The 57,671-nt window shown below is 54.9% G+C and carries 38 protein-coding genes and 2 pseudogenes (1 of these 40 running past the window's edge); 17 read left to right on the top strand and 23 right to left on the bottom strand.

The window, feature by feature from the left end:
- A protein-coding gene (locus tag HQL52_06470; protein MBF0369083.1) for a hypothetical protein crosses the window boundary here: on the bottom strand, positions 1 to 809 show its 5' portion. Its footprint begins 448 nt before the window's first position; 809 of the gene's 1,257 nt are visible here — the first part of the coding sequence; its start codon is at positions 807 to 809; its stop codon lies off the left edge, out of view.
- A 477-nt stretch (positions 810 to 1,286) separates the two neighbouring features.
- On the opposite strand from HQL52_06470, the gene HQL52_06465 reads away from it, so the two are divergent.
- Entirely contained in the window at positions 1,287 to 5,348 is a 4,062-nt protein-coding gene (locus HQL52_06465) for a CapA family protein (protein ID MBF0369082.1), read from the top strand.
- Between the two features lie 146 nt (positions 5,349 to 5,494).
- Here HQL52_06465 and HQL52_06460 read toward each other — a convergent pair whose 3' ends face one another.
- The 10 genes and pseudogenes from HQL52_06460 to HQL52_06415 form a co-directional block, all read right to left on the bottom strand.
- Complete coding sequence (locus HQL52_06460) at positions 5,495 to 5,797, bottom strand: hypothetical protein (protein MBF0369081.1); 303 nt, start codon at positions 5,795 to 5,797, stop codon at positions 5,495 to 5,497.
- Between the two features lie 116 nt (positions 5,798 to 5,913).
- Positions 5,914 to 7,761: a PAS domain-containing protein gene (locus tag HQL52_06455; GenBank protein ID MBF0369080.1), complete on the bottom strand. Its 1,848-nt coding sequence runs from the start codon at positions 7,759 to 7,761 to the stop codon at positions 5,914 to 5,916.
- A gap of 75 nt (positions 7,762 to 7,836) precedes the next feature.
- The gene (locus HQL52_06450) at positions 7,837 to 8,850 is read right to left on the bottom strand and encodes an ABC transporter substrate-binding protein (GenBank protein ID MBF0369079.1); all 1,014 of its coding nucleotides are present in this window, start codon (positions 8,848 to 8,850) and stop codon (positions 7,837 to 7,839) included.
- A gap of 502 nt (positions 8,851 to 9,352) precedes the next feature.
- Positions 9,353 to 10,528 (bottom strand): annotated as a pseudogene (locus HQL52_06445) (sigma-54-dependent Fis family transcriptional regulator).
- A 3-nt stretch (positions 10,529 to 10,531) separates the two neighbouring features.
- Entirely contained in the window at positions 10,532 to 10,882 is a 351-nt protein-coding gene (locus HQL52_06440) for an Hpt domain-containing protein (GenBank protein MBF0369078.1), read from the bottom strand.
- Positions 10,883 to 11,113: 231 nt separating this feature from the next.
- Positions 11,114 to 12,181, bottom strand: coding sequence for an NAD-dependent epimerase/dehydratase family protein (locus HQL52_06435; protein MBF0369077.1), 1,068 nt, complete (start codon positions 12,179 to 12,181; stop codon positions 11,114 to 11,116).
- Positions 12,182 to 12,573: 392 nt separating this feature from the next.
- On the bottom strand, positions 12,574 to 13,221 hold the full coding sequence (locus tag HQL52_06430; GenBank protein ID MBF0369076.1) for a membrane integrity-associated transporter subunit PqiC: 648 nt from the start codon (positions 13,219 to 13,221) through the stop codon (positions 12,574 to 12,576).
- Positions 13,222 to 13,237: 16 nt separating this feature from the next.
- Positions 13,238 to 14,932: an MCE family protein gene (locus tag HQL52_06425; GenBank protein MBF0369075.1), complete on the bottom strand. Its 1,695-nt coding sequence runs from the start codon at positions 14,930 to 14,932 to the stop codon at positions 13,238 to 13,240.
- Positions 14,910 to 15,563, bottom strand: a complete 654-nt coding sequence (locus tag HQL52_06420) for a paraquat-inducible protein A (GenBank protein ID MBF0369074.1) — start codon at positions 15,561 to 15,563, stop codon at positions 14,910 to 14,912. The genes HQL52_06425 and HQL52_06420 overlap by 23 nt, the downstream gene beginning before the upstream one ends.
- Positions 15,560 to 16,216, bottom strand: coding sequence for a paraquat-inducible protein A (locus HQL52_06415; GenBank protein MBF0369073.1), 657 nt, complete (start codon positions 16,214 to 16,216; stop codon positions 15,560 to 15,562). Before HQL52_06415 ends, HQL52_06420 begins: the two co-directional genes overlap by 4 nt.
- Before the next feature lie 331 nt (positions 16,217 to 16,547).
- Between HQL52_06415 and HQL52_06410 the strand changes: the two genes are divergently transcribed.
- The 3 genes from HQL52_06410 to HQL52_06400 all read left to right on the top strand — a co-directional run bounded on the left by HQL52_06410 (position 16,548) and on the right by HQL52_06400 (position 22,227).
- Entirely contained in the window at positions 16,548 to 18,110 is a 1,563-nt protein-coding gene (locus tag HQL52_06410; GenBank protein ID MBF0369072.1) for a hypothetical protein, read from the top strand.
- A gap of 101 nt (positions 18,111 to 18,211) precedes the next feature.
- Positions 18,212 to 19,324, top strand: coding sequence for an outer membrane lipoprotein-sorting protein (locus HQL52_06405; GenBank protein ID MBF0369071.1), 1,113 nt, complete (start codon positions 18,212 to 18,214; stop codon positions 19,322 to 19,324).
- A gap of 122 nt (positions 19,325 to 19,446) precedes the next feature.
- A complete protein-coding gene (locus HQL52_06400) occupies positions 19,447 to 22,227 on the top strand; it encodes an MMPL family transporter (GenBank protein ID MBF0369070.1) in 2,781 nt (926 codons plus the stop codon).
- A gap of 49 nt (positions 22,228 to 22,276) precedes the next feature.
- Here the strand turns inward: HQL52_06400 and HQL52_06395 are convergent, their stop codons facing one another.
- The 8 genes from HQL52_06395 to HQL52_06360 all read right to left on the bottom strand — a co-directional run bounded on the left by HQL52_06395 (position 22,277) and on the right by HQL52_06360 (position 33,728).
- On the bottom strand, positions 22,277 to 22,843 hold the full coding sequence (locus HQL52_06395) for a hypothetical protein (protein MBF0369069.1): 567 nt from the start codon (positions 22,841 to 22,843) through the stop codon (positions 22,277 to 22,279).
- Between the two features lie 111 nt (positions 22,844 to 22,954).
- Positions 22,955 to 25,102 (bottom strand): PAS domain S-box protein, encoded by a 2,148-nt coding sequence (locus tag HQL52_06390; protein MBF0369068.1) that lies wholly within the window; start codon positions 25,100 to 25,102, stop codon positions 22,955 to 22,957.
- Between the two features lie 2 nt (positions 25,103 to 25,104).
- Positions 25,105 to 26,046, bottom strand: a complete 942-nt coding sequence (phnD, locus tag HQL52_06385) for a phosphate/phosphite/phosphonate ABC transporter substrate-binding protein (protein MBF0369067.1) — start codon at positions 26,044 to 26,046, stop codon at positions 25,105 to 25,107.
- 259 nt (positions 26,047 to 26,305) lie between these two features.
- Positions 26,306 to 29,815, bottom strand: coding sequence for a PAS domain S-box protein (locus HQL52_06380; GenBank protein ID MBF0369066.1), 3,510 nt, complete (start codon positions 29,813 to 29,815; stop codon positions 26,306 to 26,308).
- Entirely contained in the window at positions 29,812 to 30,258 is a 447-nt protein-coding gene (locus HQL52_06375; GenBank protein MBF0369065.1) for a response regulator, read from the bottom strand. Before HQL52_06375 ends, HQL52_06380 begins: the two co-directional genes overlap by 4 nt.
- The gene (locus HQL52_06370) at positions 30,255 to 32,018 is read right to left on the bottom strand and encodes a DUF1638 domain-containing protein (protein MBF0369064.1); all 1,764 of its coding nucleotides are present in this window, start codon (positions 32,016 to 32,018) and stop codon (positions 30,255 to 30,257) included. Before HQL52_06370 ends, HQL52_06375 begins: the two co-directional genes overlap by 4 nt.
- Entirely contained in the window at positions 32,008 to 33,069 is a 1,062-nt protein-coding gene (locus HQL52_06365; GenBank protein MBF0369063.1) for a uroporphyrinogen decarboxylase family protein, read from the bottom strand. The genes HQL52_06370 and HQL52_06365 overlap by 11 nt, the downstream gene beginning before the upstream one ends.
- A 17-nt stretch (positions 33,070 to 33,086) precedes the next feature.
- Complete coding sequence (locus HQL52_06360; protein MBF0369062.1) at positions 33,087 to 33,728, bottom strand: cobalamin-dependent protein; 642 nt, start codon at positions 33,726 to 33,728, stop codon at positions 33,087 to 33,089.
- An 814-nt stretch (positions 33,729 to 34,542) separates the two neighbouring features.
- On the opposite strand from HQL52_06360, the gene HQL52_06355 reads away from it, so the two are divergent.
- Positions 34,543 to 38,715, top strand: a complete 4,173-nt coding sequence (locus HQL52_06355; GenBank protein ID MBF0369061.1) for a transporter substrate-binding domain-containing protein — start codon at positions 34,543 to 34,545, stop codon at positions 38,713 to 38,715.
- Positions 38,716 to 39,090: 375 nt separating this feature from the next.
- Here the strand turns inward: HQL52_06355 and HQL52_06350 are convergent, their stop codons facing one another.
- A complete protein-coding gene (locus tag HQL52_06350; protein MBF0369060.1) occupies positions 39,091 to 41,079 on the bottom strand; it encodes a von Willebrand factor type A domain-containing protein in 1,989 nt (662 codons plus the stop codon).
- Positions 41,080 to 41,676: 597 nt separating this feature from the next.
- A complete protein-coding gene (locus HQL52_06345; protein MBF0369059.1) occupies positions 41,677 to 42,201 on the bottom strand; it encodes an RNA polymerase sigma factor in 525 nt (174 codons plus the stop codon).
- Positions 42,202 to 42,581: 380 nt separating this feature from the next.
- Between HQL52_06345 and HQL52_06340 the strand changes: the two genes are divergently transcribed.
- From HQL52_06340 to HQL52_06300, 9 genes are all read left to right on the top strand, one after another.
- Positions 42,582 to 43,178, top strand: a complete 597-nt coding sequence (locus HQL52_06340) for a hypothetical protein (GenBank protein MBF0369058.1) — start codon at positions 42,582 to 42,584, stop codon at positions 43,176 to 43,178.
- A 50-nt stretch (positions 43,179 to 43,228) separates the two neighbouring features.
- Entirely contained in the window at positions 43,229 to 44,485 is a 1,257-nt protein-coding gene (locus HQL52_06335) for a toxic anion resistance protein (GenBank protein MBF0369057.1), read from the top strand.
- Between the two features lie 65 nt (positions 44,486 to 44,550).
- A complete protein-coding gene (locus HQL52_06330) occupies positions 44,551 to 45,198 on the top strand; it encodes a DUF4178 domain-containing protein (GenBank protein ID MBF0369056.1) in 648 nt (215 codons plus the stop codon).
- Complete coding sequence (locus tag HQL52_06325) at positions 45,195 to 45,548, top strand: hypothetical protein (protein MBF0369055.1); 354 nt, start codon at positions 45,195 to 45,197, stop codon at positions 45,546 to 45,548. The genes HQL52_06330 and HQL52_06325 overlap by 4 nt, the downstream gene beginning before the upstream one ends.
- The gene (locus HQL52_06320; GenBank protein ID MBF0369054.1) at positions 45,545 to 46,108 is read left to right on the top strand and encodes a DUF2617 family protein; all 564 of its coding nucleotides are present in this window, start codon (positions 45,545 to 45,547) and stop codon (positions 46,106 to 46,108) included. The genes HQL52_06325 and HQL52_06320 overlap by 4 nt, the downstream gene beginning before the upstream one ends.
- A gap of 7 nt (positions 46,109 to 46,115) precedes the next feature.
- A complete protein-coding gene (locus HQL52_06315) occupies positions 46,116 to 47,831 on the top strand; it encodes a hypothetical protein (protein MBF0369053.1) in 1,716 nt (571 codons plus the stop codon).
- Between the two features lie 42 nt (positions 47,832 to 47,873).
- Positions 47,874 to 48,728, top strand: a complete 855-nt coding sequence (locus tag HQL52_06310) for a DUF350 domain-containing protein (protein ID MBF0369052.1) — start codon at positions 47,874 to 47,876, stop codon at positions 48,726 to 48,728.
- Between the two features lie 116 nt (positions 48,729 to 48,844).
- Positions 48,845 to 50,566 carry a polyamine aminopropyltransferase gene (locus HQL52_06305; protein ID MBF0369051.1) on the top strand — a complete coding sequence of 574 codons (1,722 nt, stop codon included), beginning with the start codon at positions 48,845 to 48,847 and terminating at the stop codon, positions 50,564 to 50,566.
- A gap of 335 nt (positions 50,567 to 50,901) precedes the next feature.
- Entirely contained in the window at positions 50,902 to 51,816 is a 915-nt protein-coding gene (locus tag HQL52_06300) for a hypothetical protein (protein MBF0369050.1), read from the top strand.
- Positions 51,817 to 51,992: 176 nt separating this feature from the next.
- Here HQL52_06300 and HQL52_06295 read toward each other — a convergent pair whose 3' ends face one another.
- Positions 51,993 to 52,748: a hypothetical protein gene (locus HQL52_06295; protein ID MBF0369049.1), complete on the bottom strand. Its 756-nt coding sequence runs from the start codon at positions 52,746 to 52,748 to the stop codon at positions 51,993 to 51,995.
- Between the two features lie 698 nt (positions 52,749 to 53,446).
- Between HQL52_06295 and HQL52_06290 the strand changes: the two are divergent.
- The 3 genes and pseudogenes from HQL52_06290 (at position 53,447) to HQL52_06280 (ending at position 57,147) form a co-directional block, all read left to right on the top strand.
- Positions 53,447 to 54,200 (top strand): annotated as a pseudogene (locus tag HQL52_06290) (IS5 family transposase).
- A 46-nt stretch (positions 54,201 to 54,246) separates the two neighbouring features.
- The gene (locus tag HQL52_06285; protein ID MBF0369048.1) at positions 54,247 to 54,720 is read left to right on the top strand and encodes an MMPL family transporter; all 474 of its coding nucleotides are present in this window, start codon (positions 54,247 to 54,249) and stop codon (positions 54,718 to 54,720) included.
- 45 nt (positions 54,721 to 54,765) lie between these two features.
- Positions 54,766 to 57,147 carry an RNA-binding transcriptional accessory protein gene (locus tag HQL52_06280; protein MBF0369047.1) on the top strand — a complete coding sequence of 794 codons (2,382 nt, stop codon included), beginning with the start codon at positions 54,766 to 54,768 and terminating at the stop codon, positions 57,145 to 57,147.
- Positions 57,148 to 57,394: 247 nt separating this feature from the next.
- Here HQL52_06280 and HQL52_06275 read toward each other — a convergent pair.
- The coding region (locus HQL52_06275) for a hypothetical protein (protein ID MBF0369046.1) at positions 57,395 to 57,671 on the bottom strand (277 nt) is incomplete at its 5' end.

Below are 57,671 nucleotides of genomic sequence, written 5' to 3'. Positions count from 1 at the left end.
TAGGCCATGCAGCTCCATTGGAAAAAGCCCTTGGTGGTGGTGTTGTCGATCTTTTTTTGCCACTGGCTATGGGTGTAAAATTTGGCCATGGCCATGGCGGATTCTTCGATCAGGGGAATCAGCTCGCTGCGATCCAGATAGCGGGCGGCCTTGATCATGGCGAGGAGGGCTTCTCCATCGAAATAGGGGCTGGAGCGGGGGTGGCGTTTTTTGGATTTTAAGTTGAGGGATTTGGAAAAGTGGCCACTATCCTGGTGCATGTAGCATAAAAACGCCAGATGGCCGTCCAAGCGCTCGCTGAACTTTTGTCGCTCCCCCTCCGAAAGCATGGCGTTGGGGCCTTTGTCCATCCGTAAATATTCAATCAGGGCCAGGGTCACCAAGGCAACGGTGCCGGTGTCGCATTTGTCCATCCCCGGATAGGTGATGAGCAGGGAGCCGGGGGCCGGGCCGGGGTGGGTATTTTTGCCGAAAAAATCCAGCGCTGTTTCCAAAGCCCCAAGCCCGGTGGGGGTGGGGTCATATTGGTTGATCAGCGCCAGCCCCCAGGTGGTACCCGCTTGGCGTACCTGATTGTCGTCGGTATCCAGACGACCTGAGACAAAATCGTATTGATAATTGAAATTGCCTGCGGCTTTTTGGTTGTTGAGCAAAAATTGACGACCCAGGGCCAAGGAGTGGAGCAGGATTTTCCGGTTGAGCAGGATGGAGCGGTCGTGCTTTTTCCACACCAGCTTTTCCAGGTGGCTTTTAGCCCAGGCGGGCATCTCCTCCAGGGGAATGTCTCCGGTGATATCTGAATAGGGCATTTTTCAATGATCCATGGCTGGTGTCGACCCGCGCCAGGGGTCGGTTTAAGCCCCTTTTCCTTGGAACAGGCAGAGGCTTGGCGAATGGGAGAACATTGCCCGCTTTTTTTTCCGTTCGCAAGAGTTCAATACCGCTTCCTGCCGTTTTACCAAAGCCTTGGGAATATAGATGAAATATTGAGAACTCAAAGGCATGCAGGTGTCAGGTTGATTGTTGGAATAAAACGAGGGCTGAATATCCCCGAAGCTGAAAGCAAAACCTGCAAACTGAATTTCACCCTCCCCTCTGATTTTCCCTCTGATGGCTTTGTTATGGAAACGTGATTCGCTACACTCCACCGCTCTGTGGCAGCCTGTTTTTTTGAGTTCGGCAGTGAATCGCCACGGCCTCATGTTGATGTTGAATTTAACGGGTCAGGGATGGCTATGAAGGATTTTTCCAAAAGGCAAAAACCGCTCCCGGTTGGGACGGATAGCGTGCTACCCCTGATCATTGTTTCCGGGTTGCGAAATCGCCGACGCACGGCCAACGCCCTGGCGCATCTGTTGACCCTGGCTGGAGAGCGGGTGGGGTTGACTACCAGTGGCGGCACCTTTGTATCCGGGTGTGAGGGGGCTCCTCCCCAGGATATATCAGAGGGTTTGGTGCGGCTTGTTGGGGATCGATCGGTGAGTGTGGTTGTTGGGGAAGCGCGCCCCAGGGAGGTGTCGAAAGGGGGGCTTGGTCGGGATACCTGTACCGTAGCGGCCATCCTCGGGGCTGTGGGGGAGGACGCTTCAGGAAGCCGGAAAAAATCCAGCTCCAACGACGCTCTACAGCGCATTATGCAAACGGCCAGCAAGGGGGTGGTGATCAATGGCGACGACCCCAACGTTTTGGCCCTCACCAAAGATTATCCAGCCCAACGCCTCTGCCTCTTTTCTGCGGACTCAGAAAACCAGCACATGCAGCGCCACAGAGACAAGGGCCATCCCACCGTTATCCTGGCCTCCCATGAGGGGCGACCTGCGCTGATTCATTGGGATAAAGGGCGACCCCTCTTTGCCATCGTTGTCGGTCACCTCAATCAGGGGAAGGGGTTGCTGCCACGCATGGCTCTGCACGCCTCGGCCCTGGCTTGGATGCTGGGAATGCCACCAGAAAAAATCATCCTGGGTATTCGCACTCTCACCAGGGAGCTGTTGGCGCGCCCTTTGGCTATTGAAATGATTCGGGGGTTTGCCTTTCGCGGTGTGGTGGCCCAGGTGGGGGATCCTTCTGGGATCAAGCCGGTTTTAACCCTTTCCCAAAAGCTTTCAGGCAAGGCAGCGAGGCTCAATGCATTGTTGACTGAAAAAGGGAAGGTGGAGGGGGAGAGTCGTAGTGTGTGGGATGGGGTGGAGAAGCAGGCCAGCCGATACATCTGTGTGGGGGAGGCGGGGGTGGGTTGGCTGTTGCAGGAGGGGGTTTCCCGGGAGCGTATCTGCCAGGCTGCGGATTCGAATCAAGCTCTGGAGTTGGCCCTCCTGAATACCCGTCCCGGGGAGTGGCTGACGCTGTTATGTGATGACCTCTCAAAAGTGGTGGGATGGATTGATCTTTATCGGCAACAGCGGGGCAAGGGGGCATCCAAGCCATCCGCACCACTGATTTCAGATGCGAAGGAGGGTGATCAGGGGTCGACCGCCAAGACATTGGAGAAAAAGGCTGCCCCGAAGAAAACCGCCATTCCGGAGAAAAAAAATCTGCCGAAGAAAGAGGCGGCTCGGAAGCAGGTCTCCTTATCTCCGAACGGTTCGGTGTCCGATAAAAAAAGAGCAGGTAGCGGGGGGATAAAGAGACGAAAAAGAAAAAAAACCCTCTGGACCGGGGCGGAAATTGCCCGGGCGGTGAATGGGCGCTGGATCTCCAAGAATGGCGATGACCTGGAAGTAAAAGGCTTTTCCCATGTGGAATATTATAAATTTTTGGATTTTGGTCCCGGGGAAGGGGATGAACATGTGGGCAATTTGATGTTCACCACCAACCCCAAATGGAGCCGGACGTGGGATCGCAAATGGGATGGCCTCAAAAAATGGCCTTCGCTAAGTCGGCAGGTTTCCCAGTTTTTCAAGGATGGAGCCGCCATGGCGGTGGTGCACAAGATTCCCAGGGAGCTGCCCAAAGATAAACCGCTGCTGCTGGTGGATGACAGCCGTCAGGCCCTGGATGATCTCACCCGTGCCGCCCGGGAGCGGTTTCAGGGCCGGGTGATCGCCATCACCGGCAGTGTCGGCAAAACCACCACCATCGAAACCTTGAAGCACATCTTGAGAAAGCAGGGCCGGACCGGCTCCACCATTCAAAACCGCAACCATGCCCGGGGGATTGCCGGAACCCTCATCCTCACCCCGCCGGATTTGGATTATGGGGTGTTTGAAATTGCCGTTTCCGCAGCGGACAAGAGCCATTTTGTCCGCCCCCATGTGGTCATCATCACCGAAATTCAGCGGGGCCATATGGTCTACTTCCATACCCTGGAAGGGGTCGCGGATAAGAAGGGGGAGGTGATCGATGGTTTGGAGCCGGGTGGAACAGCCATCCTCAACCGGGATATGCAGCTCTTTTCCCGATTGAAAAACAGAGCGGAGCAGCGGGAGGATCTGCGTGTTGTCACCTATGGTCGCCATCGGGAAGCGGACGTGCGCCTGGTGGAGAGCACCCTGGCAGCCACTGGCAGTCGGGTAGAAGCGACGGTTTTTGGCAAGCCGGTTACCTACGATCTTTCTCTCGCCGGGGAACATATGATCGCCAACAGCCTGGCGGTGTTGGCTGCGGTGGAAGCAGCTGGCGGTGATTGGCGGCAGGCGGCTCGGGATATGGCTTCTCTTGGCAACATGCCCAAGCGTATGGAGCGCCTCACTCTGCCATTCAAGGGCGGGCAGATTCATTTGATCGACGACACCTATAACGCCAATCCAGGCTCCCTGAAGGCGGCTCTCAAGGTGCTGGCCATGCAGCAGCCCCAGGGGCAGGGGGGGCGTATCGCGGTGTTGGGGGCCTTTCGGGAGATGGGTCGCAAATCAGCCCAGCTGCATGCTGAATGTGCCGATGAGGTGATCGCAGCCGGGGTGGCGCGGCTCTTCACCACGGGAGAGGATATGGCCTATCTGCGGGAGAGGGTTCCCGTTGGGCAGCAGGGCTTTCATGGGGAGGATCCGGAGCGTTTTACGGCGGCGGTTTTGCAGGAACTTCGAGCTGACGATATCGTGCTGGTCAAAGGCTCCTTCCACCTGCCCCCCATTGATCGATTGGTGAAGGCGTTGAAAGAGCCGGGCGGGGTTGTGAAGGTCAAATCCTCCCGGGCAAGCCCCCAGCCAGAGATTCCAGCTCCTTCCGATCAAGCTCCTGTCGAAGCCGAAGCCATCAAGAGAGCCGCACTTCCCGTTGTCGATACAACGCCCACCCTGGTGCTTGAAAAAACCGGACAGCCTAACCAATTGGATATGCTCTTTGTGGGGGATACCGGCTTTGGAGAAAACTATCAGGCGGACCTGGAGGCTCGGGGGAGGGGGAATGTGCTCAAGGAGAAGGGCTATGGACACTCTTTGGCCAAGATGCGGGAGAGTCTGCTTAAAAGCGATTTGGTGATCGCCAATCTGGAAACCCCCCTGACCGATTTGCCGGAGTCCCCTTTCAAAAAAACCAAGCAGTATGTCCACTGGGGGGATGTGGAAAAAACCCCTCGGGAACTGCTGGCCCACAACATTCGGGTGGTGAGCTTGGCCAACAATCACACCTTCGACTATGGCCGCGAGGGTTTCAACCAGACTCTGGACATTTTAAACCAACACCAGATCCATCTCTTTGGTGCAGGTTCCGATTATGAAGCCTCTGCCAAGCCCTTTATCGCCCAAGCTCGGGTAGGGGGAAAACCTTTTCGGTTTGCGGTGTTCGGGGCTTTTGAAACCCGGCCCGATTATCGACGCAAATATCGCACCTATGCGACGGCTACCGAGGGGGGGCTTTGTCCTCTTGGGGAACACAAGCTGGGTGATCGGATTGCCCGGCTCAAAGCCGCCGATCCCGGGGTGTTCGTTATCGCCTTTCTCCACTGGGGGCAAAACTATGCCTGGAAGTCCCAGCGTCAAACCCGCCAGGCGGACCGGTTGGCAGAGGCGGGGGCGGATCTCATCCTGGGCCACGGCGGGCATATGTTGCAGGAGGTGGAGGAGCGGGGAGGGTGCTGGATTATCTATAGCCTGGGTAACTTTGTATTCAACTCCCCGGGCCGCTACCAAAAGGTCAAAGCCCCCCCCTATGGCCTGGTGGCGCGCCTGATGGTCAAGGCCGAGGGGGAGGGGGTGCGGCCACGCTTGCGCCTCTACCCCACCTTGAGCGACAACCGGCGCACCGGCTATCAACCCCGCTTTGTCAGCCGTCGTCGATTTCAAGAGGTGGTCGCACTCCTTCAGGAAAAAAGCCCCGATCCCGATCGGTTTGCCAAGGGGGTTACCCAGGGGCGGGACAAAACCGGCTCCTACCTGGAAATTTTGCTCAATTATTTTCCGGCAGGCTGAGGGGGGTTGGAATGGAGAAGCTTGTGAGGAGGTGCTGATAAGGGGCTTGATCGGGGGCCATCAAGGGGTTGGTTGGGGGCTTTCTGTCAGTTGATCGGGGATCCAAACAAGATTCCGGCTACCCGGATGGCATACAAATGGTGAGCCTAGATTTTTTCTGCCCCACTGACCGACTCGATGGCGGTGGCGCCCAACGCTGTTGAGATGCTCTCCACCACCCGATTCAACTCAACCGGGCCATAGAGAAACAGCTCCTGCACCCCACCCCCCGCCACCCGGATGCGCACTCGGCCACTTTCAGCGTTGATCTTGACTCGAAGGTCTCCCCCTCGACCACCACGGGCATCGATGGGGCCGGGATGTACCAGCCAGCCCCCTTTTTTTAACGCCCGACTCACCTGATTGGCTTTTTCGGTCAGGGTGGTGTGGCGGGTTCGTTTTCGGCTCACGTTTTGATCATTCCAAAATGGATGGAGGGGGCAAGAGTTAATCTCTCCCAAGGGGGCACTCTTCCAGATGATCGAGAGAGTGGCACGAGGGTGAGAAAAGCGCAGGATGAGGTGATCTAGGCTTCGGGATCAAGGCGCAACCGGGGCAAGCGGAAAAAGAAGGTGGTGCCTTCATCCGCCCGGGTGGCAAAGCCGATCTGGCCATGGTGGCTCTCCACCAGTGCTTTGGTGATGGAGAGACCCAGACCGGTTCCGCCCTTTTGTCGGGTGTCGGAAGAGTCGGCCTGGGCAAATTTTTGGAACACCCGGGGTTGAAACTCTTCCGGAATGCCCGAACCATGATCGGTGACCGAAAAAAGGACCGAATCCCCTTCCGGCTCTACCCGAACCTCTACGGCATCACCTGATTGGGAAAATTTGGCGGCGTTGGAGAGAAAATTGGCCAACACCTGGCAGAGGCGGTGTTCATCGCCTCTGACCATGATCCCTTCCGGAATGGGCTCCAGAAAATGATATCGCACACCAAATTTTTCGCCATACCCGGCATTTTCAGCCAATGCCCGGCGAGCCAGGGCGGCGGCATCCAGAGGTTGGAATTGCAAGCTGATTCGCCCAGACTCGATTTTTTGGATATCCAGAATATCGTTGATCAACAGGTTGAGCCGTTCGCTGTTGTTGTAGGCCAGGGTCAGCAGCTTGTGGGCCTTTTGCGGCAGCTCTCCGGTCACCCCGGCCAGCACCATTTTCAGGCCCCCATAGATGGAGGTGAGGGGGGTGCGCAGTTCGTGGCTCACCGTGGAGACAAATTCATTTTTGAGCCGGTCGGCTTTTTTGCGTTCGGTGATGTCCTGGACCGTTCCGGTGAGGAATATGGCTTCGCCATCGGTATTACGGGTGATTTCACCGATCTCCTGTACCACCCGGATCATCCCATCCGGTCGGGTGATGCGATGTTCAAAATCAAACCCCTCCCCACTCAAAAGAGCAGCCTCCATCGCTCTTTCCACAGCGGGGACATCCTCCACATGGACCCGGGAAAAATAGGTGTCATAGTCGTGGGAGGATGGCTCTTCCAAACCAAACAGACGGTTGACCTCCTGGGACCACTCGATCCGGTTGTGGCTGATATCCCACTCCCAGTTGCCGATGTGGGCGATGCGTTGGGCCTGGGCGAGTTGGCTGGCGCTTTTGCGTAGGGCGCTCTCTTCCTGTTGCAGATGATCCAGTACGCGGTTGACCCCGGTGCCGATCCGGGTGAGTTCATCGGCTCCCTGGACATCGGCCCGAATGGCGCGATTACCGTTGGCAAAGGCTTCCAGAACGGTGACCAATCGGGTGATGCGCCGGGTGATGCGCAGATGAAAAAGCATGATCAGCGCCATCACGGCTATGGCGATGCCGGTTCCGGTCAAAAGCGCCTGCTCCAGCAGGGAATCGTCAGTCATCTGCCGGTGGTAGCTCAAATCGGATTGATAATAGAGAAAGCCGCACTGTTTGGGTCTGAGGGAGCGGGCGCTGCCTGCACCACAGATGCTGTAATAGCCCTGAATCCAATGTTGGTCGTGGGAAATTTTCGTTTGCGCCACCTGGGTGTCGAGCACTTTGGCCACGGTGGCTTTATCCAGGGGAAAGGGGGTCTCCTGCCAAGCCCGGGTCTCATCCTCCTGCCGGGTGGAGGATTGAATGATTCCCTCGCCGTCGGTGATAAAAATCACCACCAGATCCAGCTCAGTGCCAAATGAGGAGACGATCTGGCGAATGCCGTCCACGTGGTCCAGGCGCAAAAAACGTTGAATGCTCCCCTGAATCAGATTGAGACGGTTGCGCACTTCCAGCAGGGTGGCCTGGTTGATCTCTTCATGTACCAGATGGCGGGTGGAAAGATAGGACGCACCGTTGAACAACAGGGCAAACAGAGCCACCACCAGGGGGATGAGTATGCGTAGGGGAAGGCCCCGAATCATGACAGTTTCTCCAGGACCCCCACTGGATAAAATCCACCGGTTGGGATGGGTCGCTCCATTTGGGAGGTGGGGTGTTTAAGGAAGATGCGCACTGGTCAGGAGTCCTTTGGGGTTGACCCGGGGGGAGAGCAGATCCTGGGAAACCATGGTTTCACGCAGTCGTTTGAGGGTTTCGGTCAGGCTGGGGTTTGTCCCGCCGATCATCTGATGATTTTCAGGCAGATTCGGCAGGTGCAGTCCATCAAAGCTGGCCAAAACCTCCGCCGGAGTCAGCTTGAGCCGCCGAGCCAGGATGGTGGCGGCTGCCTTGGGCTGATCTTCGAAATAATCCAACGCTCCAAACCAGCCGGAAACCATTTTTTGAACCGATTGCCGATGGCTCTTTAACGCCTCTTCGTGCACCACCAGCACATCCACCACTTCGTTGGGGATCTCCCGACTGGTAAAAAGTTCCCGGGCACCCGCTTTCAGGAGTTTGGTGCGCACGGGTTCGAAGGTGACCGCCGCATCCACCTGGCCTGCCAAAAAAGCCTCCTCATGGGCGCTGACGTCGGTGTGGGCGATTTCAATTTCATCCAGGCTCAGGCCGTGAATGGTTAAAGCCCGGGTCAGGACATAAGCCCCCAAGGCGCTGCTTTCCACGGCGATGCGTTTGCCTTTGAGATCGCTGAAAGTTTGGATCTCCTTTTGGGCCAGGATCACATCTCCCCCGTGGGAGACATCCATCACCAGGATCACCTTGACGGGAATCCGCGCTTGTTTGAGCACCAAGACTTCATCCAGAGTCAGGGCGGCCGCCTCCAGGGCTTTGTTGCGAAAGGCCCGCAATACTTCAGTCGCCGAAGGATATTCTACCAGGCGTACGTTTTTGGCCCACTCCCTGTCACCCGAATTGCGGGCCAGATCCTGGGCCAGATAAAGAGGTTCATAACCGGGCCAGACATTGGTACCGACTCGTAGCACGGGAGCCGCCATCCCCGAGAGGGAAAAGAGCATCCCGGCGATCAATATAAGGGTTGCCAAGAGGGGGGGGAGTGGCAGGGATCGATCATGGGCACACGGGTGGGTGTTGATCTGTTTATTTTCCATGGCTTTTGATTCTTCCAGGATTGGGGGATAGATGGGCAAATCTTGGTCAGTGGGTTGTTGGTTGTCCTGTTTGGAGTCCATCTTATTAATCTACTCTCTTCAGACCCCCAGTCTACAGATATGTTCAGGTTTTTTCCTGTTTCCAGCTTTGGCGCTTGCGATAGATGGTGGAGGGGTTTATTTCGAGCTTGGCCGCTGCCTGGGGGATGTTGCCATCTGTGATGCGGATGGCCTCCTCAATGGCCTCTTTTTCCACCTGCCACATGGGTTTGATCATCGGCGTCGAGGGTTGCTCAACGAACTGCTCTTCCCGGCTGTTTGATCCGCTGCCGGGCTCCCCATGAGAGGGGCTGACTGGTGCCAACGGATCCTCTCCTGCAATCAACTCCTGGGGGGAGTGTGGGGAAAGGTGCTCTTCGGTGGAGGTGAATCCAGTCGAGCCTTGAGCACCATGGTTGGGAAAGGTGGTTGTGGGAGGCTGGGCAGATGGAGCTGTCAGGGCGTCCAGGGGTGGGGGGAGCATCTCCTTGGTCACCACCAATCCGTCATGGAGAACGACCATGTTGCGTACGACATTTTGCAACTGGCGGACATTTCCCGGCCAGGAAAAGCGTTGAAAAATGTGGGCCACCTCCCGGGAAAAGCGCTCGAATCGTTTCTGTTCCTGTTGGGCATATTCCTTTAAAAAACGGGCGGCGATCAGCAGGACATCTCCCTGGCGCTCCCGCAGGGGGGGCAGGGGGAGGGGGATGACATTGAGTCGATAGTAGAGATCCTCCCGAAAACGTCCCTCCTGAACCTCTCTCCAGGGATCGCGGTTGGTGGCGCAAACAAAGCGGATATCCACCTTTTCCATCCGCCCCGAGCCCACCTTTTGAAAGGTGCCGGTCTGGATAAAGCGCAACAGCTTGCTTTGCAGATCCAGGTTCATCTCGCCGATTTCATCCAAAAACAGCGTACCGCCATCAGCACGATTGGCCGCTCCCTGGCGGTCTCCCACCGCACCGGTAAAAGCCCCCCGAATGTGCCCAAAAATTTCGCTCTCCATCAGATCTTTGGGGATGGCGGCGCAGTTGAGGGTGACGAGAGGCTTGTGGCGGCGAGGGCTCTCTTTGTGGAGTGCTTCGGCACACAGCTCCTTGCCGGTGCCGGACTCGCCGGTAATAAAAACCGTGGCGGTGCTGGGAGCGGCACTTTCGATGATGCGGTAGATCCCCTGCATGGCCAGGGAGGATCCAATGAAGCTGTGAAATCCGCTGCGATCAAAATTTTCCTGATAGGTCGCAACCGTGCGGGTCAGCTCCTGATGTTTGACGCCATTGCGGGTCGTGACCAACAGCCGTTTGGCATTGAAGGGTTTTTCGAGAAAATCAAACGCCCCGTAGCGCATCGCCTCCACCGCCACATCCACGGAGCCGTGGCCGGTGATGATGATCACCACCGTGGGCAGGTTGGCTTCATGGATCTGTTTTAAAATCTCCATGCCGTTGATATCGGGGAGCTTGAGGTCCAGGAGTATCACGTCGGGGAGATGGTCGGCGATATTAACCAAGGCTTCCTGACCTGTTGGGACATGGGACACCTGCCAGGGTTCGTTTTGGAGATATTCCTGATAGAGGGTGGCCAGGGAGATGCTGTCTTCGATCAACAGGATGGTGGGTTGTGGGGGGGCAGGCATGGCTTAGTCCGCCGATTGCAGATAGTGCCCGTAGGCTTCGCGGGTGGCGGTGAACAGGCCGGGAATTTGTCGGGCCAGCTCCCCGGCTTGTTCCATCTGCTGGTTTTTGCAGGCTGTTTCCAGCTCTTTGGCGGTTATTTCCAGGAGCGCCGCACCAAAAGTGGCCGCCGTGCTTTTCAGGGTGTGGGCCTCATGCTCCAGACGAACAATCTCTCCGGCCATAATGGCTTGGGCGATGGATTCGATCCGGGTTTGGGTCTCCTCAATAAAGAGGTCTATCAGCCTGGCGACCCCTCCTCCAGGGGTATCCCGTTTGAGTCGGGCCAAGATGTCCAGATTCAGAGGATGATCCATGGCAGGCTTTCCGGTGGTTTGTCTGTTTGGCAGAGCATGGGAAAGGTGGCCGATTTTCCAGCTTGATCCCATTTTGATCCACAGTTGTGGAAAATATGACCTTAAAAGTCAGGATAAACCAGATAAGGCTGCTTTTCCCAGGTACGTTGGTTGATCTGACGACTGCTTTTTACCTGCCTCATGCGTTTTTAGCCTCTTTTTTGATCTTTTGTCTGCTCCATTCTCTGCATTTTACGACTCCTGTAGCAGGATGGTGTGGGATCTTTGGAAAAAAGGGTCAGGAGAAAAAAATCCGGAGGGTCGAAGCAGGTTTTCCCGTGGCTGCTTGACCCGATTGGGGGAAAGGGTTGGAATCTGAGGTGAGGGCGGTTCATCGGATGGCTTCCAACCGGGAAGGGTCTGGCGCAGCCCTTCTACGATCCCCAGGGTGGCTTTGACCCCGAGCATTTTTGCCGCAAAAGTGGGGTCTCCCACCGAGGTGCGAATTTCACCGGGACGACTGGGAACGTGGCGAATATCCGGATCTTGACCGAAGATGGAAAAGAGGGTCAATGCCAGGTCTTTGATGGCGGTGGGCTGACCGGTGCAGAGGTTGAAAACCCGATAGTTTGAAGGCATGCGGTTCATGCCAGCCAGTAAAAAAGTCACCACATCCGATATATGGATGAAATCCCTCACCTGATGGCCGTTACCGTGGACGATCAGGGGCAGATTATCCTGGATGCGGTCCGTAAACAGGGAGATCACGCCGCAATGGAGAGATTTTGGATCCTGTCGGGGACCGTAAACATTGAAAATACGAAAACCGGTGGTGGGGACACCATGCATCAAAAAAGCGGCTCGGGCATGGAGTTCACAGCCAAGCTTGTCGGCCGCAAAAGTGTTCAGAGGGTGGGTGGTGTCATTTTCCTTCAAACGGGGTGTGGCATTGTCACCATACACCGCTGCTGAGGAGGCATAGACCACGGGCACCACGCTCTTCGGTCGGCGGGCAGCATCAAAAATGTTGATGGTTCCTGACAGGTTGATCCGATGGGCATCGTACCACACCTCGTTGGAGCGGGGCTTGGAGGCCACGGCTGCCAGATGAAAACAGCCATCGATGCCATCCATGGCTCGGGCAACGGTCACTCGGTCTGCAACATCGCCGATGATCATCTCACACGCTTCAGGCACGTTTTCCACTTGTCCGGTAGCCAGGTTATCCAAAATACGCACCCTGTCACCCTTCTCAAGAAGGGCTTTCACCAGGTGAGATCCGATAAATCCACACCCGCCGGTAACCAGATAATGGGCCATGATAGGCTCCTTTCCTCCGTCTCAAATCAATGGTAATAACTGTGAATCGGCTGTTTGCAATAAAGAACCGCAAATTGGCGGCCAAAAAAATTGTTGTTATAATTCAGTCTGTTGTGATGATGGCTTGGATGAAGGAAGGGCTTTCGGCAAATTGCTTTGCAAAATGCAACTGATCTTTCAAGGAATGGGATAAACCGGGCTTTGGGAGGGGGGGAAACTCTGAAATAGATGGGGTCGGCCAAGAGTTGGCGAAGAGGGGCGGGAAGGGGAGGAGGCGCCCAGGTGGGTTGGGAACCCGTAAGCTTGGGTTCAAGCCTGAAGCGCGCCGGGGGATGTTTCAGATTTGGATCTTAAGCAGGTCAGCTGAAAAAAGAGACGATATCGGGGGCGGGTCAGGGGATCGCCTGGCGGGGGATTTCCATCTCCAGCGCCACCAGCCCCCGGGCCAGCTCCTGGGAAAAAAGGCCCAAGGTGTGGCTCATGGCATTGACCATGTTGGGATAGCTGACCACCTCAAGGGCTTCACTGCGCAGGTGGGTTGTTTTTGAGATGGAAGGGACATCGTCGTCCAACTCAAAAACCCACCATTGGACCGAAAGGTAAACGGCTCCTGTGGCATCCGGCTCAAAGGTTTCAATATCCACTTCGATGCGATAGTCGGCATCAGGGAGCCGGGTTCCCGGGAGTATGCGTACTTGGCTGATGCCAAGATTTTGAGCCAGATTTCGGGAGAGAACCCGGGAAATGTTTTCCCTCAGGTAACCGGCCCATTGATAGTTGTCCTGAAAGTGCAAAGAGCTTTCCCCTTGGCGTGTCACCACGTGGGGGCGGTTGAGATAGTTGGGGATTTCCACCGGTCCCAGCTCCACGGCCAACGCTTTGGTTTTTTCATAATCCACCCCCTCCAACAAGCTGTCGACCGCTGGATTGAGAACGAAATATTGGATCTCCACCTTGTTTTGAACCACGGAGCAGGCGGTCAGGAGCACGGCGACAAGTGCCGATATCAAGAGGGAAGCGCGTGAAAAAGTGGGTGCCATGGCCGTGAATGCCTCTTTAGTCGTTGCCCAACAGCAGGGATTGTGGGTTGCGTTCCAGGAGATCCACAAAGGCACGAATGGAACGGGCCATGTTTCGCAACTCCTTGGCGGAATCCACCACGTTATAATAAAGCGGGGATTGGGGGGCAATTGTCTTGTCTACCAAGGCGAAGGTCTGATCCACCTGCTTCAGGGTTTTTTCAGCAGCTTTCAGGACTTTCGTGAGTTCTCCGGCTGTGGGAATGACATCCTTGTTGATGTTTTTCGCCACCAGATCGATCTCTTTGAGAGCGGCGTCCAGAGATTTAATGCTGTCGAGCACTTCCGGGGCATTGACCGATTTGTTGACCCCTTCCAAAATTTCCACCAGTTCGTCAGACATCTTCTGCAAGGGGAGTGCCTGAATTTTTTTGAGGAAATCGGTCACTGAAGCCGTGATCTCCTCAATGCTGGAGGGAATGGTGGGCAGCTCCTGATACTGTTTGGATCCCCCGGTAAGCAGAATGGGGGCGTCCGGGAAGAGATCCAGCTCCACAAAGAGCTGTCCGGTGAGAAAGCTGCCGGTGGTCAAACGCGCCCGCAAACCCCGGGCTACCAGCTCTTCCAGCAGGGCGTCGGAACCCGGCCCGGTGGGGGAGCCGTCACTGTTGATTTCCCGGACTCTCTCCGGCTCAATCTGCACCAGAACCGGCACCCGGAAGGTGCTCTTGCCGATGTCATATTCCAGATTGATGTCGGTGACCAGGCCGATTTTGATCCCCTTGAACTCCACCGGAGCCCCGATGCTCAAACCCCGCACCGAGCCATTAAAAAAGAGCACAAAGGAGACTTTGCGGGTGTAGCCCTGTTCGTGGATCGATTCCTGATCGGTATATAACGGAAACCGGTGGCCATCCTGGATCACCGGGGCCTCTTCCAGGGTTTCGGGGGTGTTGAAGGCGATGCCCCCCATCAGGAGTCGTTCCAGGGAAGCGGTACGGAGACGAAAACCTTCGGAATCCAGAGAGACATCCACCCCACTCGCCCGCCAAAACTGGGTGTTGGACCGCACCAACCAGGAGTGGGGCATCTTCACAAAGGCGTGGATGCTGACCCCTTTGTTGTCTTCGTTCATTTCATAGTGGAGAATTTCACCCACCTGGATATCCCGGTGATAGATCGGCGTGCCCGCTTCGAGGGAACCCAGGGTATCCGCCTCCAGCATAAATTTAACCCCGGCAGTATCGGCCCGGACCACGGGGGGGGTTTCCAATCCGGCAAAGGTTTTTTTCGGTGGTCCCTTGCCCGGCTCCATTTCGATGTAGGCCCCTCCCAACAGGGTACCCAATCCGGAGACCCCTCGCAGGCTCATGCGGGGGCGCACCACCCAAAATTTGGTATTGCCGGTCAGGGCATCGGCTGTGGATGGGCTCAGGCGAGCGCGGAGCTTGACGTGGGAAAAATCTTCGCTCAGCTCCACGGATTCCACTTTGCCGATTTCCACATCCTTGTGTTTGATGAGGGTTTTGCCCGCCTTCAAACCTTCAGCGTTGCGAAAGGTGATGGTGACCAGCGGACCCTGTTCGGCGAGGGTCTTATAAGCCAGCCAGCCACCCACCAGTGTCGCCACCAGAGGAATGATCCAGACCAGGGAGATGCGACCTCCCCCGGATTTGGTTTGCACCTGGGGAAGTTCGTCAACGGGAAGATCATCCAAGCTGCCTTTTTCCATTCCTCTCCTCCAATACATCCCAGATCAGCCTGGGATCGAACGTTTTGGCAGCAAACATGGTGATGACCACTACAGCGCCGAAAAAAGAGGCTCCAAGCCCCGGTTCGATGGTGGCCAGGGCGTCCAGCTGCACCACCGATACCAAAATACCCACCAGAAAAACATCCACCATGGACCAGTGGCCGAAGGTTTCCGCCACCCGGTAGAGTTGGGTGCGGTCCATCAGGCGGTCCCGGGAGCCGGAGCGAACCGAGATGAGTAAATAAATGAGCACCAGGAGCTTCATCAGGGGAACCACCACACTGGCGACAAAAACGATCAGAGCCAGGGGCCACATCTGGGCTTCATAAAGGGCGATCACCCCCCCGAGGATGGTTTTTGGTGCCCCGGAGCCCAGTTGGATCACCGTCATGACCGGCAACAGGTTGGCTGGAATATAGAGAATAAAGGCGGTCAAAACCAAGGCCCAGGTTTTGGAAAGGCTGTCCGGGATGCGGCTGTGCAGGGCGGAGTGGCAACGGGGGCAGTGGAGATGGTGGCTCTCCTGCCCATCCGGTTTTTCCACCAGCAGGTCGCAGGTGTGGCAGCTGAGAAGGCCTGCCCGGGCTGCTGTGAGGGTGTGTTGGTTCAAGAGGGTGGGCTCGCTTGGTTGGTGGATTCCAGGGAATAATCCACTCTGTCCCAGACCATTTTAGGGTTCAGGGAGGAGATCACTTTGGCCGTGATAAAGAGCAGCACGAACCAGGAATAGAGGGCATAACCGTAAATCACCGTGGCCATATCCACCAGTTTGACGATAGCGACCATCACCGCAAGTATATACACCCCCACCATACCCCAGGGTTCGATGGCGAGGATAGCCTTGAAAGCCGGTACCAGATAGCTGGGGGTTTTGTTGAATTTTAGGGGTAGAAAAATAAATATCAAGCCGATGAAGGTGAAGAGAGGAGCCAGAAGGGTGGTGAAAAAAAACAGCACCCCCAACTCCCCCATACCCGCTTCCCACAGGGCCATGCTACCGGAAAAAAGGGTGCAGTCACTGATTCGATCCCCGGTACGCAGGGTCAGGATGGGAAAAAGATTGGAGATGGCAAAAAAAATCAGGCCGCTGTAGGAAAGGGCCAGGATGCGGTCGATACTGTTGGGAATATCCCGCATAAGCAGGGTGCCACAGCGAACACACACCGCTTCTCCCCCCTTGGGGAGAGGGGCTTCCCGGTGTAGCAGATCGCATTCGTGGCAGGCGATCAGGCCTTTTTTGACCTTCAGAGTGGAGGAAGTCATCGTCAAATTTTGATGGTCGGCCATGGTGATGGTTGGCGATGCTTTTAACCATATTGACCGATAATATACCTGAATTGCGCCCCTTCCGGCAGAGGAATTCGCCTGAAAAATGGTTTGTATCGGGTTTTGGCCCGGATCGTAAGTCCAAGCGATTTTTCGGGTAACTCCCCAGGGATATCGGTTAAACTGCTCCATTCTCATTTCCGGTCCGATTGCCAGACCGGATTTTTTTCTGAGGGGGCTTGTGACGAAGGCCCTTTTGGGAGCCTGGGGGGGTGTCGGGTTTACCACCATTGATTCAGGCTTTTTTTCCATTTTTTCGGAGTAGACCATGCAACGATTTTTCTCTCCTGTTTCGGCAGTGCTTTTTTTCTTGTGTTCACTCGGGCTTTTTCCGGGGAGTGCGGCGACGCTTCCGGCCGAGACTTTCGAACCCTTACCTACCTTCCAGGCGGTCGATCTTTTGGGAGCTGAGGCTTTGGTCGGGGAACATTATCGGATTGAACCAGAGGTGACCAACGATGGCCGGATGAATGGCTACAGCCTCACCTCCGCCATTCAAAATCTATCCGCCAACGGTGATGATCGATTGGTGGAGAGTGCTCGGGAGATCGAGGCGATTGCGGCCATTCGCACGGTCAAAAAAACCGACGCCTATATGCAATCCCTGGCCAATGCGGCTGTGATGCCCCTGACCATCTCCGAAAATATTCTTCGGGATCCGGTCAAGACCCTGAAGGATATTCCTGCCGGGGTGGGCCAAGCCTGGGAGGATTTGAACAACGCCATCAAAAACTGGGGCAAGGGGCCTGAGGATGAGCGTGACGATATGGCTGGCATGAAAGAGTTGGTGGGTTTTAATTCTGCCAAACGCAAGCTGGCTGCCCAGTTGAACGTCGATCCCTACACCAGTAACCCCTTGTTGCAGGAGGAGCTGACCGATCTCACCTGGGCGCAGTTTGCCGGGAAGGCCACCGTCACTGTTGCCATGTCTGTAGCGCCCATCGGTCCAGCTGCTGAAATCGCCCTCACCACCGTCAACGCCACCGGCTATGTCCAGGATGTGCTCAAGGAAAAATCTCCTTCCACCCTGATGACCATGAATGGCGAGGCGTTGGTAAAAATCGGTATGACCGAATCAGAGGTTGAGGACTTTCTTCTCCACGATCACTGCACCCCCCGTCATCAGACCATTTTGGTGGATGCCATGGCCCGGCTTGAAGGGGTGACGGGACGGGATGACTTTATCCGCAAGACAGCTGGCGCCACCAATGAAATAAGCTGCCGCCAGGATCAAAGAGTCGCTGAGATGATTTTGGCATATCAGGAAGGGCAGGCCCGGGTTTTGTCCATTGAAATCCTGAACGATGTCGTGTTTTTCCAAGATGAAAATCAGCACCAGGTTTTGCCACTCTGGGCCGACTATCTCCCCTGGACCCAAAAGATGGCCGGTTGGATGGATGGCTTTCCGGACTCCCCGGGAACAAAGGGCAAAATCCTCTGGACCAACGGTCAACTCTCTCCCCTTACCCAAAGCCGTCTGAGGGACCTGGGTGTGGAGATAGCCACCTTGAAAATGCCCGCCGCAGCCAGTTTTTTGCCTGCTGAACCCATTCAAATTTTGGATGAAATCTTGGCTGAAGATTACCCGGATGAAGAGCTTGATTCTGCACCGGCTCTGCCTTCAAATACCGAAAACAGAGCCATGCCCAATCTTGAGGAAGAGGCTGTCGCCCAAGGCGTAGAGGCTCAATCCCAAGGGGAGGTCGCAGCTGATGGCAGCAATGGAGTGGGGGAAACCGCAGAAAAACCGGTCAACTTTATCCTCGATCTGGGTAGTTCCATCCTGATGGAAAATAAACACGGCTATCCGGACGATGAAGAGGTGAACTGACCGAGCCCTGACAAGTCCGGCTTTTCGTTGCTATCCTGAATGGATGACGGATCGTCGGGCTTTTCAAGCGTAGAGACCATTTTGGGGAGGGAATGGTATCGATGAAAGGGAGAGGTAAGCTGTGGTGTGTTCTTGGCTGGCTCATCTGCTCCATCGGTGTGGCTGTGGCCGACGAGTCCACCCCAGAGAAGGGGGGGGGCGATCACAAGCTCAACCAAGCCAGCCGGATTATCGCAGCTCCCGTCCCTGGGCTGGCTTTGGCGAGTGGTGCCCGGATTACCACGACCCCCATCACCGGTCTGACGCTGGATAAAACCACCGGGATTGCGGCCTCTACCCTGGCTGGGGCAACGCTGGTGCAGGGGACGGAATCGGCACAAGGAGCGGCACCAGCCCAAGAGACAGTATTGGCACAAGAGGTGGGCGTGGAAGAGGGCCAAGCATCCGGGCTGCTTTCGGAGGAAGATGACGAGGGAATCACCGCTCCCCAGATTATGGCGCACACGATTGCCCGTCACCAGCGCCCCTTTGAATTTGTGGAGCAGCGTGTCAGCCGATTGGATCCAAGGGGACGAACCCTGGAACGCAAATGGCGGCGCTTCCAGCGCTTGGATGATCCGGATCTGCAAAAATATCTTCTGATTCTGGATGAACCTGCTGCCGTTCAGGGGGTGGCTCTTCTGATCCGGCTCCGAAAAAAAGGCGGGGAGCAGTGGGTCTATCTCCCCAGCCTGGGGGGCCAGATGGTGCGCATGATGCCTGGGGGCGGCGGGGAGGGGCGCTTCATGGGTATCGACTTTACCCCAGAGGATCTGTTGGCTGAAAACCCGGATAAATACCACTACGTTCGTAGAGGGGATCGCCCCTGTGCCGGGGGGCGTTGTTATGTGGTGGATGCTTTTTTACAGGAGGAGAGGTTGCAACAACTCTCCCCCTACCGATTTCGCCGCTTGTTGATCGCCAAAGAGTCTCTCTTTGTGACTTCGATTGAATATTACGATCGAAAAGAGGGGGTTTTGATAAAACAACAATTCAACAACGATCCGGTGCAACTGGACGGAAATTTATGGCGGGCTGATACCATCGTCATGGAAAATCGGCAAACCGGTCACAAAACCACCCTGGAGACCCTCAAACGGGATTTTGCCGAGACCGCCACCCCGGGGGAAATGTTCAGCCAACGATGGATAGCTTCCCGCAAGCATATGCCCTGATGGTCTTGCCGTTGGGCTGCTGAGCATTTTTTCAAGTGTTGGTATCCCTGCCCGGAGGGGGCTTTTGGATGGGATGACCGGCAGGGACCACACCACACCGTCAAAGAGGTCGGAGCTGGGCCATGTTTTTGCGTTTCATGCTCTTTGGGGCCAACCATCGGGTCGTCACCCTCTTTTTGCTCGTTCTGTTTTCTGTTCTCTCCGCCGTGGGTCTGCCGGATCTCAAGGTGGATACCAGCTTTAACAGTCTGATCAGTGATTCCAATCCCGACAAGCCCGTCTATGATCGCATTGTCAACCGGTTTGGCTCCGACAACAAAACCATTTTTTATCTCCGGGATCCCGACCTCTGGACCCCGGCGCGCCTGGCCGACCTGAAAAATATTCACGACTCTTTGCAATCCCTGCCCTATGTGAGCGAGGTGGAAAGCCTTTTTTCAGCTCGGACGGTGGGCTATTCCCAAGGGGCTGTCACCTTTGGGCCACTGCTTGGAGAGGTACCGGAAATTCCGGAAAAAATCGCCCAAATCCAAAACAAGGCGGTTCAGGATCAGCTGCTGGTCCACAACCTGATATCCCCCAATGGTCAGGTTACGGCCATCACCGTGAGCGTGGTGGACCCCCAGCAGCAGGAGGGGTTCGAAGAGCGGGTACATGGGGCGTTTGAGAGAATTATTCAGGAGCAGGGTGGGGCCTTTCAGGAGATTTTTCAGGTGGGCTCCCCCCGGGTCACAGCTGAAATAAAGGACAATCTTTATTCAGACATGGTCACCCTGGCCCCCTTGTCGGGCTTGTTGTTGATTCTCTCCATCTTGTTCTTTTTGCGCAGCTTTTTGGCAGCGCTCATTCCTCTGACCACTTCGGCCATCTGTCTTTTGTGGACCTTCGGCCTGATGGGATGGCTTGGCATTCCCATCAATATTTTGAGTGCCATGTTGCCCTCCCTGGTGGTGGTGATCGGCTCCACTGAGGATACTTTCATGCTCTCTGCCTATTTTCAGGGGAATCCCGGGAAGGGGCGGGAAGGGCGGCGCCAGGCGATCTATTTTATGATGAAGCACATGGGGGTGCCGCTTTTTTTGACCACCCTGACCACCGCCTTGGGGTTTGCCAGCAACGCCATGAGTTCCATCAGCTTGATTCAGGATTTTGCCTATGCCGCGACCCTGGCCATGGCCATCAATGCCGTGGTGACTGTCCTGGTGATTCCCCTGATGCTGGTGACTTTTGGTCCGGTGAAAAAAAATGTCGGGGCAGCTTCCTTGGGTCAAAAGGGCTGGGCCGCCAATCTGGCTGTGGAGCTGGAAGGATTGATCCACCACTATCCCAAGTCCATCCTGTTTGTGACCCTGCTGGTGACGGGGAGTTTTCTCTATCAGGCCGCCAGCCTCAAGGTAACCAACGATCCCCTCTCCTATTTCAAGACCGATCAACCCCTGATTGTTCAGACCGATCTGATTCATGAAGATTTGGCCGGGATGAAAGTTTTTTTCATCCACCTGGAGTCCCAAAAGGAGGGGGTTTTCAGGGATCCGGCTTATTTGGGAAAATTGGTCAAGATTGAGGATTATATGGACCAGCAAGGGATTTATGACAGCCACCTATCCCTGGTCGATGTGCTCTCCCGGGTCAACCAGGTTTTCCATCGCAACGATAGTCGGTTTTTTACACTTCCTGAAAACCGGGAGATGATCGAACAGTATTTGCTCTTTTTTGATCCCGAGGATTTATCTGACTATGTGAGTGAAGATTATCGTCAGGCGATCATCATGGTACGCCACAACGTCCACGACTCCCACACCCTGAACCGCTATATCCGGGATTTAAAACATACCGTGCAGCGGTTTTCCGGGACTGGCGTGAATGCGTCCGTGGTGGGTGAAAACCTGATGATCAATTCAGCGGCTCAAAACCTGATGCTGGGCCAGATGGAGTCTCTGGCAATGTTGTTGGGGGTGATTTTTATCATCATGTCGGGGATGTTCACCTCCCTGAAGGGGGGGCTCATCTCCCTGGTTCCCAACCTGATTCCCATCATTATGGTGTTTGGCCTGATGGCCCTTCTGGATATCCCCATCAACCCGGGTACCGCCATGTTGGCGGTGATCGCCATCGGCATCGGCATCGACAATACCATCCACCTGCTCTCCCGTTATAACGAGGAGTGTCGTCTGACTTCCAATCTGTGGCTTGCGGTCAGGCGGACGGTTCGGGCTGAAGTGGTGCCGGTGGTGACCACCAGTTTTTCCCTGTTGCTGGGTTTCAGCGTTCTGACTTTTTCCAATTTTACCATTATTGCCCAGTTCGGGGCGCTTTCAGCGGCGGCCATGTTTTTTGCCCTGGTGGCGGACTTGCTCGTGACACCGGTGATCATGGCCCGGGTACGCCTGATCGGCATCACCCAGATTCTTGGCTTGAGTATTCAGAAGGATGTGTTGGACAAGAGCCCCCTGTTCCACGGTATGACCAAATTTCAGATCAAGCGGGCGGTGCTGATTTCGGAGATGCGGACTTTTGCCAGTGGCGATCTGGTGGTGAAGCAGGGTTCCATAGGCCGCTCCATGGCGCTGATTTTATCCGGCAATGTGGATATCATCCGCCATGCCAACGGCGAGGCGATGAAAGTAGCGGTGCTGGGGCCGGGTCAGATCTTCGGGGAGATCGGTTTTGTCCAGGAGACCGAACGCACGGCGGATGTGGTGGCGGCCAGTGAAGTGGAAGTGTTGATTTTTGACTATAAGACCATGAACCAGAAGATGAAATTTTTTCCCCACATCATTGCCAACCTCAACCTCAATATCAGCCGGGTGTTGGCCAATCGACTGGTGGAAACCGTGGCCAAATCCATGGCTGCCCAAGCCCCCAAACCATCCCCGCCAGCCCCTTCTCCCCCGCCAAAATAAATCTGGTCCCGGCATCTCTTCAAGCAGGACTCCCCGTCACCCCGACCTCTCAGCCGGGAGGGTCTGTTTCTGTGGCCAACAAGGCATCGACTATAAGATCGATATGACCCGTCATCAAATAGATCTGATCCGTGGAGCGCCCATCGTAGGGCAGGATGTGGCGGCAGTGATGTTTTTCGACAAAGGCATCGACCTGCTCCTGTAGCTCGATAAAAACTTCTCTCACCCGCATGGGGTTGGGGCTTGAGGTGAGGGCGGCATTGATCTCACGGGTCAGAGGAAAGGTTTTGTTATTGATCACCCACTCAGCCAATCCCTCCGGGATTTCATGGTTGGCGGTATATTGCCGGAAACAGTCTGGGCGATATTTTTTCAGGTGCAACAGATAACTGAGCAGAGAGGGATCGGGATAGCCATCGCCCCATTGGGAAAAAATGGTGAAGGCCTCTTGAAACAGCTCCAATGATTCAGCAGGCTCCAGGGCCAGGGTTTCAGCAAAATCCTCAAAAAAAATGATAAAATGTTCCTTCCACCCTTGGGGGAATGAGGCCATCCGGTCGTCGGCTTTCAACTCATCCCATATCGTCAGGAGATCATTTTTTGAGATGCCCGGCATGTTTTGAAACCCCGTTATCAGGATGTTTTGGAAGGAAAAATAAAGTCCAGCACTTGCCATGGTTGCTTGGGCTGATTGGTCTGCCATGCTGTTTGGTGGATGGCGCAGATATTATCCCATGAACTGATGGATGGCACCCAGAAGACGTTTTTTTTGGATTGGTTTGGTCAGGTGCAGATCACACCCAGCCGCCTTGATCTGCTCCGACTCTTCGGTCAAGGCGTGGGCGGTCAAGGCCAGAATGGGTGTGGGCTTGGCACCGGTTTCGACCTCCCAGGCACGAATTTTTCGGGTCGCCTGATAGCCATCCATCACCGGCATCTGGATGTCCATAAAGACCAGATCGAACTGTTGGCTTTTAAATTGGGCAACGGCATCGGCTCCATTTTCGGCCATGACCAATCGGTGGGGGCTTTTTTTCAGGAAAGCCTGCACTAACAGCCTGTTATCCAGGGCATCATCCACCAACAATATTTTCAGGCTCTGTTCAGCCTTATTAGCGGGGGTAATTCCGGAAGGGCTGGGCATTTCAGATGTCAGCGCCTCCACGGTCACCATTTCTCCCGACCCGGCAGCTGGAAGCGGTGCTGTAAAGGTAAAGGCGCTACCTTGACCGGCTGTGCTCTGTAGGGTGATTCCCCCTCCCATCAGATTCGCCAGTCGCCGACAGATCGTGAGCCCGAGACCCGTTCCACCATAAGCTCGGGTGGTGGAGGTATCGGCTTGGGTGAAGGGATGGAAAATTTCCGCCTGTTTTTCTTTGGGAATACCCGGGCCGGTATCGGTGACGACAAAGGCGATTTTTCCTTCCTTTCTCTCCTCCACAGTCAAGGTGACCGAGCCATGCTGGGTAAATTTAATGGCGTTGCCGATCAGGTTTAACAACACCTGCCGCAACCGGGTTTGGTCACCCATCACCCACTGGGAAAGCCCTTCACCGAATTGATAGTCAAAGGCGATTCCCTTTTCCAGAGCGGAAAAGGTAAACAGCTCGTAGCTCTCTTCCACCAGTTGTTTGAGGTTGAACGGGGCGTGTTCCAGAGTCAATTGGCCCGCTTCCACTTTCGACAGGTCGAGAATATCGTTGATCAGGTTAAAGAGGGTATTTCCTGAGCTGGAGAGGGTTTTGACATACCAGGCCTGGGTTTCGTTCAGCTGGGTTTCCCTCAGGAGTTCACCCATACCCAGGATGGAATTAAGGGGCGTGCGAATTTCGTGGGACATGGTGGCCAAAAAATGGCTCTTGGCCTGGTTGGCCGCCTCAGCGACCTTCTTGCCCCGAAGGGCTTCCTCGGCTTTTTTGCGCTCGGAAATATCCCGAATGACAGCAGAAAAATAGTGCACTTTGCCAATGGTCCAATCCCCCAGGGTGAGTTCCACCTGACATTCATGACCATCTTTGTGTAAAGCCATCAATTCGAGTGCTTGACCTGCCAATTTGGTGGTGCCGATCTTGACTGCTACATCAAAGGAAGCATGATGACTCTGGCGGTATCGTTCCGGAATAATGCGATCAACGGGTTGCCCCAAAATTTCATCCTGGCTATATCCGAAGATCATTTCAGCGCCTCTGTTCCAGGATAAAATCCGGCCTTCGTGGTCAACGGATATGATGGCGTCCGAGGCGGATTGGGTGACTGAGCGGAATCGTTCTTCGCTGCGTTTGAGGGAGTCTGTGGCGGCATCCACTTCCAGGGTGGTGACCGACGTGATGCCTTTGGCGATGGCCGTACCGATCAAAAAGAGCACCAGCATGAAAACAGCCGCGCCTTTAAGATCGTGGATGCTCCGCTGAAAAAGAACTTTTTTGGCGATACCCATATGAAGGGTTGTGCCGCTATCCTCAAGTCTGACACTGATATTAAACCAGATTTGTCCCTGTTCATCCTCCAGGGTGATGTTATCTGGCGCTTCTACCGAAACCCTTGCCGAATAAAGCGCCAACAATTCTTGGGGAACACCTTTGGCAAAGGTATGCACCAGAGGAACGGTATTGTTTTCGATAAAGGCGTAACCAATGGCTTCGTCACTCTGAACGACTTTTGTCAGTAGTTTTTTTAGTCCAAATCGGTCATCCCACAAAATCAGTTCAGAGGATTGTCGTGCCAGAATGTGGGCCTGCTTGCCGTAAAGCGCCTTGCTGTCACGATAATGGTTGGGAATATCAAAGGCGGCTGTTGAAATAAAAACAGCGATGATCAGCAGGATCAGCAATCCTTCCAGGCGCAGAAAAATCCGTTGCCGGAGAGAAAGCCCCATGATCAGAGGTCCTGGTTGTGGTCGTGGAGCCAATTTTCCATGAGCCGCACCGAGTCGTATATCTCATCGTTGCCCGAATCGAATCGTTGGATTTGAAGCAGGCGCAACAAGGGAATGGCCTCTGGATCGTTGTGAAGTTCTGTAAATATCTGTCGCAGGCGCTCTTTGGTGGCCAGGGGCAGATCGGGATGAACAACAATCGGGGGGATGCCGTAAGGGGGAGATTTTTCGATAATTCGGGTAAAACGGGTGTATTTGGGATTGATCCGATCCATAAAATCCCAGATCAGCGAATCCACCGCCGCCCCGTCGGCAAGACCTTCGGCGACTGCTTGAATGGAATTGTCGTGGCTGTGGGTAAAAAAGGTTTCGCCAAAGAAGGATTCGGGGGTTTCATCCTGTTGCGCCAGTACATAGGTGGGGACCAGGCGTCCGGTGTTGGAGTCCGGATCGGTAAAGGCAAAACGCTTGCCCCGCAGTTCTGCAAAGGTGGTGATGGGGCTATCGCGGTGGACCAGAAAATAGGAATAATAGAGTGGCTGATCGTTGACCACCGGCACAGCGATGATTTCCATGCCAAATTTTTCATGTCCCGACACATAGGGGCCGGCACAGACAAAGGCGGTGTCAATCTGTTTCGTCTCCAGCAGGTCGTTGATTTCGGCGTAGGTTTTGCGCTGGTAAAATTCAGTGCGCATGCCCAGGCGCTGGCCGATGAGGCGGAGGAGTTCGTTATAATATTTTTTGGTCTCCTTGGGGGAGATCATGGCAGCCACAGCCACCCGCAAAACAGGTCGATTATCCACTGTTTTGGGGCTCGCCTCTTCAGCAATTTGATTGAAATTGACTTGGTGGACCACCTCTTCTGTTTGATTGAATTTCAGAGCCAATAGACCGAAGGCTACCAGCAGGATGGCCAGAGTGGCTGATTTGATCCAACGCATTCAATAACTCCGCTAATGACTCAAAACAGGCGCAAAGCGAAATGTTCCGATTCTACCTCTTCTTCGTAGATGATCCATTCTCAACCCGGCAGCAATTTACCGGTTTTTCTCCTGAGAAATGACATTTTGCCCTGAATCGAACAAAATGCCAACTCATCAGCCAAAATTCGCTTGAATTTAATGTGGGGGAACTTTTCCGTTCCTGATGATGGATCAATACCAGTCCGTCCGACTAAGCTCCCCCCCTTTTTTGAAGGGATCAGCTGCTTTCCCCGGAGTCTGGCCTGAATGTGTTGATTGCCTCAATCAGCCGCTGTTTGCGAATGGGTTTCGCCAAGTGCAGATCACACCCGGCGGCCTTGATTTTTTCCGCTTCCTCCATCATGACATGGGCAGTTAAAGCCAGGATGGGGGTGGGAAGTCTGTTGTTTTCTTTTTCCCAGGCGCGAATGTTTTGGGTGGCCTCATAGCCATCCATCACCGGCATCTGAATGTCCATCAGCACGATATCAAAGAGGCCGTCTTTAAACAGGCTGACCGCCTCTTCACCATTTTCGGCCATGGTCAAATGGTGTGGGGTCTTTTTCATGAAGGCCTGGATCAAAAGCCGGTTATCCTCAGCGTCGTCCACCAGTAATATTTTTAGGCCCACTTCGGAAAAGGTCGTCTCGGGGGAGAGAAGGCGCTTGGTTTTCTTGGTTTTCTTGGTTTTCCTTTTCTTTTTAGCTGAGGAGTCCTCCTTTGGAGCCAACTTTAAAGGCACGGTCAATGTGAATGTACTGCCCTCCCCGGGCTGGCTTTTCAGGGTGATTTGGCCTTTCATCAATTCAGCCAGCCGCCGACAGATGGCCAGCCCCAGGCCTGTTCCGCCGTGTTTGCGGGTGGTGGAGGAGTCTGCTTGGGTAAAGGGCTGAAAAATATCGCCTTGTCGTGCTTTGGGAATGCCGATGCCGTTGTCGATTACCGTGAATGTGACCAGATGATTGGCATCACTGGTTACCGTAACCCTGACCTCCCCCTGATTGGTAAATTTGATGGCATTGCCAACCAAATTTTGCAGCACCTGCCGCAATCGGGTGGGATCCCCCAGGAGCTTTTCGGGAACGCCTTTATCAATTGAAGAGGTGAGCGTGATTCCTTTTTCCATGGCTGTGAGGGAAAAAAGATCCAAAATGTTGTCGATCAAGAGTTCCGGGCTGAGGGACGTTTCCTCCAAGGTCAGTTGACCCGCCTCCACCTTGGAAAGGTCGAGAATGTCGTTGATAAGGGCCAGGAGTGTTTCAGCCGAGCGATTGATGGTGTTGACGTACCACGCTTGGGTTTCGCTAAGCCTGGTCTCGGTGAGTAGTTCAGCCATGCCCAGGATGGCGTTCATGGGAGTGCGAATTTCGTGGGACATGGTGGCCAGAAAAATACTTTTGACGCGATTGGCCTTGTTTGCGGCATCCCGGGTTTCGATCAGTTCCGTTTCCGCCTCCTTGCGTTCAAGCCAGCGGCCAATGGTTTCGGCAATGGCGTTGACCAGGTTTTGTGCTTCTGGAATCAGGAAGGGTTTTTCTTCGGAATAGTAGATCCTGAAGCTGCCGATGGCCTCCCCTTTGACGCGGATGGTTTGCTGGAGGTTGTGAAAGAGTTTTTCCGAATATTTGTCGGTGGTGATTTGCCGGTCGTGCAGCTCAATGATCGGTACAGCCAATTCCGGATGCTGCATGGCTGACACCGTGCGTTTGACGGTGAGGCTGCAAAAATCGTCAATGCTTAAATCTTCCTGCATATAGCGATTGACAGCATAGAGGCATGCCAGCTCCTTCAACCTCTCTTTCAGAGCCTCCTCAGCGTGTATGCGTTCAGTGATATCCCGGTCGATACCGCGAAACCCAAGGAGCTTGCCTGATTCATTAAAAAAAGGACGACCGCTGGACTCCATGATCACTTGTCGTCCATCCTTGTGGAGGTTGACGTTGACCATGTTGTTGAAGGGTTTGGCTGCGGCTACGAATTCGATATATTTTTGGCGGATTTTTTCGGCTTCTTCCCCGGGCATGAGATCAAAACCGGTCAGCTTGCCAACAATTTCTTCGGGCTCATAACCCAGGATTTCCTTCACCCGGGGGGAGACATAATTGAAATTGGCCTCGGTATCGAGTTCCCAGATCCAATCGGAGGTGGATTCCACCAGCGAGCGGAATTGATCTTCACTTTTGCGTAAAGCGGCTTCCATCTCCTTGCGGTCGGTGATATCCGTGGAGATGGCGCAGGTGCCGAAAAGAGCCCCCGATTCATCCGTTAACGGAAACTTGGTGGTCAGGTAGGTGTGCAGGGTGCCATCTTTGTGGCCGACGACCTCTTCCACCTCTACTGGACCTTCGCGGGCCGCCAAATCATTTTTCCACAGGGCATCGGCGATATCGTGGGGGAAAAGGTCGTAGACGTTTTTGCCAATGAAATCTTCCGGAGAAGGGCCTGCCAGGACCGAAAAACGGGGGTTGACCAGCGTGATCGTGCCTTCCAGATCCTTGGTGGAGATCAAGGCGGGGGCATAGTCGAGGATGGAGCGCAGCCGGGTTTCGCTCTCTGAGAGGGCATCATACATCCGCTTGCGTTCAGTAATGTCGCTGATGGAGCCGATCATGCGGATCGGTTGGCCATCCTCGTTCCGGACCGCTTCTCCCCGACTCAAAATCCAGCGGTAACTGCCGTCTTTGTGCCGCAGACGAAACTCAAGGGCGTAGCGTTCGTTCTTTTCCAAATGGTTCTCAATAGCCAGATTGACAGCGGTTTTGTCCTCTGGGTGGACCAGATCGAAGAAGGATGATTCCGTATTGGGCAGTTCGTCGTCCCGGAAGCCCAAAATTTCCTTCCAGCGGGGGGAATAGTAGACGGTATTTTCCAGAATATTCCAATCCCAAACCCCATCATTGACGGCATTTTCGGCTAGTTTATAGCGCTCCTCACTGGCCTGCAAAGCTTGGGCGGCGGCCCGCTCCTCGCTGATATCCCAAAAGGTGATTACTGCTCCGGTCACCACATCCCCATCCTTCAGAGCCACAGCCTGAATGGAGGCGGGAAAGCCACTGCCATCCCGACGCCACAGGAACTGATCGCTTTCCTTGAAGGGGGTTCCCGTCTCAATGACATTATGAATGGGGCAGGTTTCTCTGGGGGAGGCGCGGCCATCGCTATGGGTGTGGTGAACCAGTTCATGCATCTGTTGGCCGATGAGATCATCAGCACTATCGTAACCAAGCAGCTGGATACAGGCGGGGTTGACGGTGGTGCAGAGGCCATCCATATCGACCACATAGACCCCTTCGGCCATGGCATTGAGCAGGGAACGCAGGTGGGATTCCCGATGTCGCAACTGCTCCTCTGCCTGACGCCGGGCCTGGCGGGAATCATGCTCCACCATTTCCCGGCGAATGGCCATGGGCAGCCGGGCGAGATTATCCTTGGAGAGAAAATCACGGGCGCCAGCCTTGAAAAAATTGATGGCGTCGGCTTCATTCACGGTTCCGGAAATGATGATCACCGGGGTGTCAGGATCGGTTTCCCGGGTGATTTCCAAGACCCGTTCCGTGCTCAGGTGGGGCATGCGGATATCGCACAGCACCACATCCCATGGCTCTTCCCGATAGGCGGCTAATAGGCCCGGTTCATCATCCACCCGTCGCCAATGGGCGTGGAGGCCATTGCTGGAGAGTTCCATGCCAAGGAGTTCGGCATCGTCGGGAGAGTCGTCGACGATCAGCACGTTGACCGGATTATTCATAAGCCCTGAATTTTCCGGGGGGGTGGCATGTTGAGGTCAAGCCAATAATGACCCAGTTGCTGGATTACTTTTTCGAATTGCTCATAGGCGACCGGTTTGCGAATGAAGCTGGTAGCGCCTTCATTATAGCATTCATCGCATTCGTGGGCGTCGTCGGAGGTGGTGAGTACGATGACCGGTGTGCAGGCCATGAGGGGGTCGTTTCGCAAATGGCGCAAGACGGCAAGGCCGGGCAGCTTGGGCAGATTCAAATCCAGCAGGATGACGTGGGGGGGCCACTTGCCTCTGAGGGATTTTTTGGCCCCTGTCAGGAATGCGACCGCTTCGGCACCATCCCGGGCAACCTCTACATGGGCATGAAAATGATGGTCCTGGAGCACTTTGAGGGTCAGCTCCACATCGTCTGGATTATCTTCTACCAGAAAAATAGTGGGTTGGTTCATGATGAACTCTCCTCTGGTTCCAGACTAAAATAAAAGCGAGTCCCCTCGCCGACAGCTGATTCAACGCGAATATCGCCGCCGTGGCGCTGGATCACTCTTTTAACCGTACTCAAGCCGATGCCGCTGCCTTCAAATTCAGTTTCGTCGTGCAATCGTTGAAAGGGTTGAAACAGCCGCTTGGCATAGGCCATATCAAACCCGGCACCATTGTCACCGATGACAAAATGGTCGCCATCCCGGCTCATGGTAATTCGTGGATTGGGGGTGCGACCGGTATATTTCCAGGCGTTGCCCAGGAGGTTTTCCAACGCCACCCGCACGAATCGGGCGTCGGCATCGGCTTGCAGCCCTGTTTCGATCTGTACTTCGACCTGGCGTTGTGGCTCCTTGGCGCGCAGAGCCGCTATCACCTCTTCTGCCATGAGGCTGAGATCACAGCTGCTCCTGTTCATCTCCCCCCGTGTGGAGCGGGAGAGTTTGAGCAGATCGTCGATGAGCTGCCCCATGCGCGTGGCCCCGGCCCGTACCCGGGTGAGATAGTGGTTTGATTTGCCTTCGAGCTGTTCTCCATATTCCCGCATCAGGGCCGCGCTGAAGCCGTCGATGGCGCGTAGGGGGCTGCGCAGATCGTGGGAGACCGAATAGGTGAAGGCTTCGAGTTCATCGTTGACGGCGTGCAGTTCGGCCAGACGTTGGGCCAGGGTGTGATTCAAGGTGGCGATGCGTTTGGCATCCCGCTCCCGGGCCTGCATGGTGCGGGCGTTGGCGATGGCAAGCCCGGCGACCGGTGCCACCTGGATCGCCTGGTTGAGATAACGGTCTCGATGTTGGGGAAAAGCGATCCCCGCCACCCGCAACACCCCCATGGTTTGGTTTTGATTGGTGAGTACCAGATCAAAACCATCTTCGCCAAGAGGGCCGCTTTCGGTGATGGCTGTTAATGTTTGACTCTCTGCCGTCATGGATTCAGGGGACAGGGGCTCGGGATAGTTGAAAAGGGGAGCGGTCTCTGGACTCCCCATGGGGGCAAAAGAGATCTTTTCCGGGGCACAAAGCATGTTGAAAAGCTCCAACGTGCCTTGAATCACCGCCTCTTCGGTTAAAAAAACCGTCAATTGCCCGGTCAGCTGCACCAGCATGGCGGCATCGGCCAGCTGTCGGTTGCGGCTCAGCAGCTCTTGTTTTTGAAGGGTGAGGCGTTCCTGGTAAACCAGGGCCGAAAGCCTGGCGCCCAGATAGGCCAATCCCACCGGCAGGCACTGGGCGGGAAGTCCCGTATAATCGGCAAAGGCGTTGAGGTGTGTTTCGGTCTCTGGATCAATACCGGTGTCCAGAAGCAACAGATGGCTGCCGCTCTCCTGAAAATAGCTTTTGGCCTGCTCCGGGGTAAAATTCCACCGGGCAGCCTTCTCTCGCCAATTTTGCAGCAGTCCCGGTGTCAGCAGGTGGGCTCCCTGGTCCAGAGGGGTTGCCAGGAGTTCCTGGCTGGCGAGGAGTTCAAAACAGAGGGCCTCTCCAAACAGGGTGATGCCCGCTTTGGTCAATCGCTCCCGGTGGGGGGTCAGACATCCGCCCTCCAGAGCCATCACCTCTCCCGGGCAGGCGTTCGCTGTTTTGAGCAGTTCATCGGCGTGAGAGAGGGGTTGATCACAGTCAGCGCTGAAAGTTTTGACTTCCACCCGCAACCCTTCAGCGGCAACGGCTGCTTCCACCTCCCGATGGAGGTGACCACAAACCAAAATGGTGAGATCAGCTTTCATGGCGGTCACTTTCCGGCTGGGTGACCCATTCCAGAGGATAATTTCCCCAGCGACGCACCGCCTGGGAGATCGCTTCCAGCACTTCGTGGGAAATTTGGTAGGGGATTTCCCCGTGGTTATCCGAAAGAATGAACCCTCCCCCGGCTCCTGCTTGTCGGATCACCTCTTTGACCCGGGCTTCAGCCTCTTCCGGTCGCCAGCGGCGCATCTCCACCCCGTTGAGGTTGCCGAGAATCGTCAGTTTTCCCTGGCAGGCTGCTTTGATTTGTGTCAGATCCTCTTCAGTGCTGATGCCGGCTACGGCCGTTCCTGTTTCCGCCACATCATCCAGGATGGATAAGCTCCGGCCCGAGGCAAAATGGGTGGCGGTGGGGCCGTTGATGGCGTTGATGGTGCGCTTGGCTACGGTTTGTCCCGTTTCCCGGTAGAGTTCAGGGGGAATGGTGGTGGTGGAGGAGATGGGGTCGAAGTAGCAGATGGCGGTGGCTCCCGCAGCCAGTTGGGCGTTGGCCCAAGCGACGGTGAAGGCTTCGTTGAGGGCCATCAGCTGGTGGAAGCGGGGGCGGTCGTTGTAGATCAGATCCAGATAGGGGCCAAACCCCATCTGCATCACCGGCAGGGAAAAAGGGGAGATGGCGACACCGATGATGGGGGCCTCGTCACCGATTTTTTCCTTCATCCGGGATTGGGCTTCCAACACCCGGGCCAGGCAGGGGGTTTTCAGGATGTCGGGTGGGGTTAAACGGTCGATATCGGCAGGGGTGCGGAGGATGGGGGCTCCGGCGTTGGGAGGGCCATCCTCGAACCAGATCACATCCGCCCCCCAGGCTTCGGTTTCGATGGCGGCGTAGAAAAAGCCATAGAGGCAGTCGTTGTGATATTTTTTTCTCAGGCGCAACTGGCCTTCCGCGACACTTTTGGCGCTGGAAAAATAGTCCCGGATGGAGAGTCCCATCTCCTGGGCTCCGGTGACGGTAAAGAGCAGAAAAAGCGGTACCCGATCCGGCTCCTGGTGGCCCAGGGTGGTGAGTACCCGTTGCAGGGAGGTCATGGGGGAAGGGGAATGATTCATGACAGCTCCCTCACTACGGTCAGGGCTTCAGCGGTATTGCGGGCCATGGCATCCGCCCCCACCTCCTGCCAGAGTTTGGCATCGAATCGAAAAGGTGCCCCCCCTACCACCAGGCGGACTTGCAACCCTTCGGCTTGGAGGCGGGCTCTGAGCACCTTGACCCGTAAGGCGGCACGCAACATGAGGGCGGAGACCAAAAGCAGCTGGATGCCGTCCTTTTTGACCCGCTCCAGCAGAGCGTCGATATCCATCCGCCCATAGTCGATGAGGTCATAGCCGCTGGCCTTCAGGGCGCTGTAGACCATCTGCTTGCCCAGTAGGTGGTAATCTTCCAGCACACAGATCGCCATGGGGGGTTGGGGCCAGGGTTTTTCCGAGGCTTCCCACGCCAGGCCATCGGCCAGCTCAGCACAGATCTGTCCGCTCATGTAGACCTGGGAGAGAGCGATCTCACCCGCTTCCCAGCCTTGCCCAATCTCCTCCATGACTGGAACGAATAGTTCTTCCACCAGCTCGAAAGGGGAGCGATCCTGGGAATAATCTTTAACGATGGCACGGGCTTGAATTCTATCAACCCCCAGGAGTGCCTGCTGCAGGGCTTCAGTCGGTGGAGGAGAGTCGACCGCAGTGGAAACCATTTAATAGACCTTTGACGGAAAAGTTTGGAAGCCCGAGTGTTTGAAATTTCTTAAAATAATAAAAGAAATACAGCAAAAACTTATATGAAACTTTCAGAAAGACTGTTTCCTGTCTGAGGATAAGCCCTGGCTCTGCTGGAGCGAAGCAAAAAAGATACTCCAAAAAAACGTGACGGAAAACAACAAGTATCTACAAGACAATACAAGAATGAGTCCGATAAATCCAGACTGTTTTTGTCAAACGGGTTAACAGGAAAGACCAAATTGTTAATGTCCTATCACAAACTCTGACAGAAGACATTAAGTCTGGAAATATTGCTGGTTTCACTTCACCTTCAGTCGGCTATCTCAGGTAAATAGTGGCTTCGATGCCTGGGATATTGAAAAATCGTTATTTCGACAAAAATCGTTATTTCGACATTGAAAAAATTTGTTGCAACAGATCGAACCTGGCCGTATCTCTTTGGTTGAGGGGCATTGAAACGGTATCCTGTTTCAGCCTCAGATGTGATATTTTCAATCATTCTGATCCACTCTAACAGCGTCAAGTATCACTTTTTGCGTCAAGCCCCCCAGGTTCGACAGGGTGAATATTTTTCTCTTGGAGCAAGGCATTAAATTCCCCGTTGCAGGCATAGTCTGTTATGATGTCTGTCGCTTTGTCTTGAAGCGACTCTGAGGGTGCGTGGATGGTGGATGGAAGACAGGGACGTTTTTGATGAATGGCAGCCAAACTTGTTGGCATCACAATCCAGCCAGTTCAGGGCTTTCAGTAGCGAGAGCCATTGGGTGGTTTTGCAGGCTGTTGTTGCCTGTGGTCGTTTTCCTTGTTTTTTGCGTTTTTCAGCTCCAACCCCTGCCAGCCCAGGGGGCCGCTGACGATCCACTCACCATCGCCGTTTCGGAAACCCGTCCTTACGTCTTTACCGATGAGGCGGGTCAATTATCTGGAGCGCTCATCGATTTTTGGCAACTCTGGTCGCAAAAAACCGGGCAGCCCATCCAGTTTGAATTGCTTCCCTGGAACGAGGCCATGGCTCAGGTGAAGAGTGGGGAGATCCAGATTCTGGGCGGGGTTTTTTATACCCCGGAGCGGGACCTGCAATTTGATTTCAGTTTATCCTTCTTCGAGCTTCGCTCCACCCTTTTCTTCTGCCCTCCCATACAGGCTACTGGTATCTCAAGTTTGGATGGCTTGCGGGTGGGGGTGGTCAAATCCGATTTTCATAGCGATCTGCTCTCCAAACAAGCCCCCAACGCCATCAAGGTAGAGTTTGACCTCTACGAAGAGGTCGTGCAAGCCGCTCTGAATCAACAGGTGGATGCTTTTTTGATGGAACACGTCATCGGGCTGCACTATCTCAATCAGTTGGATGGCATAGAGAAAATCCGCACTGCGGCTGATTCCATCGACCTGCTTACCCTGCGTTCAGCGGTCAAGGATGGTGATCGTGGGCTCTTGAAAATGTTGGATGACGGAATAGAGCAGATATCCCGGGAGGAGTTGTCCCGGATCATCCACCGCTGGACCGGGGAACAGAAACACCAAGTAACCATTTTGGCCCCCAACATTCCCCCGGTCAGTTTTATGAAAGAGGGTCGCCTGACCGGGCTTGGGGTAGAGGTGGTTCGGGAAATTTTACAGCGGATGGGGCGGGAGGATCCCATCCACATTGAGCTGTGGTCGGAAGCCTTCCAGAGAGCCCAGGAGGAGCCCAACACCGCCTTGCTGCCCCCTTCACGTACCCCGGCCAGAGAAAAACTGTTTCAGTGGGTCGGTCCGTTGATCCCGGAGATGCTCTATCTGTTTGGCCGCAAGGAGCCCTATGGGAGCAACTTGAAAGCTCTGCGAACCGGGGCGGTGAGCGGCTATGCCTCGGAGCGGTGGTTGCTGGATAACGGCTATCAGGTGATCCCCTTTCCAGATCCGGCCAAGGGCATTCAAGCCTTGGTTAATGGGGAGATCGATCTTTGGATCAACAGCAACATCACCATGGCCCATACTGCCCAGAAAGCGGGGGTCGATCCAGAGCTGCTTCAGGCGGTTCAAGCGGTGAAGGATCTGCCCGCCTATCTGGCCTTTTCACTGAATACCGATGCTGCGGTGGTGCGGCAATGGCAGCGGATATTGGATGAAATCAAGCTGGATGGCACCTTTGATCGCATTGTTCAGGAGTGGGTGCCGTTGCAGAGTATGAGCCTCACGCCCCAGATGGCTTCGAACGGGGAGAGTGGGCTGCATTTATCTCCAGAGGAGCTGGCCTGGATCGAAAAACATCCCGTTATCCGGGTTCACAACGAAAAAGATTGGCCGCCGTTTAATTTTTATTCCGAAGGACGGGCCCAAGGTTACACCATCGATCTGTTGAATCTGTTGGCCACCAAGCTCGGGATCACCATCGACTATGTGACTGGTCCGGGTTGGAATGAATTTTTGACCATGCTCCAAAACCGGGAAATCGACGTGATGGGCAATATTGTCAAGACCCCGGACCGCAGTGCCTATGCTCTCTTTACCGAACCGATTATCAAGGATCCTCCAGCCATTTTCATGCGTCTGGATCGCCAGCCGGTCAACAGCCTGGCCAAGCTGGAACAGGATGGTCGCAGTGTGGCGGTGGTCGAAGGGTTTTACTATCAGGAATTTTTGGCCAAGCAATATCCCGGCATCCAGGTGATCACGAAACCCAACACCCTGGAAACCATCAAGGCGGTGGCCTTTGGTGAGGTGGATGCCACGGTGGGGGTGGCAGCAGCTATCGAGCATCTGATTCTGGAGACAGCCATCTCCAGCGTTTTTGTCACCGGGGAGGCTCATTTTGAAGGGGGGGATCAATTCTATGATCGCATCGGTGTGCGCAAGGATTGGCCACTGCTGCGCGATATTTTTCAAAAGGCGATGCAGACGGTTTCCCTCGATGAAAAACGCAAACTCCGGGAAACCTGGCTCGGTGGACATCAGCATGGCGGCGACACCTTGCAGGTTCGGGTGCTTCTCAGCGAGGCGGAAAAGGCATTCCTGAGTCAAGAGGATCGCATCACCATGTGTGTCGATCCGGATTGGATGCCGTTTGAGCGGATCAACCATGTTCGTCGCCACGAGGGGATTGCAGCCGATTTTGTCCAGATGATGGCGACCCGCCTGGGTGTGACCATCCGCTTGATTCAAACCCGCAGCTGGGAAGAATCAAAGGAAAAATTTCGACAGCGGCAGTGCGATATTCTGTCAGCCGCTGGCTACAGTGACGAGCGGGCTCGGGAGATGCTCTTTTCCAAGCCCTACTATAAAACCGCAACCGCCATCGCCACCCGCAGCGAGGCACTTTTTATTCAGGATGCCAGTGCCGTTCTCGATAAATCCATTGGTGTTGTTCGGGGCTACTCTTTGGTGGATCGCCTCCGGGCTTTGGATCAAGAGGTGGATATCATTGAGACAGACAATATCCGCGAAGGTTTGGAACAGCTCCGGGACGGTCGGATTTATGCCTTTCTCGATACCATCCCTGCTATCAGCTATGCCGCCCAGGAGGCGGGTATTACCGGGGTCAAGATTGCCGGTCAGTTGGATTTTTCCAATGAATTTCACATTGCCGCCCATCTGGATCAAACCCTTCTGATCAGCGTCTTCAACAAGGCCATTGATTCTCTCACCGATCAGGATCGACGTACCATCACCGATCGTTGGGCCCATGTGAAGATCCAACATCAGATCGATCATGATCTGATTTTGAAAATGGTCCTGGCCTTTGTCGTCATCAGCTTGATCATTCTCTATCGTCATCTGACCCTCTCCCGCCTCAACCGGGAGCTGAGTGAGGCCAACGCCAAGGCGATGCAGGCGACTTTGGCCAAGAGTGAATTTTTGGCCATCATGAGCCATGAAATTCGCACCCCCATGAATGCCATTCTGGGCATGGGGGAGCTATTGAAGGAGACCAAGCTGAGCGATACCCAGGCGTGGTATGTCAAGACTCTCAACCGCTCCGGTGAGACGCTGCTGGCGCTCATCAACGATATCCTCGATCTTTCCAAAATCGAAGCAGGGCAGCTGAAACTGGAACTGGTTCCTTTTGATCTGCGAAAGTTGATCGATGAAACCATGGCCCTGTTTGCTTTGACCGCTCAGGACAAGGGGATCGAGCTGACAGCTGGAGTGGGGGAGGGGATTCCCAAGCTGGTACGGGGGGATCCCACCCGGCTGCGGCAGGTGCTCCTCAACCTGACCGGTAACGCTGTTAAATTTACCAAACAGGGCCGGGTGACGCTTCAAGTGGATCGGGCCACAGAAGATCACCTCCTTTTTACTGTGACCGATACCGGGCCAGGCATTCCCCGGGAAAAACAGCAGGAAATTTTTCGGCCCTTCACCCAGGCCGACTCTTCCATCACCCGCAGTCATGGCGGCACGGGTCTGGGGCTGACCATCTGCCGGCGGTTGGCGGATCTGATGGGTGGGGAAATCCGCTTGGAAAGCAGTGCGGGGCGGGGTAGCTCTTTTCTCTTTACAGTCCCGTTTTCAGCGGTGGAATCCAGCGTCACCATTCCACGGGCCGATGAGGCTCACCCCAGCGCCAAGGGAGGGGAAACGCCAGACACCTCACCTGATGAAATGGACTTGCAGATTTTGTTGGTGGATGACGCTGAGGACAACCGGCTGTTGATTCAGGCTTTCTTGCGCAAAACCCGGCACCGGCTGGTGATGGCGGAAAATGGGGCGGAGGCGGTGGTCCACTTTAAGGACCAACATTTCGATCTGGTTTTGATGGATATCCAGATGCCGGTGATGGATGGCTATGAGGCCACTCGGCAGATTCGAACCTGGGAGGCTCAGAGCCACACCAACCCCACCCCCATCATCGCCCTGACCGCCCACGCCATGGCTGAAGAGTCGGAGCAGATCATGGCTGCCGGTTGTGATCTTCACATCACCAAGCCGATTCGGAAAAAAAGGCTGTTGGCTGCCATCACCGAGTTGACCGCTGGGTGAAGGGGGGGCTCCCTGTATTGGGTTTAAACTTTGACTCCAGTCGACCTCATTTTGACCCCAATCGACATCGGCATATCGTTTAGCAGTTCTATCTCAAAATTGGACATTCTTCCCTGACTCGTCATCCCCGCGAAGGCGGGGATCCAGGGAGCTGATGATTGCCCTCAAGGAAAAACCAAATCTTCAAGAAAGGCCGGTGTTTTGCTGAAAGTGATACAAGATTTTGGAAAGGTTCGCGCCAGCCCCCCTGGATTCCCGCATTCGCGGGAATGACAGAAAAAGTACAGCGGCATATGTCCAATTCTTGATTTGAATTGCTATATGCGTTCCGGGATCCCGGAGTGCTTGGGGATTCCGGAAATGAGACCGAAGTGATTATCTCTCCAGAGAGGCTGCCAGACGCACCATCGAGATAAATTCCGCCCGGTAGCCAAAGGGATCATCCCCCTTGGCGCTTTGGGCCAGGGCGATGATTTCGTCATATTCAAACCCCTGGAGGTGGGTTCCTCCCCGCAACAGCTGGGCGAAGGCTGCAACGGCTGTGGCAAAACGGCTCTCCCGGGGGGCGTTGTCCACGCTGGTGGAGAGATCGGCATCGGTGATGGCCTGACTCATCAGGCGGCTCTGGGCTTCGCCGGGCAGCTTGTAGCGCATTTTCAGGAAGGCCATTTCTCCGGTTACAGGCTCTGTCCCACTTGCCCCGTTGGTCACACTCTTTGCCTGGGCTTTGGCCTGGCTGTTGCGGCCATAGCGCAGTTCATCCATCAACCCCACACTGCCTACCGGGGTGATTTCATAGAGAGCCGTCACGCTGTGCCCTGAGCCCACATCCCCGGCATCCACCTGATCGTTGTTAAAGTCAGCCCGATTCAGATGGCGGGTTTCATAGCCGATGAGGCGATATTCCGCCACCCGTTGGGGGTTGAACTCCACCTGGATTTTGACATCCCGGGCGATGGGGAAAAGATTGGCTGAGGCCTCTTCGACCAACACCTTGCGGGCTTCGCTGAGGGTGTCGATGTAGGCTGCGATCCCGTTGCCGTTTTGGGCCAGCGTCTGCATCAATTGGTCGTTATAGTTGCCCTGGCCAAACCCCAGCACCGAGAGAAAAATACCGCTTTTGCGTTTGCGGGCGATGAGTCCCTTGAGGGCTTCATGGTTGGCCACACCCACGTTAAAATCCCCATCGGTCGCCAGGATCACCCGGTTGACCGCATCCTTTTGAAAATTTCCTTCAGCCAGAGAGTAGGCCAGTTCAATCCCGGCCCCGCCAGCGGTGGACCCCCCCGCCTGGAGCTGATCCAGGGCAGCCAAAATTTTATGACGCTCTTTCACCGGAGTGGGCTCCAGCACGCTACCTGCAGCCCCCGCATAGACGGCGATGGCGATGGTGTCTTGTGGCTCCAGGGTGTTGATCAACAGACGGAGGGATTGTTTCAGCAGGGGGAGCTTGTCCCGACTGCTCATGGAGCCGGAAACATCCAGCAGAAAGACCAGATTGCTCCGGGGTTTTTGACCATCGGCCAGGGCGTAGCCCTTGATGCCGATCTGCATCAGGCGGGTGTTGGGGTTCCAGGGGGTGGGAAAGAGGGAGACGTTGGGCTGGAACGGTTTTTCCAGATCGGTGGGGACAGCATAATCATAGTCAAAATAGTTGATCATCTCCTCCACCCGCACGGCGTTGGGCGCGGGGAGGCGGCCCCGGTTGATCAGGCGTCGCACAAAGCTATAGGAGGCGGTATCCACATCCACCGAAAAAGTGGAGACCGGCGCTTCGCTGACTCTCTTGACGGGATTGGTCTTATACTCTTCGTGGCGATCCCGCTCCAGGGTTGGAGGGGGCGCGACGGCTTGATCACCAGCAATGGCCATGAGGGGTTGGGCCATGAGTGAATTGCCAGGGGATGCCAGGAAGGATTGGGCGGTGGGGCGTGCGCCATTGAAGGGGGCGGCGCGTTTGGCTGATTTGCCCGGGAGCGCCCTGGTGGCGGAGGTGGGGGCTGACTGCTTTTGTTTGGTGCGCAACCGCCCCTCGGGTTGGGCGCTATCGGCTTTTGGAGAGGAGGGGGTGGCCCGGTATTGCCGGAGGGCATCGGCATAGCTGCGGGGTTGTGGTTGCGAGGGCGCGGCTTTTTTGCTGGTAAGGGCAGAACTGGAGGAGGCGATGGCATTCCCTTTGGCACCCCCCATGGATGCGTCCAAGCCACTCATCTCGGCTACCATGGGTGCTGGAGGCTCACTCATGGGGGCCATCTCTTCCAGCTCAATCGCAGCTTGGCGGCGTTTGGCTTCGGGAGTTGGACTGGGCTGGATCCGGGCCTCTTTGAGGGGAGCGCTTTTTCGAAGGGCGGAGCCGGGTTTCATGGCTGGAGCCGCTTGATTGCTGGCCATGAGAAATGTGTCGTTTGAAAGGGGGGCTTTGGCGGCGGCACCTTCATCCTGACCGGAAGCGGCGAGAGTGGTGTTCCCCATGGATCCGATCCTGTCGGCGACAGGGAGGGGCTCGCTACTGGTTTGGCCGGTGGCGGTGAGGGTTTCCCGGGGGAGAGGGGTCTCCTCCCTGGCTGTTTTGGCTTGAGAGGCCAGGGTGGGGGACCGCTGGGCCTGCTGGGCCTGCTCACTGGCGACGATGAGGGTGTCGTCGGGGGCGGAGGTGAGGCGAGAGGGTTGTTGGCTGGAAATAACCAGTGCCAGAAGGGCACAGGTGGCCAGGGCGCCAGTGGCGGTCAAGGTTTTCGTATTCATCATCCATTCTCCCATGCGTTGGAAAAAGTGTCTCGTTTGGGAGGTCAGACGATGGGGGGAAGAAGATCCTTGGAATTTTTTTTCGCGCAGTCGATAAAATTCTGCCATACCGGCCTCAATCGCCGCTTTTTTGGCGCGATCATCAGCGGGGGGGACGGGATGATCCTTGAAGGCGGTGTTGAGGGTGTCGTCGTCGAGTCGATGGGGGGTCATGGTTCAGCCTCCCTGTTCCAGGCAGGTGGCGAGATTTTTTCGGGCTTCGGATAAACGCCAGGAGATGGTGCCCTCGGCACACTCCAAAGTTTCTCCAGCCTGGCGGTGGTTGAGGCCTTCGGCATGGACCAGCAACACCGCCCCCCGAAGGGGTTCGGGCAGGAGGGAAATGCAGTGGAGGATCAGCCGGGAGATCAGCGCCCGCTCCGGATCGGGTGCTGGATCAGCTGCGGTGGCTTCATCGGCGCCACCACGCTCCCGCTCCCCTCGTCGTTTTTGGCTGCGATGATAATCCCGGGCGGTGTTCAGGGTGATGCGATAGACCCAGGTGGCAAAGGCGCACTCCCCACGATAGCCGGTGATGGCCCGAGCCAGGGTGATGCACACCTCCTGGGCCAGATCTTCGGCATCCTGGGTATGACCGGTCCAGCGGTAGCAGAGCCTGTGGATGCGCTCATAATGGCTCTCCAGCAGGGAGGCAAAAGCGGCTTGGTCCCCTTGCTGGGCTTGTTGGGCAAGTTTATCCATGACTCACGCCTGGGTGGTTTTGGCTCTGTCTACAATGGATGCGTTGAGGGGGCTATCCTCGCATTGATTGGCCAGGGACGCATCATTATTCATCTGTTTGTTTGGACGTTTCAATGGGGCGGATCCTTGGGGGGTGGGGTGATGTTTTTGCAATGATCATCTTTTGTACCTCTGGCAAAGTGGGGGTACGCAGTTGGGTTTTCTGGAAAATTTGGTGGGATTAGCAGCTGATTGGAGTGTTCTGATGGTGGCTATGGTGGTGGCTGGGGGAGGAGGGGGGCTTGGTGTTGTGCGGATAGAACTTCCCTCAGCAATGGGCTATGATGGGGGTGGGTGAGATGATTGGAATCAACTATTTTTCAGCTATCTGGAATAAATGAATGGATGACAAAACCAAGAGCATCATGTTTGGGGTGGCTGTGGGTTTTTTGTCCGCCTATCTGGTGCAATATTTTTTTCGTCCAGGCACGCTTTTTTCGTTCCTGGTGGGGGGGGCCGTCGGCATTGGCCTGACGATCTTTCTCATCGCTCGCGCTCGGGGTGAAAAAGCCTCGGAGGTGGCCCAGGAAGTGATCGAGCAGGCGGTTAAACCCGACCCGGGGGCGCCGGAGCGGCTGGTCAAGGAGCAGTTGACCCAACTCAACGAGCGAATTCGTCTGGTTCCCCTCGATATCGCCATCCTCCTCCCCTGTGAGCAGCTCATCGATCTCCTCTGGAACACCATTCCCCACGCCCGGGAAAAATCTCCGGGTTCAGAGACCACCTTCGATCTGGAACAGCTGGCCACCACCCACCTGCCCAAATTGCTTGGCTCTTTTGTGGATCTCAAACCAGCGGCCAGAACCGCCCAACAAGCCGAACTGATCCAGCAATTGGCTGAGCTTCAGGCCAATGTCGCCAAACTGCAAAAACATCTGGATCAGGGAGAACTCCACGAATTTCAGGTGGAGCAGGGATTCCTCAAACAAAAATATTGATACTTTTCCGACCAAAACAGAATCGAACCTCGCAGAAGGAAGCCAGATAGATGGACAACCTCCCCTCCGTCACCACCTCCACCCCGGATTCACTGGCAGATCAGCCAACCGCTTTGGCTCCCAACGCCCCCTCCCAGGGCTCCCTGGCTGTTCCTGGGGCCGGGGCGGTGCAAACCCCCGAAACCATCGTCCCGGTTCGCCCAGACTTTTTGGATACGGCCCAGGATGAGCGCCTCCACCAGGAAGCCCATCAGCTGGTGCAGGCGATTTTAAAAAATCCTTCCGATATCGCCATCACCACCGAGCTCTATGCCCTGGGCAAACCGGCCATGGATGCCAATACCCGGCAGGTCTCCTTGATGGATACCAAAATCGGGCCGGTGATGCAGACCATCAACGTTGAAAATCCGGTGGCCAAGGGGTTGATGGAGATCAAGGCCCAGTTGGATCTGGTCAACCCCCATGTGGTGGCTGCCACCGAGGGGAAGTTCGAAGGCAAGGTGTTTGGTTTTATCAAACGGACCGTGATGCGGCTTCCCAAAAAAGAGGAGGTGATGGTTCTGATCAACGAGCGCCGGGATACGGTGGCCTCCACCATCGATGCCCTCAAGCGCCACCTCTGGACCGAGCGGGACAAGGCGCTGCACAACGCCACGGAGCTGGGGATGATCGCCAATCATCTATTCAGCACCCAGGAGGCTCTCCAGACCGCCATCTATCAGGGGCAGCTGGTTTGGCAGCAACTCAATCAAGCCCGAACCCTGGAGTCCGACCCCCTGCGCAATCAGGCCCTGACCTATCTCACCAACGATCTTTCCACCCTGGTGATCGATCTCCAGACAGTGGATCAATTGAACATCCAATCCCGCATGGGGGCGGAAAATTTGATCAACAACTGCCGGCAAGTGCAAAAGCTGGTGGGGCGGGTCACCAATATTTTGCTTCCCAGCGTTCAAAACGCCCTGGCTGTGAAAGCCGCCGCCGCCCAGCAGGCCCAACTGGTAAGCAGTGCCGCTCAAATCATGGATGCGGCCAGCAGCACCATTCGCCAAACCGCTGAGCAGGTGCGCCAAACCACCGTGGCCACAGCGCGGATGAATGCCGAAGGAATGATTCGTATTGATGATCTGGAAGCGGCCTGCAAAGAGTATGAAATGGCCCAATCAGAGCTGTTGGATATTTTTGAAAATGCCGAACAAAACGCCCGGGGCATCAGCAACACCATGTCTGACCTCAACAGCCGCATGCGCCGACATGCCGACCCCCACACCCTGGCGCGTCAGGCCAAGGAGTCTGCTGGGGTTTGATGGGGTATAACGGAGCCTCTGAATGATGGGAGCGATCCATCTGATAGCTGTAGGAGCATTGTCACATGTCGAAACTCGATACCGCTGAAGAAAAACGTTTTCGTTTGCGCCTGGCAGCCATCCGCGCCCTGAGCCCCCTGCCGGATGGGGAGCGCCATCGCTACGATCTCAAGAGTATCCAAAGAGGCGGTTATTTTTCCCTCCAGGGGGAAAACTGGCAGGTGCGGGCAATGCATCGCTATCAGGAGACCAAATGGGATTTCCAGAAGGATAAGCGATACACCCTCTGGGAGCTGGAAATCTTTTCCCTCAAGAGCGCCCAGGTGCGCCACATCGAGTGGGGGGTGGATGACGATCTGGAAATATTTTTGGCTGGGGAGCGGCTGAAATTTCGGGATTTGACCGATGATCAGGATCGGCGGGTGGGCAAGGCCGACCTGGATCGCCTGGCGGATGCCGAAGGGGGGATTAAATATCAGGGGAAAACCTACTGGTACAATGATGACGAATCCTGGGCGGCCAAATTTTATCGCAACAATCAGGGGAGCCCCGAGCGGGTGCGTTTTTACGAGTTTGCAACCAAAAACGATGACTGCTTGACCATCGAAGCCTGGTACGATGAGGCGGATCGTGAATGTGAAATTTGGACCAGCCGGGAGGTGGATACCCACGCTATCCGGATTCTCCAGCTCCAAGGAGTGCCAGCCCCATGACCAAACCAAACGCCTCACCCGATCTCGAAAACCTGCGGATCAACCTCAACGGTCACCCCCAAAAGGTCAAAACATTTCGGTTTCAAGCCGGGGAGGGGGATGACCTGGGCAAGGTGTGGCTGCATGTCGATCTGAAAGATAGCCAGACCGGCCATGATCAACACCTGGAAGTGGAGTTTACCGGCTTGGTGAGTGCCTGGCAGCATTGGGCGGGCTTTCAGGAGCAGTTCAAGGCCTTCAGTCAGGAGATGCAGGGGGTGGGGTTGGAATTTTTTGAGCGCTTTCAGCGAGGCTGGGCCGCCTTTCAGGAAGATCTCACCCGGAAAAAACCCCCTTCGGAGGATCCATGACCCCCCTGGTCTATCAGGATCAGTCCGCCGATCAACTGCGACTCACCCTCTCAACGGGGAGGTTGGACGAAAACCAGTTTACCATCCTGACCCGGAGCCGCCTGCAAGCCCCCTTTGTGACCCTGAATGCCGCCATTATCGGCAGCAGCCATTTTTTCCATTTTGACTTGGGGGATGGGCAGCATCTTTATGAAATATTGGCCTGCACCGAGGGGGATTCCCCGGGAGGCAAACACGCCTTTGGCCCTTTTCAAGGGGATGAGGCGTTGGTGGAGCGTCTGTTTTTTGCCAAAGTGAACTATCGTTTTCATTGGCAAAAACAGGCCCTGCCAGGAGGGTGGGCCGAAATGGAGCGGATCGAATCCCGGGCTTTGGCCAATCCCCACGGTTTGGGGCTGGCATATACCTTCCCCCCGGGAGAGGCTTCGGGCCAAACGTCCCCCAAAACAGTGGTGCAGGTGAGTGAATTTTCCTCCAACCGCCTGGAATTGGAAACCGCACATCTCTATCCCAACGAGCAACAATTGGTGATCACACAGACGATCCTCTCTATTGGATGAGGGAGCCATGACCCAGGAAAAACAGAAGGGGAGTTGGAAAGTTTATTTTGTCGCGGCTCATCTCGTCGTTGGGCTGTTGGGGGTCATGGCTTTCTGGCCGGAAGAGTTGCCTGAGGAGTTGGTGATGGAGGCGGAGGCGCTTCCGGAAATACACCAAAAGCTCCTCGCCACCCTGGATCGCCAGGAACGTCTTCTCAAGACCCAGCTGGCATCACCCGAGGGGCGCTTTTTGCAACCCTACGCCACCCGGGAAAAATGGACCGACCATTTTCGCCTGGCCCGACAAGCCACCACCGAGGGTTGGAATCGTTTCGAAACCGAATTGGCCCCGCTGTTGGAGAATAACCGCCAGCAGGAGAAGGAGAGCGCAGCCAGGCACCTGAAGCGCATCAATCAAGCCTTTTTTACCGCCTACAAGGAGGCCAGGCAGCCAAACGAGAGGCAAACCTTTCTCAAAAGGGCCAAGGCCGAAGGGCGGGAATGGGTGGCACAAGCCCAAAGCCATATTCAACAATTGGATCAATGGTTGGATGAGGGGCTCTCTGCCGTCGATCAGGCCAAAAAGGATTATCCTGATCGTGCTGACGCTATTCTCAGCCGTTTTGTGCCCCTGCAAAAGCACGTTGCCAAGGCTCATTCAGGGTATGAAAAAGCCCGGGGTGAGGTGGATAAACTATCTGCAAATACCGCCGACTATGGGGTTCTCGGGGATAACGTCACCGTTGTGACCCAGCGCCTTGAATCCATGGAAAAAGCCCTGCCTGCTTTTGAATCGACTCTTTCCGAACTTTATCAAAGTTACAGCAAAACCCTGGTGGATATGCGCATTCGGTATTTCGTCCAGGTTGGGCGGGCGGCCTGGTGTGAAGGGGAGAGCTGTGGCAATGGCAGCACGGTCTTTTATTCGCCTGTGGAGGTGGATGAAGGTTCTTTCGAATATTTTGATGCCCTCACCCTGGATTTGATCGCCAAGGAGAGGCCTGGTTGGAGTTCAGATACCTTTACGCTCCATATTCCGAAGCAGCGGTGGGACATTCTCAAGATCAGGAAAAATTTCAATCGGCAAAGCGTTTATGATTATGCCGACTATTGGCTGGAAAAACTCTATATCAAGACCTACCACAAATATGCCATCCTCCAAAACGGCAAGATGACCGAAACCGATTGGCAGCCGGTGCAGGAGCCCTTCTATTGGGCCAACGAACGCAACCTGGGGATGACCCTGGTCGCCAAGCCTTTTGGGGCTTTTGAAGATGAATCGTTTGTCTCCCCCGCCCCGGTTGGTTTGTCCTTCATCGCCCCCCCCACCCTGGTGGATGGCCACCCCACAGGCTCCAATCAATATGGCGAGTGGCATCACGATGGGAGCAGCGGGCAATCCTTTTGGGCGTTTTACGGCAAATATCGCGTGATTTCAGATCTCATGACCGGCTCCATCGGCTATGGCCGCTACGGCTGGAATGAATATGACCATTGGTACCGGAATTATCGTTCCAAGGAAGAGCCCTACTATGGCGAAAAAGAGGAATATGGCACCTATGGTCGCTACACCTACAGCGGCGGCTCCCGCTATCGCCATTCGGACCATGCCAGGCGCTATCCGAGAACAGTCGAGCGCAGCCGGAGTGGCAAAACAGGCTCAGCTGGCAAGCGCGCCCAAACGGTCAGCGCCCGGGGGGGTGGAAAAAGCCGTAATCGGGGGCCGGGTAGATCTGGAAAATAGTGCGTAGGCACAGGTGACGATCCTTATCAGAAGGAGTGTGGGATGACAACGCTATTGACACACGCAGCCCAGGGGGTTGGATTGGCCATTGCGTGCGGATTTTTCATGTGGCTGGCGAAATTTTTTTCCGACCATGCCGCCAGCAAGCGGTTCGACTCCGATCACGAAATTGAGGAAAACAGCAATCTGGCGGTGGGTCTGCGCCGTGGGGGGCTCTATGGTGCCATTGCGATTGGTATGTATGGCTCGGTCTCTTCCGGGATCAGCCAGGGGTTTATGGCGGATCTGACAGTCTTGGCGCTGGACGGCATTTTGATTGTTTTATTTACCATGCTTTGTGGCACCCTGAACGACAAGGTGATCATCGACGGGATTGATAACGACCAGGCCGTCCTGGAAGGCAACATCGCCGTGGGCCTCACCGAAGCGGGAGGCTATCTGGCCACGGGGCTGATCATGTATGGCGCGGTTTCCGGGGAGGGGGGGCCTTGGTGGGGGAGTATGGTCTGGTTTGTTTTGGGCCAGCTGGCGCTTTTGACCATGATCTATCTCTACGAGTGGATGACCCCCTTTAACGTGGTGGAGAATATCCGGCAGGGCCGTGCGGCTTCGGGTCTGATGTTGGGGGGAATGATGGTGGCCATGGGGTTTATCCTCAAAGGGGCCATCTCCGGGGTCTCCAACGGCTGGAGTGCGGACCTGCAAGCCTTTGGGCTCAGTTTTATCAACAGTCTTTTCCTGTTGTTGGTGGTCTTTCATCAATTCGTGGATCGGATATTTTTACCGGGCACCACCATTCAAACCGAGATTGAACGGGACAACAACACCGCTGCCATTCTCGTGGTCATCACCGTCAAGATCGCCCTGGCACTCTTCATCAGCGCCGTGGTTTTATAATCCTGAATCCGGCAGTTGGGGGGGAATCGGTTTGGGTTGAACCAGGGAGCTGGGTGCTAAGGTGTATGGGGAGGCTCTTTTGGGAAGCTGTCTGAACCAGGATTGAAGGTGTGTGCATGTCCCACTCCCAGGCCACAAGCCAAACCGATCCTTCCGGCACGTTCCGTTTTGCCACCATCCTGTTGGCACTCTCCATGTTTTTTACCGGAGCCAGCGGTTTGGTGGCCGAATTTCTCCTGGCCACCGTCTCCACCTACATCCTCGGCAGTTCCATCGAACAGTTCAGCATCACCTTCGGGGTGATGCTGGGATTTATGGGGGTTGGCGGCTGGGTACAAAAATTTTTCAGCGACAGTCGGCTGATCGAAAAATTTATCTTGCTGGAGATTCTCCTGGCCTGGCTGACCGGGTTTGCCCCCCTCGCCATCTATACCGCCTTTGGTTTGCTGGAGGATCATTTCCTCCTGGTCCAATATTTTTTCATTATGGGCATCGGCTTTCTCATCGGTTTTGAAATTCCCTTCGTCATTCGCATCAACGAAAAATATGCCCGAACCCTGAAGTCCAATCTGGCGGTGGTCACAGCGGCGGATTATCTGGGGGCCTTTGTTTTTACGTTTGTCTGGGTCTATTGGTTTTTGGGCCGCTTTCCCCTCACTGAAATTGGTTTCCTGGTGGCGGGAATCAACTTTTTTGTCGCCATTATCACCGCTCTCTATTTTGCCAAACAGCGCCTGGTCTCTTTAAAATGGTCTTTATTGATCCTCATCCTGGGCACGGCCGCATCGCTCCTCTTTGGCTATCATCACAACCGGGCCTGGAACCTGGATCTGGAACAGCGGCTTTATGAGGATCGGATTGTTTTGGCCGAGACCACCCCCTATCAACGCCTGGTCCTGACCCACCGCAAGCGGCTGGATGAATATCGTTTTTACATCAACGGCAATCTGCAATTCAGCTCCCTGGATGAAGTCCGCTATCATGAACTGTTGGTCCATCCGGTCATGGCTTTGGTGGAGAGTCCAAAACGGGTTTTGGTGCTGGGAGGAGGGGATGGCCTGGCGGTTCGGGAGCTGCTGAAATATACCCGGATCGAAGCGATTACCCTGGTGGAACTCGACCCCCGAATGGTCCAGCTTTTTTCAACCCACCCCCTCTTGACCCGACTCAACCAAGAGGCTTTCAGGGATGCCCGGGTACGGGTTGAAGAGACACCCGGTATCGAAAGTGACGGGGTGAAGGGGATCTACCAGGAAACAGGGCGGGTGGATCCCAAGACCCAACTCGCCGAGACCCGGTGGGTGGCGGGGGTGGAGGTGATCCATATCGATGCGGATCTTTTTCTCAATACCCCTTCTGCTGATCAATCCCCATGGGATGTGGTGATTATCGATTTTCCGGATCCAAGTTCCGTGGAGTTGGCCAAGCTTTACAGCAAGGAGTTTTATCTCAAGCTGCGACGGGTGCTGGCCCCCCAAGGGATGGTGGCGGTGCAGTCCACCTCCCCCTATCATGCCAAGGAGGTCTTTTTGACCATTGGTCGAACCCTGGCCGCTGCGGGATTTCAGACCCTTCCCTATCATGCCAATATTCCCTCTTTTGGGGAGTGGGGATGGCATTTGGCCTGGATTCCTGGCCGCCTTCCGGACCGGATTTCCCAACCCATCTCCCAGCTGCAAGGGTGGTCTGTGCCGACCGCTTTTTTGACCGTGGAGCTGTTTCGGGCTGCTACTGTTTTTGGCAAAGGGGAGCTTGATAGCCATAGCCGGGAAGTGAGCACCCTGATGAACCCGATCTTGCTGGATGACTATCTGCGGGCTGGTTGGCAGATGGAGTGAGGCTGACGGCTCAAGGTGATGTTTTGAGGGCTTGGATAGCGTGATTTTCTCAGGCTAAAACCTGTCAGAGGCTGACGGGAGAGAGGTTTGTCACGTTTTGGTCACGATTGATCCGTAGGCCTCTCCAGAGCTTGACTCACATGGGGTGAGGGGGTATTCCAGCCTGGGGTGTCATCATATGCCTGCTGCAAACGACTCTGGATCCGGATGCTGGATTTTGGAATGTTTGGACCAGAAGGAAGGCTCGCTGAGGGTTAACTGGACTCTTTCAGACTATTTCCTGGATGAAAGAGTTGAATTTGAATGAATGCTTAAAAGGTGCTGCGTAAAAACTCATGAGCAATCAGACAAAAGTACACCACTCCAAAGATATCTGTGCCATCGATTTTGGCAGTAAAAACTTCAAATTTGTCATTGGCCGCAAGGTGGGCGTCGATATCGAAACGGAATTGCTCAAAAAGGAGCATATGGGGCTGGGACAGGCGTTGTTGGACCACGATAGCCATATTCCCAGCGATAAAATGGCTGAGATCGACCGGGTTCTCTCTCAATTCAGGGCCTATTGCAATGAGAGGGAGATCGATAAAATTTTCGGTGTGGGCACCAGTGCTATCCGGAGCGCCAAAAACCGCGATGCGTTAGCCCAGCTGATTCGTTCCCACGGCATCGATTTTGAGGTGGCCCAGGGGAAGCGAGAAGGGGATATCAGCTATCTATCCGTCACCAACGGGGCATCCAACCAGTTGGTGAGTGATATGGGGAGTCGTAGTTTCCAACACTCCTATAAATTGGGGGATAGTGAAATTATTTCAGCCTCTCTGAAATCCGGCTATCTGATCGCCTATGAAGAGCACTTTGCCCGAGCCAAAACCTTTGCGGCGGGCCGTTCATCGTTTCGTAAGGTGCTGAAACAGCATATCCAGACTTTACCCACTCACACCGATATCTATATCGCCCTGGCCAGCAATACCATGGCGGCTTTTGTGAGCGGTGGCTCCAAGTTGGATGTGGTCAATCAGTTTTTGATGAAGAAAAAATTGCTGCATAAAATCGACTATCTCAAGGGCCTGGGCTCCAGGGAGTTCAAGGTGATCCAGGAAAACACCCCAAAAGTGAACAAAGTTCTCCCTGGATTGGTGTTCATTGAGTATATGTTGGCTCTCTCTGGCCACGACAAGGTGATGATCGCTGAAGTGGAACTGCCAGCGGGTTTGATTGTTGATTATTTCACGAATGGTTACGCTGAATAAGGCAGGCTTGCTGAGGGGAGTGGCCTGTGGGAGATGGGGGAAGCGGTAGAATTTGCCTGGTTTTGCCCAAGTTTGGATCTGTTCCAGGCTCACTCTTTCAGAGTCGGCTCCGCCCACCTCCCCACAGGGAGATTTTTTGGTACTTGAGGATGAAGAATCAACAGAGATGGGGGGGATCAGGCGTCCAAATCCTCGGGGCCGACTTCCAGGCTGGTTTCCTCTTTCCAGGAGTCCGTTTCATGATCCCCGGAGTAGAGCCATAAGTGTTTGGGTGGTGGTTGGGGGCTCCAGCCTGCTTCCCAGGTTTTCAATGGGATGATTTCTGCAGGCTGACCATTTTTGTGAAACCAGGAATCCACAACGAAACGTTCGCCACTCTCCATCTCTTCCACAAGGGCCGCCTGGTGGGGCCAACCGAAATAGACCTGAGATACGCCCCGTTTGGCCCCTTTTTCGGTCAATTTGTGAAAGTGTAGCCAGCCAGCGGCCTGGATCATTTTGAGGTAGGTTCTGGTATTGATGCTCTCATCCACGCAATCCATCTGCCCCTGACTGAACAGGCCGGAAAAATTTCCCCCCTTATCCTTATCCGTGCCGGTTTTGGGGCCGACCAGTTTTTCGAGTTGACCAATAGCCCGAGCCATCCTCTCCCGCTCCTGGGTCGGGGAGTTGGCCTGAGCGGAAAAAATTTGACCAACCTGATGCCACTCATTGAGGGTAAGCGCCACCGGCGCCAGCTCCTTGCAGCCGTGGCGCCAGCAGACCGAAAAACCCTCTGGGGTGGGATTTTCGATTACCTCATCCCGCCGACTCTCCCGTTCCTGGGAAAAGCCGGGCTGAGAAGAGAACAAGAGCAGCGGGAGCACCAACAGGGCAATCACCAGCTGTGAAAGGAGCCAGGTTGCGGGCGTAGGGGGAGAGTCTGTTTTCATTCAGGGCATCCTCCAGCACAGCGTTCAATCGAGGTGTCTTCAAGAGCGTCGTGTTCGATCTCCTTGAGCAACGCAGATTGTTTCCATAAAATTCTTAGCAATAAATTTGCCAGATTCAGTGTCAAAGCGAATGATCAGCGGTATTGTGCCGCCTGCCATAAACAGGATGCACACTCTCCCTGGGGCTGGTTCACCGCGATAAACCAACCGCATGCCCAAGTTCCGTGCGTATCTTTCCAACCATGCTGCGATATGGATGATCTTTAGGCTGTTTTCATCCGGTTTTTTTGACGAGGCCCAGAGGTGGAATTGGCTGGGTTGGGAGTATTGCTTTTAGATGGGGAGCAATATCAAGCCTGACATCTTGATGGATGTTGATATAACTCTTTCTTTTAAAACAATGTGTTGATATGGATTACGGTCGTTTCAAAGTGAAAAGCAGGCAAAGTAAACACAGGTAGAGTGCGTAAATTTATTCGACATATTTAAGGATAGTTGTGTGCAAAAAATAAAAAATACATCCTTGTCTTTTGATTGATCGTCATAAAGAAATTACATTTCAACACAAAAATAGTGTTTGATTTTTGATTCGTTTTGACTAGGGCGTGCCCTCAATTAGCTCTGAGGTAAGATTATTTGTTTTCTCATAGAGTTAACTGTGATTCGCTATCAAAAGGCCATGGAGGGGCCAAGAGATGGTGAAACGCTATGGACTTCGAGATGATCAATGGGAGCGGATTAAGGATTTTCTTCCTGGAAAAGAAGGGGATGTAGGAGCAACGGCCAAAGATAATCGGTTGTTTGTTGAGGCGGTGCTCTACCGGTATAGATCAGGCATACCTTGGCGGGACTTGCCGTCTCGCTTTGGGAAATGGAAGAATGTGCATCAGCGCCATTTGAGATGGTCTGAATCTGGCGTATGGGAGAATGTTTTCAAAGAGTTATCAAGCGATACGGATAATGAATATGCCATGATTGACTCTACGATTGTTCGAGCACTCCAGCATTCAGCAGGTGCAAAAGGGGGGATCAAGAGCAAGAGTGAATTGGACGATCCCGAGGTGGATTGACAACCAAAATCCATGCAGTGTGTGATGCGCTGGGAAATCCTGTTGGATTTCATTTGACTCCTGGTCATGCGCACGATCTGCAAGGAGCTGACGTACTCCTCCCGGAGGTGTTATCCAAGTTTGAGGCGTTTCTGGCAGATAAAGCCTATGACGCCAAAGAGCGAGTGATTGATTTACTGGAAGCAGCCAAGATGGAGATCGTCATTCCATCAATCTCAAACCGGCTCAATCCTCGTGACTATGACGAAAGAACTCTATAAAGAGCGGGCACTTATAGAGAATTTCAAAACAGTTTCGACCCATTGCAACACGCTATGACAAGCGAGCAATAGCCTTCTTGGGCGGCGTGTATGTGGCAGCCACTTTCATATGGCTTAAATGAGGGCACGCCCTAATCTTCCATATGGCTTAAATGAGGGCACGCCCTAATCTTCCACTTCCTGGTGGTGCCGGGAATTTTGCTCCTGATACTCTGGCTCATCCTCTTCGCTCAATATGGCCTGGCGGGCTATTTTACCCATGTGGAAAACTGGGCGGGCAATCTCCATTTCGGCAATCTGGTTTCCCTCAGCATTGCCATGGGGTTGGGGGTGGATTACAGCATCTACATGATCTCCCGCCTGCGGGAGGAGATGATCACCACCGGTGGGGAGTGGCGGCAGGCCTTGGAAAACACCCTCACCACCTCGGGCTCGGCGGCGGTGGTTTCGGTGATTGTTTTTCTGGGGAGCTTCATCCCCCTGCTCGCCACCGAGCTGGGTAACACCTGGGGGTTGGGCATGTATATTGGCGAAGCCCTGGTGATCGACCTTTTCAGTGCTTTGACCCTGCTGCCATTATTGGTCTATCTATTACGGCCAAAGTTTGTGTTTGGTGATGGGGATGGGAAGGAGGCTTCCTAGTCCTGTGCACCACCCAACGACCGGATTCAGGGTAACAGGAGCACGATGAAATCCATCATTCAGCGTATTGCCAAGGAACTCGACGTTCGTGAGGAGCAGGTCGCCTCTGCGGTGCAACTCCTCGATGAAGGGTCAACGGTGCCTTTTATCGCCCGCTATCGCAAAGAGGTGACCGGGGGGTTGACCGATACCCATCTGCGGCTGCTCCAGGAGCGCCTGGTGCAGCTGCGGGAGCTGGAAGAGCGTCGGGAGATGGTTCTGCGCACCATCCGGGAGCAGTGCAAACTCACCCCCCAGCTGGAGGCGGCGATTCTGGCGGCTGAAACCCGCACCCGGATTGAAGATCTCTATCTACCCTATCGCCCCAAACGCCGCACCAAGGCATCCGTTGCCCGGGAGGCGGGGTTGGAACCTCTGGCATTACAGCTCATGAAAAATCCTGGTCAGCATCCACAACAGCTGGCTGCAGGGTTTGTGAATGCTGAAAAAGGGGTTGGTGATGCGGCTGCGGCTTTGGAAGGGGCTCGCCACATTTTGGCGGATGTGATTTCAGAGGATGCGAGCCTGGTGGGACGGGTGCGGGAATCTTTGTGGGAAGGGGGGGTGTTTCAATCCCGCCTGGTTAAAGGCAAAGAGGCGGAGGGTGAAAAATTTGCCGACTATTTTGACTTTGGCCAGGAGATGAAAAAACTCCCCTCCCATCGGGTGTTGGCTCTACAGCGGGGCAAAAACCAGGGGGTGTTGCGCCTGGGATTGGCCCATCAGCGGGATGTGGCTGCCGAGGGTAAATCCACCCCTTTTTGTGAAACCCAGATCAACCGCCACTTTGCCATCCAGGATCGGGGTCGCCCGGGGGATGCCTGGTTGTTGGAGAGCGTGCATCACGCCTGGCAAAAAAAATTAAAACCCCATCTGGATAAGGATCTCACCCATAAAATGGTGGAAAAGGCCCAGCTGGAGGCTGTCCGGGTGTTTTCCGCCAATCTGCGGGATCTGCTCCTATCGGCTCCGGCGGGCATGGTGCCGGTGATGGGCTTGGATCCCGGCTTGCGCACCGGGGTGAAAGTGGCGGTGGTGGATAAAACCGGCAAGGTGCAAAAAACCACCACCATCTATCCCCATCCCCCCCAAAAGCGCTGGCAGGAAGCGGGCAGGGAGCTGGCCTCCCTGGCGAAAAAATATGGCGTGCAGCTGGTCGCCATTGGTAATGGTACCGGCTCTCGGGAGACCGACCGACTGGTGGGAGAGCTGAAAAAGAGCCATCCGGAATTGAAGCTGACCGGGGTGGTGGTGAGTGAGGCGGGGGCGTCGGTCTATTCCGCTTCGGAATATGCCTCCAAGGAGCTGCCCCAGCTGGATGTCTCCCTGCGGGGGGCGGTCTCCATCGCCCGGCGTCTACAGGATCCCCTGGCGGAGCTGGTCAAGATCGATCCCAAATCCATCGGTGTGGGGCAATATCAGCACGATGTGGACCCCAAACAGTTGGCTCACTCCCTGGATGGGGTGGTGGAGGATGCGGTCAACAGCGTCGGGGTGGATGTCAATACTGCCTCCCCACCGCTGTTGGAGCGGGTTTCGGGGTTGAACGCCACTTTGGCTCAAAACATCGTCGCCTACCGGGATCAACATGGCCCCTTTGCCAACCGTAAGGCCCTGAACAAAGTCCCCCGCTTTGGGGCCAAAACCTTTGAGCAGGCGGCGGGATTTTTGCGCATTCAAAATGGCGACACCCCTCTGGATAATTCAGCGGTGCATCCGGAATCCTACCCCCTGGTCAATCGCATTTTGGCCAAAAGCGGCCTGACCCTCTCTCAGCTGATGGGCAACCAGGAGGCCCTTCGGGGGGTGCCGGTGGGGGCGTTTGTCGATGGCCGTTTTGGGGAGCCGACGATTCGGGATATTTTGGCGGAGTTGGAAAAGCCGGGCCGGGATCCCAGGCCCGCCTTCAAAACCGCCACCTTCCAGACCGGGGTGGAGGAGATGTCGGATCTGAAGCCGGGCATGGTGCTGGAGGGGGTGGTGAGCAACGTGACCAATTTTGGGGCGTTTGTGGATATCGGTGTGCATCAGGATGGCTTGGTGCATATTTCCGCCATGGCCAACCGCTTTGTCAAAGATCCCCACGAGGTGACTCGGGCAGGGGCGGTGGTCAAGGTGCGGGTGATGGAGATCGACCTCAAGCGCCGACGCATCGCCCTCACCATGCGCCTGGAGGATGTTCCGGGTGAAAAATCAGTGGCCCAGGGGAATCGACCAGCCCAGGACAGCCGTTCTTCTCAGGCAAACCGCTCCTCACAGGCCAACCGTTCTTCCCAGGGCAGCCGCTCCTCTGAGCCCCAGAAGAGATCCTCCCCCAGACAAAACCAACCGAACACCTCTGACAGCGCCATGGCCGCCGCTTTTTCCAAGCTCAAAAAACGTTCCTGAATAGGGAATGTTCTGTTTTTCGGAATGATTTTGGTAAGAGAGGCAAAAAAAAACGGGATGAAATCGATACCCCCTTTGGGGGGATTGTCAGCGAAGAGGGGGGTGAATCAACCGGTTTTTCAAGCGTTGGGGGGCCATCCCAAGCCAGCCCACCCAACGCTTATCAGCCCTGATTGCTCATGGCTTCCGGCTTGGTAAGTTCTTGCTCAACAAAAACGCGAAAAAAATTCACGTTTTTTGATTTGGCCTAAACCAGAGCCAAGGCTTGTGTCAGCTGGCAAAACCCTTGATTGATGGACTGGTAGGCTTTTTCAATTTGGGAGGGATGCTCCACAAGTTTTTTTGCCTCCCGTTTGCAAGGCATTGAAATGATAGGATTTGCAAATTTCATTGTGGCTGCAATTGTAAGGAGTGCCCATTTCCATCCATCTGGCGTAACTATATAGAAAGACTTGCCTTTTTTCTTTTTTATGACGCCTCGGTGGATCAATTTTGTTATTTCATAGCGAATTTGTGCGGGATTT

This window comes from Magnetococcales bacterium (genome assembly GCA_015232395.1).
Taxonomy (GTDB): Bacteria; Pseudomonadota; Magnetococcia; order Magnetococcales; family JADFZT01; genus JADFZT01.
Note: the sequence above shows the minus strand (reverse complement) of the source record. Positions and strands in the feature narration are given on the sequence as shown.

Excerpts from the sequence above, each read along its gene's own strand:
- HQL52_06455 (MBF0369080.1), bottom strand. The coding sequence starts at position 7,761 with ATGATTCGGGGCCTTCCCCTACGCATACTCATCCCCCTGGTGGTGGCT.
- HQL52_06410 (MBF0369072.1), top strand. The coding sequence starts at position 16,548 with ATGCAACGATTTTTCTCTCCTGTTTCGGCAGTGCTTTTTTTCTTGTGT.
- HQL52_06400 (MBF0369070.1), top strand. The coding sequence starts at position 19,447 with ATGTTTTTGCGTTTCATGCTCTTTGGGGCCAACCATCGGGTCGTCACC.
- HQL52_06375 (MBF0369065.1), bottom strand. The coding sequence starts at position 30,258 with ATGAACCAACCCACTATTTTTCTGGTAGAAGATAATCCAGACGATGTG.
- HQL52_06305 (MBF0369051.1), top strand. The coding sequence starts at position 48,845 with ATGTCCCACTCCCAGGCCACAAGCCAAACCGATCCTTCCGGCACGTTC.
- HQL52_06350 (MBF0369060.1), bottom strand. The coding sequence starts at position 41,079 with ATGAAACCCGGCTCCGCCCTTCGAAAAAGCGCTCCCCTCAAAGAGGCC.
- HQL52_06330 (MBF0369056.1), top strand. The coding sequence starts at position 44,551 with ATGTCGAAACTCGATACCGCTGAAGAAAAACGTTTTCGTTTGCGCCTG.
- phnD (MBF0369067.1), bottom strand. The coding sequence starts at position 26,046 with ATGCGTTGGATCAAATCAGCCACTCTGGCCATCCTGCTGGTAGCCTTC.
- HQL52_06430 (MBF0369076.1), bottom strand. The coding sequence starts at position 13,221 with ATGGCACCCACTTTTTCACGCGCTTCCCTCTTGATATCGGCACTTGTC.
- HQL52_06390 (MBF0369068.1), bottom strand. The coding sequence starts at position 25,102 with ATGGGGCTTTCTCTCCGGCAACGGATTTTTCTGCGCCTGGAAGGATTG.
- HQL52_06380 (MBF0369066.1), bottom strand. The coding sequence starts at position 29,815 with ATGAATAATCCGGTCAACGTGCTGATCGTCGACGACTCTCCCGACGAT.
- HQL52_06365 (MBF0369063.1), bottom strand. The coding sequence starts at position 33,069 with ATGACCTCCCTGCAACGGGTACTCACCACCCTGGGCCACCAGGAGCCG.
- HQL52_06320 (MBF0369054.1), top strand. The coding sequence starts at position 45,545 with ATGACCCCCCTGGTCTATCAGGATCAGTCCGCCGATCAACTGCGACTC.
- HQL52_06360 (MBF0369062.1), bottom strand. The coding sequence starts at position 33,728 with ATGGTTTCCACTGCGGTCGACTCTCCTCCACCGACTGAAGCCCTGCAG.
- HQL52_06395 (MBF0369069.1), bottom strand. The coding sequence starts at position 22,843 with ATGCCGGGCATCTCAAAAAATGATCTCCTGACGATATGGGATGAGTTG.
- HQL52_06325 (MBF0369055.1), top strand. The coding sequence starts at position 45,195 with ATGACCAAACCAAACGCCTCACCCGATCTCGAAAACCTGCGGATCAAC.
- HQL52_06280 (MBF0369047.1), top strand. The coding sequence starts at position 54,766 with ATGAAATCCATCATTCAGCGTATTGCCAAGGAACTCGACGTTCGTGAG.
- HQL52_06335 (MBF0369057.1), top strand. The coding sequence starts at position 43,229 with ATGGACAACCTCCCCTCCGTCACCACCTCCACCCCGGATTCACTGGCA.
- HQL52_06440 (MBF0369078.1), bottom strand. The coding sequence starts at position 10,882 with ATGGATCATCCTCTGAATCTGGACATCTTGGCCCGACTCAAACGGGAT.
- HQL52_06415 (MBF0369073.1), bottom strand. The coding sequence starts at position 16,216 with ATGACTTCCTCCACTCTGAAGGTCAAAAAAGGCCTGATCGCCTGCCAC.
- HQL52_06295 (MBF0369049.1), bottom strand. The coding sequence starts at position 52,748 with ATGAAAACAGACTCTCCCCCTACGCCCGCAACCTGGCTCCTTTCACAG.
- HQL52_06315 (MBF0369053.1), top strand. The coding sequence starts at position 46,116 with ATGACCCAGGAAAAACAGAAGGGGAGTTGGAAAGTTTATTTTGTCGCG.
- HQL52_06310 (MBF0369052.1), top strand. The coding sequence starts at position 47,874 with ATGACAACGCTATTGACACACGCAGCCCAGGGGGTTGGATTGGCCATT.
- HQL52_06450 (MBF0369079.1), bottom strand. The coding sequence starts at position 8,850 with ATGGAAAATAAACAGATCAACACCCACCCGTGTGCCCATGATCGATCC.
- HQL52_06425 (MBF0369075.1), bottom strand. The coding sequence starts at position 14,932 with ATGGAAAAAGGCAGCTTGGATGATCTTCCCGTTGACGAACTTCCCCAG.
- HQL52_06405 (MBF0369071.1), top strand. The coding sequence starts at position 18,212 with ATGAAAGGGAGAGGTAAGCTGTGGTGTGTTCTTGGCTGGCTCATCTGC.
- HQL52_06435 (MBF0369077.1), bottom strand. The coding sequence starts at position 12,181 with ATGGCCCATTATCTGGTTACCGGCGGGTGTGGATTTATCGGATCTCAC.
- HQL52_06345 (MBF0369059.1), bottom strand. The coding sequence starts at position 42,201 with ATGGATAAACTTGCCCAACAAGCCCAGCAAGGGGACCAAGCCGCTTTT.
- HQL52_06300 (MBF0369050.1), top strand. The coding sequence starts at position 50,902 with ATGAGCAATCAGACAAAAGTACACCACTCCAAAGATATCTGTGCCATC.
- HQL52_06370 (MBF0369064.1), bottom strand. The coding sequence starts at position 32,018 with ATGAAAGCTGATCTCACCATTTTGGTTTGTGGTCACCTCCATCGGGAG.
- HQL52_06340 (MBF0369058.1), top strand. The coding sequence starts at position 42,582 with ATGGATGACAAAACCAAGAGCATCATGTTTGGGGTGGCTGTGGGTTTT.